The sequence below is a fragment of the Mycobacterium sp. NGS61 genome, assembly GCF_059812325.1.
Map to the genome: position 1 here is coordinate 54,178 of NZ_JCALCL010000013.1, position 57,671 is coordinate 111,848.

The following is a 57,671-nucleotide window of genomic DNA, read 5'->3' on the forward strand; positions in this document are numbered from 1 at the left end:
CAACAGCTGGCGTGCGGTGCCGCGAGCGGTTCACGCGTTCGACCTGGCCACCCTGTGCTGGACGGTGGTGTTCGTCGCGCGGTTCGGCGTGCAGGGGCATCTCTACGAACTGGGCAAGACCGGCTGGCTCGGGGCGACCCGCATCGCGATGGGCTGGCCGCTGACCGGGCTGGCGGCGCTGGTGACCTACGTGGCGATCAAGGCCGTGCTGCGGGCCACCGGGCAGGGCGGCAGCACGCAGGACGACGTGGACGCAGCCGCGATCGACAAAGCCGTCCTGGACTAATCGACGCGATCACTCGCCGGCAGCAACAGCGACCGCAGTTCCTCCTCGACCTCGGTGACCGCGACGAACAGCAGCTCGTCCCCGCCTTCCAGGGGTTCGTCGCCCTGCGGCACGATCACCCGCGGTCCGCGCAGGATGGTCACCAGCGCGGCGTCGCGGGGTAGTTGCAACTTACGCACCGCCTTGCCGCCCCAGGGGGTGTCGTCGGGCAGGGTGATCTCGACCAGGTTGGCCTGGCCTTTGCGGAACTCCATCAGCCGCACCAGATCGCCGACGGCGACGGCCTCCTCGATCAGCGAGGCCAGCATGCGCGGAGTGGACACCGCCACGTCCACACCCCAGGCGTCGGTGAACAGCCACTCGTTGCGTGGGTCGTTGACCCGCGCCACCACCCGGGGCACCGCGAACTCGGTCTTGGCCAGCAGGCTGAGCACCACGTTGACCTTGTCGTCGCCGGTCGCGGCGACCACGACGTCGAAGTCTTCGAGGTGCATCTGCTCGAGCAGGCTCAGTTCGCAGGCGTCACCCAGCAGCCAGTGCGCGGCCGGGATGGCGTCGGTGTCCAGATGGTCCACGTTGCGTTCGATCAGGGTCACGTCGTGCGAGTTGGCGACGAGTTCGCGGGTGACCGAACGGCCGACGGCACCCGCTCCGGCGACGGCGACTTTCACTTGTCCAGATCCTCACTCGGTGGCAGCGCCGCAATGGCCACCGCTTCGGCGGCGCGACCGGAGATCGCGGCCACGTAGACCTGGTCGCCGGCCTGCAGCACCGTCTTGGGTTCGGGCAGCACGCCGGTGCCGAAGCGGATCAGGAACGCGACCCGCGCGCCGGTGGCCTGCTCCAGATCGGTGGCGCGATGGCCCACCCAGTCTTCGTGCAGGACCACCTGGGCGACGGCGACGGTGCCGGTGGGATCTCGCCACTTGGCGGTCTCGGTCTCCTGCGTCAAGGCGTTGAGCAGTCGATCGGTGGTCCACGGCACGGTGGCGATCGTCGGGATGCCGAGGCGCTCGTAGACCTCGGCGCGTTTGGCGTCGTAGATCCGGGCGACCACCCGTCGTACCCCGAAGGTCTCGCGGGCCAGCCGCGCCGAAATGATGTTCGAGTTGTCACCGGAGGACACCGCCGCGAACGCGTCGGCCCCCTCGATGCCCGCGCGCAGCAGCACATCCCGGTCGAAACCCTGGCCGAGCACCCGCTCGCCGGCGAATTCGGGACTGAGCCTGTTGAACGCGGCACTGTCGCGGTCGATGACCGCGACATCATGGCCGATGCGGGACAGGCCGTCTGCCACCGAAGAGCCCACCCGGCCGCACCCCATCACAACCACCCGCACTCCGAGGTCCTTTCGGTTGAGTACTGCGTGTCGCAACTGATCGGTGACCGACGTCGGCAACCGATTCGGGTCCTAGGGAACGCTACCGCCAAACCCGCGTGGGCTTACTCTTGGCTCTCGTGTCCAAACTTTCAACCGCTGCGCGCCGATTGCTGATCGGCCGGCCGTTTCGCAGCGACCGGCTCAGCCACACGCTGCTGCCGAAGCGGATCGCGCTGCCGGTGTTCGCCTCGGACGCGCTGTCGTCGGTGGCATACGCCCCCGAAGAGGTCTTTCTGATGCTTTCGGTGGGCGGCCTGGCGGCGTACTCGCTGTCGCCGTGGATCGGGCTCGCGGTGGCCGCGGTCATGCTGGTCGTGGTGGCCAGCTACCGGCAGAACGTGCACGCCTACCCCTCCGGCGGCGGCGACTACGAGGTGGTCACCACCAATCTGGGCCGCAACGCCGGCTTGACCGTGGCGAGTGCTCTGATGGTGGATTATGTTCTGACCGTTGCGGTTTCGACGGCATCGGCGATCTCGAACATCGGCTCGGCGGTGCCGATGGTGGCGCAGAACAAGGTGTGGTTCTGCGTCGCCGCGATCTTGTTCGTGACGGCGCTGAACCTGCGCGGGGTGCGGGAATCCGGACTCGCCTTCGCCATTCCGACCTACGCGTTCATCATCGGTATGACCGGCATGCTCGGGTACGGGCTGTTCCGGATCTTCGTGCTGGGTAACCCGTTGCGCGCCGAGTCCGCCGGGTTCCAGATGCATTCCGAGCACGGCAAAGTCGCCGGATTCGCGCTGGTATTCCTGATGGCGCGGGCATTCTCCTCCGGTTGTGCGGCGCTGACCGGGGTGGAGGCCATCAGCAACGGGGTGCCCGCATTCGAGAAACCGAAGTCGAAGAACGCGGCGACCACGCTGCTGATGCTGGGCGCCATCGCCGTCGCGCTGCTGATGGGCATCATCGTGCTGGCCAAGAAGATCGGCGTCCAGCTGGTCAGCGACCCCGCAGAACAGCTGTCCGGCGCGCCGGCCGGCTACTACCAGAAGACGCTGGTCACCCAACTCGCGGAAACGGTCTTCGGTAACTTCCACATCGGCTTCGTGGTGATCACCGCTGTCACCGCGCTCATCCTGGTGCTGGCGGCCAACACCGCGTTCAACGGGTTCCCGGTGCTCGGTTCGGTGCTGGCCCAGCACAGCTACCTGCCGCGCCAGTTCCACACCCGCGGGGACCGGCTCGCGTTCTCCAACGGGATCGGGTTTCTCACCATTTCAGCGCTGCTGGCGATCGTCGCGTTTCGTGCCGAGCTGAGTGCGCTGATCCAGCTCTACATCGTCGGGGTGTTCATTTCCTTCACGTTGAGTCAGATCGGCATGGTGCGGCACTGGACAAGGTTGCTGCGCACCGAGACCGACGCGGCGGCGCGCCGACGGATGATGCGCTCGCGGGTGGTCAACACCATCGGGTTCATCGCCACCGGCACGGTGCTGCTGGTGGTGATGGTCACCAAATTCCTGGCCGGGGCCTGGATCGCGCTGGTCACCATGGCGTTGCTGTTCATGCTGATGAAGCTGATCCGCCGCCACTACGACGGGGTCACCCGCGAACTCGCCGAAGAAGCCGCCGAGCACGGCGACGAGATCGTGTTGCCCAGCCGCAACCACGCCCTGGTGCTGGTGTCGAAGTTGCACCTGCCCACATTGCGCGCGGTGGCCTACGCGCGGGCGACCCGGCCCGACGTGCTTGAAGCCGTCACGGTCAGCGTCGACGACAACGAGACCCGCGAGCTCAAGCGCGAGTGGGAGGAGAGCGACATCAGCGTTCCGCTGAAGGTGATCGCCTCTCCTTATCGTGAAATCACCGGCCCGGTGTTGGAATACGTCAAACGGGTCAGCAAGGAGTCGCCGCGCACGGTGGTGACGGTGTTCATCCCGGAGTACGTGGTGGGGCGCTGGTGGGAACAGTTGCTGCACAACCAGAGTGCGCTACGACTCAAGGGCCGGTTGCTGTTCATGCCCGGCGTCATGGTGACGTCGGTGCCCTGGCAATTGACGTCGTCGGAGCGGATCAAAGCGTTGCAACCGCAGTCGGCACCCGGGGATGCGCGCCGGGGCATTTTCGATTGAGCACCGAATCGGCCTGCGGGGAGCTGGTTCTGGTCACCGGGGCACCCGCGAACGGCGGCAGCTGCATCGCGCATCATGAGGGCCGGGTGGTGTTCGTTCGCTACGCGTTGCCGGGGGAGCGGGTTCGGGTGCGGGTCACTGCGGATCGCGGAAGTTATTGTCACGCAGCGGTTGTCGAGGTGCTCGAGCCGTCGGCGGACCGCATCGGGTCGCTGTGCCCGATCGCCGGGGCCGACGGGGCGGGTTGTTGCGACCTGGCATTCGTGCAGCCGGCGGTGGCCCGATCGCTGAAGGCGGCCGTGGTGGCCAATCAGCTCGAGCGCCTCGGCGGGCAGCACTGGTCGGGTGCGGCCGAACCGGTCTCCGATGCCGATGTCACCGGCTGGCGCACCAGGGTCCGGCTCGACGTCGGCGCGGACGGTCGACCCGGCTTCCACCGCTATCACAGCGACGAACTCATCACCGATCTGCGATGCGGGCAACTGAGCGAGGGGATGCTGGCGGGGCTGGCCGAGTCGCACTGGCCGCCGGCCGCTCACCTGCACGTGGCCGTCGACGACGACGGACAGCGTCACCTGGTGCGCACCGCGCGGAAGGGCAAACACACCGTTTCGAAGGTGATCGAAGGCGACTATCACGCGGTGCAGCGCGTGGGCGGCCGGCACTGGCGGGTGCCGGTGACGGCGTTCTGGCAGTCCCACCGCGACGCCGCGCAGGTGTACAGCGACCTGGTCGCTGAGTGGGCGGCGGCCGCTGCAGGGATGACTGCCTGGGATCTGTACGGCGGCGCCGGGATCTTCGCGGCGGTGCTAGCCGAGGGAGTGGGGGAGTCGGGCCGGGTGCTGAGCGTCGACACGTCGCGGGGAGCCACGGGCGCGGCGCGGGCCGCGCTGGCCGACCTGCCGCAGGTCGAGGTCGTCACCGATTCGGTGCGACGGGCTCTTGCCGCGCAGCAGTTGCGCGCCGACGTTGCTGTGCTGGATCCGCCGCGCGCGGGTGCCGGGCGCGAGGTGATCGACCTGCTGGCCGCGGCCGCCGTGCCGCGCATCGTGCACATCGGTTGCGAGGCTGCGTCTTTCGCGCGTGACATCGGTCTGTACCGGGGGCACGGATATGCCGTCGAGAAGATCAAGGTGTTCGACGCGTTTCCGTTGACCCATCATGTGGAGTGCATCGCCCTGGTGACCCGGCGAGCGTCGTGACCTCGCTTTGGGCGCGGTACCGGCGCTCGGGCGCAGCGGGTCAGCGCCAGTTCTGCGTAGACTGGCCGGATGCTGGAAAAGATCCGCGGGCCCGCTGATCTGCAGCACCTCTCCCAACAGCAGCTGAGTGAGCTGGCGCAGGAAATCCGCGAGTTCCTGATCCACAAGGTCGCTGCCACCGGGGGACACCTTGGCCCGAACCTCGGCGTCGTCGAGTTGACCCTGGCGTTGCACCGGGTTTTCGACTCCCCGCACGATCCGATCATCTTCGACACCGGCCACCAGGCCTACGTGCACAAGATGCTGACCGGGCGGGCCCAGGATTTCGAGAGCCTGCGCAAAAAGGACGGGCTGTCGGGTTATCCCTGCCGTGCCGAGAGTGAACACGACTGGGTGGAGTCCAGCCACGCCAGCGCCGCGTTGTCCTATGCCGACGGCCTGGCCAAGGCTTTCGAGCTGACCGGACACCGTAACCGGCACGTGGTTGCGATCGTCGGCGACGGCGCGCTGACCGGCGGCATGTGCTGGGAGGCGCTGAACAACATCGCCGCCTCGAACCGGCCGGTGATCATCGTCGTCAACGACAATGGGCGCAGCTACGCACCGACCATCGGTGGCGTGGCCGATCATCTGGCCACCCTGCGGCTGCAGCCGGCTTACGAACAGCTGCTCGAGCGCGGTCGCAACGCCATGCGGTCGGTGCCGCTGGTCGGCGAGGTCGCCTATCACTTCATGCACAGCGTCAAAGCCGGCATCAAGGACTCGCTGGCCCCGCAACTGTTGTTCACCGACCTCGGGTTGAAGTACGTCGGACCGGTCGACGGTCACGACGAGCGGGCGGTGGAGGTCGCGCTGCGCAGTGCCCGCGGTTTCGGCGGCCCGGTGATCGTGCACGTCGTCACCCGCAAAGGCATGGGCTACGGTCCGGCGGAGGCCGACGAAGCCGAGCAGATGCATTCCACGGTGCCGATCGACCCCATTACCGGGGTGGCCACCAAGATCGCCGGCCCCGGCTGGACCGCGACGTTCGCCGAGGCACTGATCGCGATCGGCCACCGGCGCCGCGACGTCGTCGCCATCACCGCGGCGATGCCCGGTCCCACCGGGCTGAGAGCTTTCGGGGAGGCTTTCCCAGACCGGTTGTTCGACGTCGGGATCGCCGAGCAGCACGCCATGACGTCGGCGGCCGGGTTGGCGATGGGCGGTATCCACCCCGTGGTGGCGATCTATTCGACGTTCCTCAACCGCGCGTTCGACCAGATCATGATGGACGTGGCGTTGCACAAGCTGCCCGTCACCATGGTGCTCGACCGCGCCGGTGTCACCGGCAACGACGGTCCGAGCCACAACGGCATGTGGGATCTGTCGATCCTGGGCATCGTGCCCGGCATGCGGGTGGCTGCCCCGCGCGATGCCACCCGGCTGCGCGAAGAACTCGCCGAGGCACTCGACATCGACGACGGTCCGACGGCCCTGAGGTTCCCCAAAGGTGATGTGGGCGAAGACATTCCGGCCCTCGAGCGACGGGGCGGGGTGGATGTGCTGGCCGTGCCGTCGGCAGGCTTGCACACCGATGTGCTGCTGGTTGCGGTGGGCGCGTTCGCGTCGATGGCACTGTCAGTGGCCAAGCGTCTGCACAAGCAGGGCATCGGCGTGACGGTGATCGATCCCCGCTGGGTGTTGCCGGTGCCCGAGGTGGTGCACGAACTGGCGACCCAGCACAAGCTGCTGGTGACGTTGGAGGACAACGGAGTGGCCGGCGGAGTCGGTTCGGCGGTGTCGGCGGCGTTGCGCCGTGCCGATGTCGACGTGCCGTGCCGCGACGTCGGGCTGCCGCAGAACTTTTACGACCACGCCTCCCGCGGCGAGGTACTGGCCGAGCTGGGGCTCACCGACCAGGATGTGGCCCGGCGTATCACGGGTTGGGTTGCCGCGCTTGCGGTTTCGCCGGTGGAGCAGAGCGAGATCAGCGAGCGTCTGGACTAGGACACATCTGCACGAGACTGCTGATCTTGGGTCGGCGGCTGAGTTGGGTCGTCCATTTCATTGCTCAATGGGTCGCAGTGGTTGTTCAATGAAGATCTGCTTCCGGTCGGGACGGATCAGCGGGCAGGCCTTTTGAAGATGCTCCGGGTGAAGCGCATCGTGGAGCCCTGGCAGCGAGGCGGAAATGGCGAATCCCAATTTCCAGGGTGTGATCAAACTCGATGTGCGAGATTCGGTGCCGGACTGGGATGCGTTCACCGCCAAACGTCCGCCGGCCGGGTCGCCGAATGTGTTGGTGGTGCTCTACGACGACACGGGACTGGCAGCGTGGTCGCCCTACGGCGGCCGGATCAATATGCCCACCATGGACCGGTTGGCCGCCCATGGTTTGACCTTCAGTCAGTGGCACACCACGTCACTGTGTTCGCCGACCCGATCGACATTCCTGACCGGGCGCAATCATCACCTCAACGGTTTCGCGCAGATCGCCGAAGCCGCCACCGGCTTCCCCGGTTACTCCTCGCACATCCCGCCCGCCAACGCCACCATCGCTACGGTGCTGCGTGACGCCGGCTATTCCACGCTGTGGGTGGGCAAGAATCACAACACACCGATCGATGCCTGGACTGCCGGGTCGTCGCGCAAGGAGTGGCCGCTGGGTCAGGGTTTCGACCGGTTCTACGGGTTCATCGGCGGAGAAACCAATCAGTGGTTCCCGTCGCTGGCCGAGGACAACCACTACATCGAGCAGCCGTATGGTCCCGATGAGGGGTATCACCTGTCGAAAGACCTTGCTGACAAGGCGATCTCGTTCCTGCGAGATGTACGCCAGACCGAGACCGGCAAGCCCTGGTACCTGTGGTTCTGCCCGGGTGCCAATCACGCGCCGCACCACGCTCCCAAGGACTACATCGACAAATACAAGGGGATGTTCGACGACGGGTATGAGGCTTACCGCGAGTGGGTGCTGCCGCGCATGATCGAACGCGGCATCCTGCCCGAGGGCACCGAGTTGACGCCGCTTAACCCGATGACTCCGGGCACGTTCCTGGAAGGCGACGGGGTGCGGCCGTGGGATTCGTTGTCGGTGGAGGAAAAGCGGTTGTTCTCTCGCATGGCGGAGGTGTTCGCGGGCTTCTCGGAGTACACCGATGCCCAAGTTGGGCGGATCATCGACTATCTGGAGGAATCCGGACAACTCGACAACACGCTGGTCATCTACGCCGCGGACAACGGCGCATCGGGGGAGGGCAGCCCGAACGGCTCGGTCAACGAAGGCAAATTCTTCAACGGCTGGCCCGACGACATCGAAATGAACTTGGCGATGATCGACGAACTCGGTGGCCCGAACACCTACAACCATCATCCGACAGGCTGGGCCGCGGCCTTCTGCACCCCGTTCCGGATGTTCAAGCGCTACACCTACCAGGGCGGACTGTGCGATCCGCTGGTGATGTCCTGGCCGGCCGGGATGACGGCTCGCGGTGAGGTCCGCGGCCAGTACCACCACTGCACCGACATCGTGCCGACCATCCTGGACTGCTGCGGCGTCAGCATGCCCGATGCCGTGAACGGCGTTGCGCAGCATCCGCTTTCGGGAGTGTCGATGCGGTATTGCTTCGATGACGCCGACGCTTCAACACAGAAGCAAACTCAGTACTACGAAATGGCCGGCCAGCGCGGAATCTGGCATCAGGGTTGGAAGGCCGTCACAGAGCATGGCCCACTGTCAGGCATGGGGCACTTCGAGAAGGATCGTTGGCAGTTGTTTCACACCGACGCCGACCGCTCGGAGGCCCATGACCTGGCCGAGCAGCATCCGGACAAGGTCGCCCAACTCGCCGAGTTGTGGATGAAAGAGGCGGTGGCCAACAACGTGCTGCCGCTCAACGACTACGCCGGCGTCGGCAAGGACCTCGAGGCGATGCACAAGCTGCTCTACAAGGTCCAAGTGCCCGAAAACGGCCAGTACACCTACTATCCGGGCACCAGTCCGATTCCGGAGGCGTCGGCGGCCAACACCCATGCGGTGTCGTTCAAGATCCTTGCCCAGGTCGTGACCGAACCGCACACCCAGGGTGTGGTCTTCGCGCAGGGCTCACGGTTCGGCGGGCACGCGCTGTACATCAAGGACGGCAAGGTCCGCTACGTCTACAACTTCCTCGGCGTGCCACCGCTGCAGGTGTTGGAAGCCGACCTGCCCGCCGCCGGTCCACACGTGATCGGCGTCGACTTCGCCAAGGAACGCATCGGTGAGCACCAGGCCGTGTACGGCACGGCGACCCTCTTCGTCGACGAAAAACCCATGGCCAGCATCGAGATCCGGACCATCGTCGCGTTCTTCTCGCTATGCGGTGAGGGGTTGTGCATCGGGTACGACAGCTCGGACCCGGTCACTCCTGACTACACGGGAAGATTCGAGTACACCGGTGGCCGCATCGAGAAGGTCGTGTTCGACATCGCCGACAACGCGTACATCGACCTGCAACAGCAATTCGCCGCAGCCATGGCGCGGGACTGAGCAGCGCCACCATGGATCTTGAGCCGCACGGCTGGCCGACCACCGAGACATTGTCAACCCCCTTCGGCGATGTCGAGTTCCAGGGTGGTTATCCCGTCGGGGACACCGGACAACGGCTGCTGACTCAGTTGCGGTTCAACCGAGCTGTCGAGGTCTATCTGACTCAGCTCACCGCCGTCAGCCAGATCGCTCAGCGCGAAGGACTGCGGGCTTTCGGGGCCACCACCGCGCAGCACGTGGTGATCTGGGAGCAATTGATGAACTCACGGACTCTGTTGCTCACGGCGAATGCCGAAACCGTCTATGCCATAGCGCAATTAGATCTCCGCACCGACGGCCCCACGGTCGTCGAAGCGCCCCCGCACATGCTGGGCCTGATGCAAGATGGGGTGCAACGCTATCTGGTCGACATTGGAGCCTTGGGTCCCGACGAAGGCCGAGGTGGTCGATTTCTGGTCTTGCCGCCGGACCACGAGGGTCCGGTTCCCGACGGATTCTTCATCGTACGTTCGCCGACATATTCGGCCCTGGTTGCATTGCGCGGGTTTCAGGTCGATGGGAGCACCGAAACCGCAGTAGCTCTGATCCGGCGCCTGCAGATTTACCCGTTGGGCGTCGATCCGCGACCGGCCATGGTTTTCCTCAATGGTTCCGACGCGGACATCGACACCATATTCCCCGACACCTATCGATACTTCGAACTGCTGGCGAGGCTGGTCGAGGAAGAGCCCACCGGGATCTTCGGTCCGCTGGAGCGATTCCAGATGCAAGCGGTGGGCATCGAGAAGGGATCACCGTTTGTCCCAGACGACAACACCCGTGCCCTGCTGGACCAAGCGGCGCGAACAGGTGGTGCCATGGCGCGGGCCAATACCTACGGTGTGGCCGACGGCTTTTACCCGGGCAAGCAGTGGCAGGGGATCGCCGACGGAGACTACACTTTCACCAGTGATGGTGTCCCACAGGTGGATACCCGCAACAACGTCTATTACCTGGCCATCGGCAACTCGCCCGCCATGATGGAGAAGCACATCGGGCAGGGTTCGCAATATCTCTGGACCTACCGCGACGACAGCGGTGCGTTCCTGCAGGGCGACAACACCTATCGGCTACACCTTCGACCCGATATCCCGGCCCTGAACTTCTGGTCTGTTCTGGTGTACGACGCCGTCAGCCGCTCGCAAGTGCAGACGAGCCAGCCACTGCCCTCGGTCAGCTCCTACACCGATCCGGTAGTCAATGACGATGCTTCCATCGATATCCACTTCGGCCCGCATCCGCCTGTTGGACACGCGAATTGGATCCAGACGGTGCCGGATCGGGGATGGTTTGCGATGGTCCGTTTCTACAGCCCCACCGAGGCATTCTTCGACAAGTCCTGGCAACTCGACGACATTGCTCTGCTAAGTAAGGCGACTCGATGACATCACTACCTGCCGCACCACCGCGTAATCCCTTCCTGGCCGACTCCAATGTCGCTCTTGCGCACTCGAACTCCGCACAGACCGACTCCACCACCGATGCCGGGCCGGTCGGCCCGAGCCGGATCCTCGGTCCAGAAGATCTGCGATATCACGATCTGGGCATGTTCAATCTGGTCTACCTGGTCTCAGGTCCCTACCCGGACGGCAAACAGGTGGTGTGGACCAATGGTTCGCAGTACCTGACGAAGTTCGATTACGACACTTTCGATGTCATCTCGTCGCTGCGCATGCCCGGATCAGACCACGCCGACGGGCTGGCGCACGAGCAGTACATCGGTGTATTCGATTCCGACGCATCGTTCGAAGAGAAGTGGGCCGCAGCGCAACGCTCCGGCATACCGCCCTTGGACGGCATCTACACCCTCCTCGACAACGACAACCAATATGTCGTGGCCGGCGCCGGATTCGTTCGTACATATGGGGATTCGACCCCCGGTGACCGGCACGCCGGGATCGTCGTCAAATCCCACTGGGACAAACCCGACCACATCACCGGGTCCTTCATCGGCATGAATATGACCTTTGACGGGCGCTTGATCCTCGCTACCGCCGACGGCTATCTCCTGGCGCTGACCCGCGACTTCACCCAATACGACTGCATCCGGCTACCCGGCGCGGATGTCGAGGTCGCCCAGCAGCCCGAAGGTGTGCCGTGGATCCGCAACGGCTTCGCGATCGACGAGCATGGCGGCATCTATATCGCTTCGCAGAACAATTTGCACAAGGTTGTCTGGACCGGCACCAAGCTATCCACCGACGAGGGCGATGGAGCGTGGCGCGCGCCGTTCAGAAACTCGCTGGGCCGCGGTACGGGGTCAACACCGTCGCTGGTGGGATTTGATGACGAACCCGACAAACTCGTCGTCATCACCGACGGTGACACGCTGATGAACGTGACTGTCTACTGGCGCGATGAAGTCCCGCCGGGCTGGCAGCAACTCGACGGAGCGCCTTCGCCTCGCATTGCGGGATGGCAACCCGCCGACTTCGGGGATCCGACCTTGCAGGCCGCGCAATCGGAACAATCCGTGGCCTGTTCGGGATACGGCATGTTCGTGGTGAATAACGAACCACGCAACGTCCCAGCGGCGATTCTCAATGATCCGCAGTCCAAACTACAGTTCATCGGCTACCTCTCGTATCTCGACGAGTTCGCACCTCGGGGTGGTCACAAGTTTGAGTGGGACCCGGTGGCGAAGAATCTCCGCAGCGCCTGGGCGAATACCGAAATCAGTTCACCGAATTGCGTCCCGTATGTTTCCACCGGGTCGAACATCGTCTACGTGTCCGGAGCGCGCGACAACCTGTGGACGTTGGAGGGGCTCGATTGGACCACTGGCGAGTGCACGTTCCACTACACGCTCGGGAGTGCACGGTTCAACAGCTTCTACTCCCAACCCTGCGTCGACGGCGAGGGCCGGGTCATGGTCAGCGCCCTCTACGGAGCATTACGAATTCAGCCGCACTGAGGCAGTGGCATGGCTAGTCACCGTCGGCCGGGGTTTGTGCGGCCCGCAGTAAGGCTGCGGCGAGCACCGGGACCACCAGTTCGCGTTGCCACGGGCGTGCCTGCCCGGTCCGCAGAAATTCTTCGGTGATCGCCACCGCGTCGGCGCTGCCCGGTCCCAGAGTGTCCCACTCCCAGCACAGGCGCCGCACCAGATCGGGCGCGACGAGATTCTCCGCCGGTATCTCCACCCGCTGCGACAACTCCGCCAACGCGGCGCGGGCTGCCTCCAGTCGGGCGGCGGCTTCCGGTTTGCGCCTGCTCCACCGCGCCGGCGGCGGCGGCCCGTACGGCGGTTCGCCCTGCTCCGGCAGATCCTGGTTGCGCCGCGCATTCTGCAGCGCCGACAACCACATCGGGGCGCTGCGACGCTGGTTGCGTCCGCCGAACACGGGTAGCGCGACGAGTTCGTCGACCGTCGCCGGATCGGCGATCGCGGCCTCGATGATCGCCGAATCCGGCAGGATTCGCCGTGGCGCGATGTCGCGGCGCTGGGCGATCCGGTCGCGTGTCGTCCACAGTTCGCGTACCGCCGCCAGCGCGCGACGGTCGTGCACCTTGTGGATGCCCGAGGTGCGCCGCCAGCGGTCGGTGCGCGCGGCCGGAGCGGCACGCGTCTCGAAGGTGCGCAGGTACTCGAATTCCTGTGCGGCCCAATCGGTTTTGCCCTGCTGAGCCAGAATCTCGGAGATCGCGGCACGCAGCTCGATCAGCAGTTCGACGTCCAGGGCGGCGTAGTTGAGCCACGCCGACGGCAACGGCCGCTTCGACCAGTCCGCCGCGCCGTGGCCCTTGGCCAGCCCCTGGTGCAGCAGCCGTTCGACCATGGTCGCCAGGTTCACCCGTTCCAAGCCGGCCAGCCGTCCGGCCAGTTCGGTGTCGTACAACGCGGGCGGTCGCATGCCGACCTCGGCCAGGCACGGCAGGTCCTGGTCGGCGGAGTGCAGTATCCATTCGTCCTGGCCGAGCACCTCGGCAACGGGTTGCAGCACGGTCAGCGGGTCACCGCCGTGGCTGACCGGATCGATCAGCACGGTGCCGGCGCCGGACCGCCGGATCTGGATCAGGTAGGCCCGGTTGGAGTACCGGAAACCCGAGGCCCGCTCGGCGTCCACTGCGAACGGTCCGTGCCCGCGGTCGAGTTGCGCTGCGGCTGAGGCGATTTCGTCTGCATAGACGGAAAGGTTCGGCATGCCGTCGGCTGGGTGCAACAGCATGGGGACTTCGGGTTCCGCGCTGCCCGGCGCAGCTGCCTCCGCAGGAGACGGGTCGGGGCACATGTCAGGCGCGGGACCGTGAGCTCAGGTCGGTGACTCCCGCCGGCGGCAGGCCGGCCGCGTGCTCGAGCACATCGCAGAACGCTTTGACGTGGCTGCCCACTTCGGGTGTGGTGGCCGTCCACGACGCCCGCAGTTCCAGCTGGTGCGCGCGCGGCGGACCGGAGATGTCGCCGTAGCGAACCGACGTGGTGGCGGTGACCGTCCCGCCGAGCGCCGTCATGTGCTGGGTGTGCGAATCCAGCGCCTCGGAGAGCCAGCTCCACGCCACTTCCGGCAGCAACGGGTCGATCGCCTCGTGCGAGTCCAGATCCGCCTGAATGTAGGCGACCAGGCGCAGGGTGCCGTCCCAGGCGTCGGAGCCTTCCGGGTCGTACAGCAGTATCAGCCGGCCGAAAGCGTCACCTTCGGAACGTTCGGGCACGATGTCGAGGTCGGGGTGTTTGACCTCGGCGCCCAGCGCATAGCTGTAGGGCGCCAGGCGCTGCGGCGGACGAATGGGACCGAGCTCGATCTCCGAGCGCACGGTGACGGTGTTCATCGCCGCGACCGCCTCGCGGAACGGTTCGGGTTCGGCGGCTGACGTCATGAGCGCCGCTCCTCCGCATCGCTGCGCTCTGCATCGTCGTCGTCGCGCGTCACAGCTTCCGACGGTAGACCTATCGTCCAACCGGCGAAATCAGGCGCGCCGACGCGCGGTCAGTCGATGAAACGGGCGGGTCGCTTTTCTCGGTGTGCCGCCAGGCCTTCGCGCACGTCGGGGCCGGCGAAGCCGATGAATTCCAGGCCGAGCGACGTTTCGAAGGCGGGGGCGAACATCCGGTACCAGTGATTCAGGCTGTGCTTCGTCCAGCGGATCGCATTCTGGGCGCCGGCGGCCAGATTCTCCGCCAGACGCGTCGCGGTGGACAGCACATCATCGTCGTCGACGCAGGTGGAGACCAGGCCGATGCGCTCGGCCTCTTCGCCGGACAGCGCCTCGCAGGTGAGCAGGTAGTACTTGGCCTTGGCCATGCCGGCCAGCAACGGCCAGCAGATCGCCGCGTGGTCACCGGCGGCCACGCCCAGTTTGGTGTGCCCGTCGATGATCTTCGCCGAGCGGCCCGCCACCGAGATGTCGGCGAGCAGGGCCACCACCAGGCCGGCACCGACGGCCGGGCCGGTGATCGCCGAGACCACCGGCTTGCTGAAGTTGACCAGGTGCAGCACCAGGTCGCGGGCCTCACGCATGATGCGCAACCGGCCTTCGTAGTCGTTGATGGTCTCGTCGATCAGGTCGAAGCTGCCACCGGAGGAGAACGCCTTGCCTTCGCCGCGGACCAGGACCGCCCGCACCGCGGGGTCGCGGTCGATCACCGGCCAGATGTCGGCGAGGTCGCGGTGCATCTGCGGGCCGACCGAATTCAGGCCCGGTGCGTCGAGGACCAGATTCAGCACGCCGTCACGCTCGGATTCGCAGCGCAGGCTGGGGAAGTCGTCGTAGGTGAGGGGCATTGGCGTGATGGTACGCGGGTGGACCGTCGCAACCCCGTGGCAGCATGGGAGCCGATGAGTACCCGTCGTGACCTCCCGCAGTCGCCCTATCTGGCCACGGTCGCCGGGCGCAAACCCAGCCGCATCCCGGTCTGGTTCATGCGCCAGGCCGGCCGATCCCTGCCCGAATACCGCGCGCTGCGCGAACGGCATAGCATGCTGGCGGCCTGCTTCGAGCCGGAAGTGGCCTGCGAGATCACCCTGCAGCCGATTCGTCGCTACAACACCGACGCGGCGATCCTGTTCTCCGACATCGTGGTGCCGCTGCGAGCGGCGGGCATCGATCTGGACATCGTCCCCGACGTCGGACCGGTTATCGCCCAGCCGATCCGCACCGCTGCAGACGTCGCAGCCATGAAACCGCTTGACCCGCAATCTATTCAGCCCATCCTGGATGCTATCGGCCTGCTGGTGGCCGCGTTGGGTGAGGTGCCGCTGATCGGATTCGCCGGGGCGCCGTTCACGCTGGCCTCCTACCTGGTGGAGGGCGGCCCGAGTCGCAACCACGCGCGCACCAAGGCGATGATGCTCGCCGAACCGGCGAGCTGGCATGCGCTGATGACCAAGCTGACCGACCTCACCATCGAGTTCCTGCGCGGTCAGATCGGCGCCGGGGCGGATGCGATCCAGTTGTTCGACTCCTGGGCCGGGACGCTGTCATTGGCCGACTACCGCCAGTACGTGCTGCCGCACAGCGCGCGGGTGTTCGCCACGCTCGCCGAGCACGACGTGCCGATGACGCATTTCGGTGTCGGCACCGCCGAATTACTCGGCGCCATGTCGGAGGCCGTGCAGCCGGCGCGCGCCCGCATGGTCGGGGTGGACTGGCGGACCTCGCTGACCGATGCCGCCACCCGGGTGGCGCCGGGTACGGCACTGCAGGGGAATCTGGACCCGGTGGTGGTGCTCGCGGGCTGGCCGGTGACGGAGAAAGTAGCTCGCGCCGTCGTCGACGACGGGCGCCGTGCCGTTGACGCCGGAGCCGCCGGACACGTCTTCAACCTGGGTCACGGTGTGCTGCCGGAGACCGATCCTGGTGTGCTGACCGAGCTGGTGTCGCTGGTCCACTCGCTATGACCGCCCGCTCGTATTGCGTTGTGGGCGGCGGTATTTCGGGCCTGACCGCGGCGTACCGGTTGCGGCAGGCCGCGCCGGAAGCGGCCATCACGCTGTTCGACCCGGCCGATCGGCTCGGCGGCGTGCTGCGCACCGAGTCGCTGGGCGGGCAGCCGATGGACCTCGGCGCTGAGGCGTTCGTGCTGCGCCGTCCTGAGATGCCGGCGCTGCTGGCCGAATTGGGCCTGGCTCACCACCAACGGGCCACCACCGGCGTGCGTCCGCTGATCTACAGCGGCCGACGGCTGCACGCGATGCCGTCGGACACCGTGGCGGGCATTCCGTCGTCGGCGGCATCGATGGCCGGTCTGGTCGACGAGGCCACGATCGTGCGGATCGAATCCGAGCCGGGGCGGGCACTGGACTGGACCCCCGGCAGCGACCCCACGGTGGCCGACTTGGTGGCCGAGCGGTTCGGCGCGCAAGTGGTGGCCCGGTCGGTGGATCCGCTGCTGGGTGGGGTGTACGCGGGATCGGCGGCCACCATCGGATTGCGTGCGGCCGTGCCCACGGTGGCGGCGGCCCTGGACCGCGGCGCGGCCAGCCTGACCGAGGCGATCCTGAGCGTGTTGCCGCCGACCGGGGGCGGGCCGGTGTTCGGCTCGCTGCAGGGCGGCTACCAGGTGCTGCTCGACGAACTCGTCGCGCGCAGCCGGATCCGGTGGGTCCGGGCCAGGATCGACGCGCTCGAACCTGGTTGGACACTGCGTGACGAGACCGGCGTGCAGTGGCAGGCCGACGGCGTGGTGCTGGCGGTCCCGGCGGTGCAGGTCGCCCGGCTGGTGCAGACACTGGCGCCGGCGACGGCGGCGGCCGCCGGTCGGATCGTGACGGCCTCTTCGGTGGTGGTGGCGCTTGCGGTGCCGGCCGACACGCCGTTTCCGCAGTCGTCGGGCGTACTGGTGGCCAGCGGGGAACCGTTGCACGCCAAAGCGATTACGTTGTCGTCGCGCAAATGGGGGCTCGATGGCGATGTCCAGCAGGTGCGGCTGTCCATCGGGCGGTTCGGTGACGACGTCGCGAAGGGGACGTCGGAGGGCGACCTGCTTGGCTGGGCGCTGGAGGACCTGGCCGACGTGTTCGGGGTAGACCTCGAGCCGGTGGATGTGCGGGTGCAGCGCTGGATCGACGCCATGCCGCAGTACGGTCCGCAGCACGCGAACCTGGTGGCCACCTTGCGGGCCGGCCTGCCGCCCACGCTGGTCGTCGCGGGCAGCTACCTCGACGGCATCGGGGTACCGGCCTGTATCGGCGCGGCCGGAAAGGCCGCGGCCAGTGTGGTCTCGGCCGTGTCGGGACGAGTGGCACGATAGGTGCCATGGCACGCCTGGACTTCGACGCCCTCAACTCCACCATCCGCTACCTGATGTTTTCGGTGTTCTCCGTGCGGGCCGGGGAGCTCGGGGAGGAACGCGGTGCCGTCGTCGACGAGACCGCGACCTTCCTCAAGCAGCAGGAGGAACGCGGGGTGGTGGTGCGCGGCCTCTACGACGTCGCCGGCCTGCGCGCGGATGCCGACTTCATGATCTGGACGCACGCCGAGCGGGTCGAGGCCCTGCAGGCGACCTACGCCGACTTCCGGCGCGCCACCGCGCTGGGCCGCGTGTGCACGCCGGTATGGAGCAGCGTGGCGTTGCACCGGCCGGCCGAGTTCAACAAGAGCCATGTCCCGGCTTTCATCGCCGGGGAAGACCCCGGCAACTACGTTTGCGTGTATCCCTTCGTGCGGTCCTACGAGTGGTACCTGCTGCCCGACGAGGAGCGTCGCCGCATGCTCGCCGAGCACGGCATGGCGGCGCGGGAGTACAAAGACGTGCGCGCCAACACGGTGCCGGCCTTCGCGCTGGGCGACTACGAGTGGATTCTGGCCTTCGAGGCGCCCGAACTGGACCGCATCGTGGACCTGATGCGCGAACTGCGCGCCACCGACGCCCGCCGGCACACCCGCGAGGAGACGCCGTTCTTCACCGGCCCGCGGGTGGGGGTCGAGCAGCTGGTGAGCGCGCTGCCCTGAGCGCGGGTTGGCTCTGCGCTGAGGGCGGGGGTTAGTCGCACTTGGCCGCCGTGGACGCAAAGTCAACGCCCAGCGGGTCAGCCCTCGTCGGGGACCAGGCGCAGCGAGATCGAGTTGATGCAGTAGCGCTGGTCGGTGGGCGTGGGATATCCCTCACCGGAGAACACATGCCCCAGGTGGCTGTGGCAATTCGCGCATAACACCTCGGTGCGAATCGCACCCATCGAGTGGTCGGGCCGCAGGATGACCGCATCCGAACTCGACGGGTCGAAGAAGGACGGCCAGCCGCAGTGCGACTCGAATTTCTCTGTGCTGCGGAACAATTCGGCACCGCAGGCCCGGCACTGGTAGCTGCCCTGGGTCTTGGTGTCGGTGTACTCGCCGGTGAACGGTCGTTCGGTGCCGGCCTGGCGCAGCACAGCGAACTCCTGCGGGTTGAGCTTCTTGCGCCACTCGTCGTCGGTGAGTTGCAGTTTCGGACGGGCGATGTCAGTCACGTTGCCCCACTCCTTCCCAAGTCTGGTGTGGGTGAACTTCCCACGCTAGCGCGGTCCGGTTCGGGCGTCAGCCACGCCGGGTCGATGCCGTCGTCCAGGCGGTTCTCCGCCTTGGCATCCAGGTAGCGGAAGTACAGCACCGTGAACGTCACGATCAGCAGCAGGGACCAACCGTAGGTGATCTTCAGGTATTCCATCGCCCGCCCCCACCGCATCCAGTTGAACAACAGCCAGCGATCCAGGGTCATGAAACCGTAGATCCCCAGCCACGCCGGCCAGTTGCGGATCACCGAGTTGGGCAACACCACCGTCATCAGGAACGGGAACAGCATCATCGAGTAGTAGCCCTGGGCCAGCGACAACGCCAGCCACGACCACAGCAGCAGCACGCCCGATGAGGTGGTGAACCAGAACAGTGGATCCCGGGTGCGGTAGTAGCGGTAGAGCAGCCATATCGCGCCAATGGCGATGGCGGTGAACAGCAGCCGCAGCCCGATGATCAACCAGGTGGGCAGCCCGAAGTACACGCCGTTGCCCTCGATGGAACTGTTGAAGTAGTCGCGGGTGCCCAGGATGTAGGGCAGGGTGCGGGTGAAGAAGTCCATCGCGCGGGGCACCACCGGCAGCGCGGCCAGGTTGACCACCAGCGGCACCAGCAATGCGGTCGCCAGGGCCCGCCACTGCCGGTTGAGCAGCGGCAGCAGTAGCAGCGGGCCGAGCAGCGGTTTGAGGACCAGCGTCAGCCCGATCGCCAGCCCGGCCCACCACTGCCGACTCGCGCGGCCGTCCAGCAGCCACTTCAGGAACAGCACCTCCAGCAGCAGGATGCAGCCGTTGATGTTGGTGAAGACCAGGGTGTTGGTCACCGTCTCGGTGCAGAACATGGCCAGGATCAGCGCCGGCGCGGCCACCGAGGACAACGTGAAGTGGAACATCCGCAGCAACAGATAGGCGGCGACGAGGATGGCCACGGTGTTGATCGAGATGAACAGGTAGCGCGACGGCGCGAAGGGCAGGTACCCGAACGGCGCCATCAGCAACGTGCCACCCGGCGGGTACAGGTAGTGCGGGTCGACGTAGTCGAAATGCTCGTTGTAGAGCTCCAGGCCGTGCCGGAAGTTCAGCGCCGCCCGGTACACCGGTTTGAAGTCGTCGGTGATGTTGCCGTTGGTGGTCAGCACGATGCTGCGATGCAGCACCGACAGGATGGCGATCGGCCACAACACCGTCCGAACGATGGCTGCGGTGCTGCGGGGGCCGGGACGGAATGCGCCCTGCACGTATTCGCGGAGGCCGGTTCTGGTCGAGTCAGCTGCCGTCACCAGCGCACCGTACACCGGCGTTGGGGGCGCGGCGTCGGGCGGTCCGGGCCGATTATCAGGCGGGACAGTACGTGTCGGTGCCGGGCAGTTTGCCGGTGTCGAGGTAGGCCGCCAGCGGCGTGACCGCGCAGGACGAGTAGATGCTGGCGCCGTGCCCGATGCCCTGCCACATCACCCGCTTGCTGGCGGCGTTGGCGTTGATGACCGCGGCTGAGGTGGCCGCAACTCCCTCATTGCCGGCGATCGGGTCGTTCTGCACACCCAGCAGCAGCACGTCGAGCTTGAGTTGTTTCGGTGGCTGCGGGGTGGCACCGGTCGGCCAGTGCACACACTTGATCAGGTTGAGCGCCGCGACGGCGCCGAACTGGGGGTACAGCTTGCCCCAGGCCACCACCAGCTCGCGCACCCGGTCCGGGGTGGGGCGGTTCACCGAGTCGCTGCAGTTGTTGACGAATTGCCCGTCGCTGTGCTGAATGGTTTCGGCGCGGTTGATCAGGTTGTTCAGCGCATTGAAGTCCCCGGAACGCGCCGCGGCCAAGGCGTTGGCCAGGTTCGTCGTGTTGCCCACCCGGTCGCCGGTCGGAAAGCCCAACGCGGTAGTGATGGCCATCGTGATCGACGCCACCGAAGTGCGGCCCAAGCCGTAGCTGCGCGCCGACGTCAACAACGCGCTGATCGCGCCCTTCGGGTCCGGACCCAGCGCACAGTTGATCGCCACGCACTGCGCCGCGAACGCGTCCAGCGCGGCCTGCTGGCCTTTGACCTGCTGCTCGGCGGCCGCTTCGGCGCTGGCCCCCAGCGCCACCGGCGAGTCCAGGATCAGGCGGGCCACCTTGTCCGGGCGTGATCCGGCGTACGTCAGCGCGACCTGCGCTCCGTTGCCGACCCCGACCAGCGCGACCGCGGGGACGTCCCAGAGGTTGCGCAGCCGCTCGATGTCGGATGCGGCATGGGCGTTGTCGTAGGCGGAGTCGCCGGGCGCGATGGCATCGGTGCAGTTGGTGGTGGCGGTGTTGGAGATTTCGGAGAGGTTGGCTACCGGGTCGTCACCGGTCTCGAACTGGGTCTGGTCGCGCATCTCTTCGCGGTCGAGGCGGTCGCGGCAGTCGATGGGGCTGGACATGCCGATGCCGCGGCGGTCGACGGCGACGATGGGGTGGGTACGCAGCACGTCGGCCCCGGCGTGGGACAGCCAGACCGGCAGCTGCGTGGACGACGCGATATCCGAGCCGGTGGTGAACACCAGCGGCCCGGCATCTTTCGGGGTCTGACCGGAGCGGGCACGCACCACGCCGATGCTCACCGAGCCCGATCCGCCGTTGAGCGAGTCCAGGTCCGCGTCGTAGGTGGCGCATTCCAGCTTGACGCCGGGTGCGCCGGGGACGCCGGCGTCGGCGTTGAGCTTGGAGGTGCAGTCGCGCCATGACAGATCGTTCTTGGGTGCCGCGATCGGCGGTGGACCGCTGGGCGGTGGTTTGGTGGTCGACACTCCCTGCGGGCGGGCGCCGGAGTCGGTGGCGTAGCGGGGGTCGGCGCCGAAGACCGGGACGCAGCCGGCCAGCACGGTGGTGACCACCAACAAGATCGTGGCGGGCAGGATGCGCCGATTCATGCCGACCACAGTAGCCGGGCTACACCCTGACGTAGCGCGTGTACAGATAGCCGGCGTCGTCGGTGAGCACATGCGCGCAGCGCATCCGGGTCTGCAGCTGGCCCAGACCCGAGACGATGCGGTGCGCGGCGCCGCCGACGACGACGGGCGCGATGGTCAGGCACAGCTCGTCGAGTAATTCGCGGTCGAGGAAGGCGCCGAGCAGCGTCGGTCCGCCCTCGGTCAGGACGCGCGACAGTCCACGCCCCCGCAGGGTGCTCAGCACGGTGCCTACGTCGACCTCGCCGGGATCGTCGGCCGAACAGGCGATGACGTCGTCGACCACACCCGACAGCAGGCGGCGGGCATCGTCGGCGGCGGCGGCGCAGGTGAGTACCAGTGGCGCCACCTCGGTGCGGGTGAAGACCGCCAGGTCGTGGTCGAGGTGACCGGTTCGGGTGACGATCGCTATCGGCGGCACCTCGCCTTGACCACGGGCCTGCCGCTGTTGGCGCTGCGCGACGCTGAGTTGGGCACCCGCGTAACCCTCCGAGCGCACCGTTCCCGCCCCGACCACAATCACGTCGGCCAGTTCCCGCAGCACGACGAAGACCGCCCGGTCACCGGGGCTGCCCAGGGCGCCGCTGAGACCCTGGACGGTGGCGCCGCCGTCCAGGCTGGTGATGAAGTTCGCGCGCACCCACCCGAGGTCGGGCGGATAACCGTAGAGCCGGGGGAGTTCGGCGGGATCCAGGTCGCGCGTGGCGCCGAGCAGCGTCAGAGACGTCTCGCCAGGCATGAGGTCGATTGCAGCACGTCGCTACAGTTCGTGCATGCACGGGGCCAGTTCGGCGCAGGTCGGTCACCTGGTGGATCGGCATCCGTCGGTGTCGCCGGAGCGGTTGATCGGCCAGTTGCGGCCGCCGCCGACGTTCGCCGACGTCAGCTTCGCGACGTATCGGCCGGACCCTGCCGAACCAACCCAGGCCGCCGCCGTCGAATCCTGCCGGGAGTTCTGCCGGCAGGCCGAGCAGCGCCGGGCGGGCCGCAAGAAGTTGTTCGGCCGCCGCGAGGTCCTGCCGGGCGTCGGGTTGTATCTGGACGGTGGGTTCGGCGTCGGCAAGACCCACCTGCTGGCCTCGGCCTATTACCAGTTGCCCGACGCCGCGCCGAAGGCGTTCGCGACGTTCGGCGAGCTGACCCAGCTGGCCGGGGTGTTCGGCTTCGCCGAATGCATCGAGCTGCTGGCCGACTACACCGCGGTGTGCATCGATGAGTTCGAGTTGGACGACCCGGGCAACACCACGCTGGTCTCCCGGTTGCTGTCGTCGCTGGTCCAGCGGGGGGTCTCGGTGGCCGCCACCTCCAACACGCTGCCCGAGCAACTGGGCGAGGGACGGTTCGCGGCGCAGGACTTCCTCCGCGAAATCAACACGCTGGCAAGCATTTTCACCACGGTTCGCATCGAGGGACCCGACTACCGGCACCGCGACCTGCCGCCGGCGCCGCCACCGCTGTCCGACGAGGAGGTCGCCGCGCGCGCCGCCGAGGTCGCCGGGGCGACGCTGGACGACTTCGACGCGCTGTGCGCCCATCTGGCCACCATGCACCCGTCGCGGTATCTGACGTTGATCGAAGGCGTGACCGCGGTGTTCCTGACCGGCGTGCACGGGGTGGACGACCAGAACGTGGCATTGCGGCTGGTGGCGCTGACCGACCGGCTCTACGACGCCGGTGTGCCGGTGGTGGCCTCGGGCGCGAAACTGGACACCGTCTTCAGCGAGGAGATGCTGGCCGGCGGTTACCGCAAGAAGTATCTGCGGGCCACGTCGCGGCTGCTGGCGCTCACGCTGATGTCGGGGAGGCGAGCGCCCGGACCATGACGTGGTCGTCCTCGACGAAGTCGCCCATCTGAAATGTCCTGCTGCCGTTGATCGTGAAGTCGAACTTGGCGTAAAAGCGCAGTGCGCGAACGTTTTTCTTGTTGGTGCCCAGCCACATGCAGCGTGCACCCCACCGCGTCGCGGTATCCAGCGCGGCACTCATCAGCGCCGCCGAGACGCCGTGCCCGTGGAAGTCGGGCAGCACATACAACTTCGACAGTTCCACCGCCGGGCGCAGCGGGACGGCGCGCTGGATGTCCGCGTCGTCCGGCACACCGCGAATCAGCATGGCGTAACCTACAATTCGGCCGTCGTGCCGGGCTACGAAGACCGCACGTCGCTGGTCGGTGAGGTACTGCGCGAAACGTGGCGCCGACAGGTTCGTGTCGATGAAAGCGGCGATGTCCTCGGCGCGCGACCACGGCGGGCACGCCAGTGGAAAGGTGCGCGCCGCGACGTCGGCCAGGTCTTCGGCGTCGCCGAGGGTGGCGAGTTCGATATTCAGTTCAAAGATTCCACTGCGCGAGGTGAACTCCGGTCTTGCGGTCCAGCAGGACGACCACCGACACCGGATCGCGGTAGGCGTCCCAATACACTCCGCCGCGCACCACCGCACCTGTCGGGGCGTTGCCCAGCTGGGCGTCCAGCCAGTCGGGTGCGTCGCACGGCCGCGGCTTGTAGGCGTCGGCGAACGGCGTGACACCGTCGAAACTGAAGTTCGACGCCATGATGTAGGAGTTCGGTACTCGGACGGCACGGACCACCACGTCGGCCCGGGCCACCGTGCTGTCGGGGAAACTCTTGACCGGCACGCCACTTCGCGTGTAGCCGAAGCCCGGTGGCGGTTCGACCGGCACCACACTGGTGACGGTGACGTCGGCGACGTAGGTGCCGGTGTCCACCCGCAACGTGTCACCGAGATGACCGATGGGTGCGTCACCCGCCCGCGCGGCCGGCAGCGCGGCGTCAACCGGCAGCGTCCCGGCCGTGACGACGAGGAACGCGGAAAGGGCGATCAGCCAGCGGCGCATCCTCGCATGATGACATATGCGCAAACGTCGCGGGAGGGGTTGATCGGGCTCAGGTATCGGTCGGCTCCGCGGTGGTGAGCGATTCCAGTGCGGCGCGCAGATCAGCCTCCACCCGATCTTTCTCGACACCGGCCCGGTGCAGTGGCCCGGCGCCGTCCTCGAGCTCCAGCAGCGCAAGGAGCAGGTGTTCGGTGCCGATGTAGTTGTGGCCCAGGCGAAGTGCTTCACGGAAGGTGAGTTCGAGCACCTTGCGGGCCGGGCCGCTGAACGGGATCAGCGCGGGCGGTTCGCCGGTGCGCGGCGGGAGTTCAACGGACTGGCCCAGTGTGACGGTGTCGATCTGTTGCAGCCGCAGCAGAGTGGTGGCCAGTGCGGCCGGATCGTTGAGCACGCCGAGCAAGAGGTGGTCGGGGGTGATGTGGCTGTTGCCGGCCTGGTGCGCGACGTTCTGGGCGGCGACCACCGCATTGCGCGCCCGCGGCGTGAACCGGCTGAAACCCTGCTCGGGGTCCAACGGGGTGGCTTCGGCTTTGGGCACGAATCGCTTCTGCGCGGCTTGTTTGGTGACGCCCATGGCTTTGCCGATCTCAGTCCAGGAGGCCCCGGAGCGGCGGGCCTGGTCGACGAAGTGTCCAATCAGATGGTCGGCGATCTCGCCGAGGCTCTCCGCCGCCAGTACCGCATCGGTCAACTGGTCCAGGGCGCCGGTGTGCACCGTTTTGATCACCGCGATCAGGTCGTCAAGGCGGACCGGGTAGGCGATTTTGGTGGATTCGACCATGTCGTCAACTTTAGGTTGACGGTCTGGATGCGTCAACCTCATGTTGACGATTTGCGTTCGAGATGCAGGGTTGCCGAGCCTCTGGAACCATCACAGAGCTATGAGACTTCTGCTGGTGCTCACCGGTTTAGCCGCCTTCACCGGCCTCGCCGCGCCGGCACACGCCAGTCCTGACGAAGACCAGGCGCTGCTGGTCTCGCTCAATGCGGCGGGCATCAAGTACAAGGACACCGCGAGCGTCATCACGACGGGCAAAGCGGTGTGCGAGATGGCGGCCGCCGGCAAGTCCGGCGTCGAAGTGGTTCAGGTGCTGCAGAGCGCGAATCCCGGGCTGACGCAGGAGAATGCCGCCAGGTTCACCGCGATCGCGGCGGGGGTCTACTGTCCGGCGCGGCTGCCTGCACAGACGGGCTCTTGAGCGACGTGTCCCGATACCAGCCGGGTGCTGCCGTGCCCGGCCACGCATGCGGGACGTACGCCTGCCTCTTGGGCGAGTCGATCAGTCGGACCAGCAGCACGATCACGGCGGCGGTGACGCCGAGTCCGCCGAGTGCCAGCACGATCAGGATCAGCAGACTCGCCATGACGACATTGAACCAGCGGCCGGCACGCCAATGCGGCAGGAACTGTTTCGTGCAGTGCGAGCCCGGGTAGCTCACACGCAAACATCCAACGCGTAGACGGAGGAGCCGTGACGACCGCTGAACAGCCGCCGCCAGAAGGTGACAAGCAACCCCCGCAGGCCACTTCGGTCAACAACACCAAGGACGGTGCCGGGGACGCAGAAGTCGAAGGCGACGACGCCACGGACCAGTGAGCCGCGCTGGAGGCCAGAATCTGTAGTGCGGGTTGGTTTTTCGGTACGTCGGAGATCGTGTGCGGTCGACTCCGGACGGCACTCGATAGCCTGTGAGCTATCGAATCTTCGGAGGTCGGGTTGAGAACAGGGTTGCTGGCGGGTACGGCACTGGTGGCGGGCTGGGCCGGGTTGCGCGGATTGGTCGCGTGGATCGAACGCAACCCGGATCCGTTTACGCGCGAACAACTTCTGGCCGAACCGCACGGCGCGGAGGTATCGATCACCCGGCCGGACGGCACAGTGTTGCGTGCTGTGTCTGCGGGGGAGGGGCCGACGGTAATCCTGGTGCACGGTTATTCGGTGACCCTTGCGGAGTGGAACATCGTTTGGGATGAGTTGCTGGGCAAAGGATTTCGGGTTATCGCGTTCGATCAACGCGGTCACGGTCGCTCGACGCTGGGCGCGGACGGCATCGGATCGGAAGTGATGGCGGCCGATCTTGCCGCGGTATAGAAGCACTTCGATGTCAGCGATGCGGTGCTTGTCGGGCATTCGATGGGTGGATTCGTCACTATCCGCGCCTTGCTGGAGCGGCCTGATCTGGTGTCGCGACTGCGCGGCGTGGTGCTGTTCGCCACCTGGGCGGGCCGGGTGCTGGACGGGGCTCCGCAGAACAAGTTGCAGATCCCGCTACTGGAGTGGGGCGTATTGCGGCGGCTGATCAAGAACGAGACCGTTGCGACGCTGTTCGGGGCCGCGCAGTGCGGCACGCGGCCGTCGCCGGCGATGGTGAAGGTGTTCGTGGAGGGGTTCCAGGAGCATGTGGACCAGCACGGGCCGCACGTGGCGATCGTGCGGGCGTTCTCGCGGGAGGATCGTTACCCGCGGCTGGAGGAGATCACGGTGCCGACGGTGGTGATGGTCGGTTCGGCCGACCGAACCACGCCGCCCAATCACTCACGCCGGCTCGCCGACGGTATTCCCGGGGCGCGGCTGGTGACCGTGCCGGCTGCGGGGCATGCGCTGAACTGGGAGGCGCCCGGCGAATTGGTGAAAGTCATCGAATCCTTTGGGAAATAGCGGCTTTCGGTTTCCTTTGCCCGATGTATTCCCAGCGGGTCGACGATGGGCTATGTTGCGCGATACGGCCGCTGTCCAATTTCCGAAAAAGGGAGTCAATGGTGACAAACGTATCGACGGCGGGAGCCGCGTTCGCGGTGGCCGCCCTGGTAGTGGGTGCAGCGGTCACGGGGTGCGGGAGCGACAACTCGCCAAGCCCGTCGTCTTCGTCGTCGTCTTCGGCTTCTTCGTCCGCGGCGTCCTCGTCGACGGCGCCGTCGGGCACCGCCACCGGGCAGCCCGGCGACTACACCGGTCTATTGATCCCGGCCACCGACATCGTCGTACCGGGGGACACCTTTGTGCAGACCCAGTCCCTGCCCATCGCCACTCCGGCCGGAGTCGAAGGGGTGTTCAACAACCAGGCCAACACTCGCAAAGTCGAGATCTCGATCTACGTCTACAACAACCCGGACGAGGCGAACCAGGCGCTGGACACCACCTCGAAATCCATTCAGGAGCTGAGCGTCAAGGCGCCGACGACGCCGGCCGAGGTGGGCATACGGGGCGTCATGGCGATCGGTCCATCACCTGACGGCACCAAAGCCAAAGGTGTGGTGATCTTCACCGAGGGCAAGGCGCTGGGGCTCATCGAAGCCGAAGGGGCACCGGACGACCCGGTGGACCAGGGCTTCCTGCTCGATGTCGCGCGCAAGCAGGACGCCAAGATGAAGGCGGGACTGCCCGGCTGATCTCCACCCGCAATCGGAAGTGCTTGCAGGCGAGCTGATTCGGGGCCCGTAGGCTGAACCAACCTGCCTCGACGTAGAGCTGTGGCTTGATCGCGCCGCTTGCCGGACAGACAATCGTGTTCATGCGCGCTGTTCGTATCGTTGTAATCGCTGCGGCATTGTGTTGCGTCGCAGGGACGCCACCTGCTCACGCTGACGACGTCAGCTTCCTCGACCGGGTGCATGCTGCTGGTATGCCGTTGACTGACGAGAAGGCGCTCCAGTTGGGTAACGCGACTTGTGTGGACCTTGGCAATGGCATCGCAGGGGCGGCGATCTTGGAGGCGAACAATCCCGGAGTTGGTGACCCGTTGCTGACCGAGACGCAGAACTTGGAACTATTCAACGTTGCGGTGTCCGAGTTGTGTCCGGAATTGTGGAATAGGAATTGAGCCGGCCGGAGGCTAAAGACGGAGAGTTACCACCGCTGCGTCAGCAACACCGAAAGTGCCTGTAGCTGGCCCCCAGGCAAGGCGTAGCTGACAGGCTATTGCAAATTCCGGTACGACTGATAACCACGGTTGATCAGGCAAGACTCTGGTGCGCGATACTGGTTAGAACTAGCTCAGAGTGTTAGCCGATGAATATGTTCTGACCTCGCGTTTCGTTCCTCCATCTGCGATGTCATGTCACAGGGTAACGTGATCCAGACGGAACAATCCGGAAACAAAAGTTGCTGGATGAGTTCACGTCCAGTTCACGTGAACTCGCACAGTGAACAACGATCCATCGCGCTGGGAGGTCCTCCGGTGGCACGGAAAAACGCCAAATCGGGCACGTTCGGATCTGTCGATCAGCTGCCCAGCGGCCGTTATCGCGCGCAGTATTACGGGCCCGACGGTCGCCGTCATAAGGCGCCGACGACGTTCGTCGCGAAGCGGGATGCGCGCGCGTGGCTGTCGCTGCGACAGTCCGAAATCATCTCGAAGGCGTGGCAGCCGCCCGATGCTGTCCAGGCGCCGAAGCTCACGTTCACCGAGTACGCGGAGACATGGCTAGCGACCCGCCAAGTGGCCGGACGGCCGCTGAAGGACCGCACCCGCGAGCACTACGAGAAGCTGCTCGAAGACCACATCTCGAACACGTTCGGGTCGCTGCCCATCGCCTCGATAACCGCCGACGACGTGCGCGCCTGGTACGCCAAGACGTTGACGGACAAGCCGACGATGCGATCGCACGCTTACGGACTGCTGCGAGCCATCATGACGACGGCGGCGAGCGACGGGAAGATTTCCGCGAACCCCTGCATGATTCGTGGCGCCGGCACGGCGAAGCGTGTCCATAAGGTGAGGCCGGCGACAGTCGCCGAGATTGGCGTGATCGCCGACGAGATGCCCGCGCAGTGGTCAATGATGGTGTTGTTCGCCGCTTGGCTGGCGATGCGCTTCGGGGAGCTAACGGAGTTGCGGCGCAAGGACATCGACCTGAGCGACGAGGTAGTGAGGGTGCGCCGCGCTGTGGTGCGCACCGACGACGGCTTCACGGTGACCACGCCCAAGAGTGACGCCGGCGTCAGGGATATCGCGATCCCGCCGCACCTACTCCCGGCCATCGAGGCGCATCTGTCCAAGCATGTCGGCGGGAAGGCTGACGCACTCCTGTTCCCGGCCGTCGGTGGCGGACATCTTGCGCCGGCCACTCTATACCGGCGGTTCTACAGGGCGCGCGGGAAGGCGAACCGAGATGATTTGCGCTGGCACGATTTACGCCACTCCGGCGCGGTCCTCGCCGCAGCGACTGGTGCGACGCTGGCGGAATTGATGGCGCGCCTCGGGCACTCGACGCCGGCCGCTGCGATGCGTTACCAGCACGTCGCACAAGGTCGCGACCGTGAGATTGCGGCCCTGTTGTCGAAGCTGGCGGCGAACGGATGAGGGATTCAAAGTGGTGGCAGCAGCGTTACGGCGGGCCCCCACCGACACCGGCTGTTCTCGTCTGCACCGGCCGCGGTGAGCACAAGCGGGTAGTCCTGCTCGGCGTGATGGTCTACACGCACAGCGGGCTGGTTGAACTGGCTGACCGCCACTACGCGCCACGCGTGACGGGCAGCGGCCGGCTCGACGTCGGCGAGCCGGCCGGCGCGCTGCGTTATGTGCGTGTCGCACGGACACGGGAGCAGAACCAGGAAGCATTGAGTGATGCTGCCGCATGGGAATTTTCGTGTCCACGCTGCCCACGGGCCACGCCGCGAGTTCGTAAGGAACTGATTGCCGCCGCGGTTCGTCAAGGGAACGTCGAACTCGACGTGTCGCAGTAGGTTCTCCGAGCTTCCTGATATCGTCGGAGCTGTTCCGTTTGACGGGACTTGCCGGCTGTACTCGCAGGGATGGCCGGGAGATGTTCGCCAAATGGCCTGCGTTGTTCGGCCCCTGCTCCAACCCGGCGGGATTCTGTTAGAACCCTTGGAGTTGGGCGATGGCGAAATCTGTCGTAAGTACAAAAACCCTTGCAACGCAAGGCCCTAACCGCGCCGAGCGCCGCGGTCGCCGCTACGCGACCTTGCAGCAGGCCGGTGAATACATTGGCGTAACTTCCAGGTGCGTCCGCGAAATGATCTCCGTCGGCCGGCTTATCGGCTACCGCAACGGCACCCGGCTGGTGCGCGTCGACCTGGACGAAATCGACGACAAGCTAATGCAGCCGTTCGGCGGCGGCGCGTGAATCGGTCACCTGATCGGCCGGACGTCCATGTCGGGGCTAACGCATCGCGGCCGGGATTTGTCCTGTTTGCCGTGGGCTCCGGCACAGATCCGTTTTCGGTCACTCCCGAGTTCGCCGACGATGCGGTCACCGAAGCCTGCGGCGCGCGGAGCGATGACACATATTGCGACGCGGAAGCTGCGCGTAGGCACACCGAACGCCCGACGGTCACACAGCCGACGAGCAGCAACTATTCGGAAATGTCCGCCCGGACAGCGGCCGGACATGTTTCGGGCGAACGGACCTTTCGTCGCGGTGCGACGTGACAGAGCAACTGGCGTTCTGGGGTTCGCCGCGGCGACGCCGGCGACTGGGCCGGCCGTCGCGGCGGGCCCGTTTCGATCGAGCGCTCGAAACGATGTACATCTACGCGGCGCTAACCGCTGGCGCCGACCCGACCAACAACCGTGCCGAACCGTCGATGCTGTGGATCCAAATGAGCGACGACGACTGGAAGGACCCCTGGCTCGCCAACGTCGGCATGGCCGCATTCGGCCTGTACTGGAAAGCACTTTCCTGGGCCAACGACCAAACCCGCGGTCGCGATTTTCTGTCCGCGGAATCAGTGCTCGGAGACTTGGAGTCCTGGTTCATCCCGGAGCGGGAAGTGCGCGGCTGGAAGGCGGGCCGCGAGGCCAAACAACTGGTTCAAGCGCAGATCTGGGTTGCGATGCAGGGCGGCTACCGATACCTCTACCTGCGCGATGAGAACAAGCCGAAGACGGTCTTTGAGAGGCGTTCCAGGGACACCAGCCGCAAGCGCAAACAGCGCGCGCCCAAGCGCTCCGAGTCCGCCGCTGGGGGATGGTGAATGTGTTTGCTGGAACAGGCTTGTCCCGATGGGACACCTGGCGGGACAAGGTTTCGGTCATTTCAAACCTCGCTACAAGTGCGCCACCTGTGAACTGCGCAAATCGGTCAATGTCCCCGCGGGACATATGGGTACGTCTCGAACTAACGCGAGCTTGTGTCAGCGATGAGTTTGCAGACGTAACCGCTGCCGCCTTCACGGCGCAACGTTCCAGTCCCGAAAACGCGCTGCCGCGGGACTCTGCCCCCTTGCCACGTATCGGTTTCTGGTTGCTTGTCGATGTCTGTCGCTGCTGCGCGCATCAACCACAGCCTCACGCCGAGCGTCTCCGTCGAACAACGGACGCGTTGGCACGCGAACAGCTCACAGAAAGCGACCAGCCGCAATTTCATGGCAACCGAGCGCAGCGAGGGCGGCAGCCTGTCGTTGCGTTTCTCGGGTACGGCACTAACGCGCGAGCACGCGGACAGAGGGTGGTGGCCGATGACCCGGCGTGACGCCATCGAGCAGGCCGCGCGCCAGGCGAGAATTGCCGCAATCCGCTCCTGTGGCGGCTGTGACCCATCCGGCTGGCTCCTCGGCCCTGACCGCACGCCCATCGAGCCCGCAGTCCGGTGCGACCGCGCCGCACCGGCCAAGCCGCCCGCCGTTCGGGACATCACCCAGCCGGTCCACCAGCCAAACCGAACCGAGGAGTCTCAACAGTGACCACGGCCGCGACCCGACTCGAACAGTCGGTGCCCATCGAGGACCAGGACGTTGCCGCCGGAGCCGCGCTCGTCTGCCACCGCGGCCCGAATGCGGGCTACCAAGCCGAATGGACCTTCTTGGACTCCATCGAGCAGGTACGCGAAGCCGAAGCCGAACTGACACCATGCGGCCCGTCATGCATCAAAGTCCAAAGCGCCCTCCGCATCCCGAACACAACGACGCGGCCCGGGACCGCCACGACAACGAGGACCAGGACGTGACCGCTAATCCTCGCTACGCCAACGGCGCCCGCCGCCGCGCACTACGAATACGGATCCTCCGGGAGCAAGACTACTGCTGGATCTGCGACGAAGAGGTCGACAAGACGATCCCAACACCCGATCCAATGTCCCCCGAAGTCCACGAAATCATCCCAATCGCCCACGGCGGCAACCCAATCGACCCCACCAACTGCGTCTTGACACATCGCATCTGCAACCAATGCCTCGGCACCGGCAAGCACCGCGGCTTCTGCCCCGTGTGCCAACGTGACACCGCCGACGTCACAGACACTACCGGCGCCGACGCATACGGACGCCGCGGCCACATCAACCCCCGACCAGGAGTCTCCTACATCACCTGGCGCACCTGGTGAACTAGCACAAGCTGCTGACCAGGGGGGATGACCCGCCCCCAGGGCCCCGGGGCGCTCCCATGGCCTAGCGCCCTCCCTCCCCAGAGGTTTCTTTTTTCACAGCAGGAAGGACGAACATGACTCCACGGAAACGGCAAGCCCCATTGCAGGTGGTGCACGACGAAAATACGCCGAAGAAGGCACTAGCCCGGAAGGCGCCGGCGGCGAAGCGGGCGCCGCTCAAGGCTGCGCCCAAGTCGGTTGCGGAGGCTGCGGTGAGTGGGGATCGCCGGGAGTTGTTGTTGGCGCTTGGTAACCGTGTCGGCAAGGCGCTCGATGATCCGAAGACAGCGGGTCCGGCTTTGGCTGCGTTGATCAAGCAGGCGCGTGAAATCTCCGAGGCGATCGCGGCGATCGACCAGGCCGCCGATGCCGCCGAGGCGCTGTTGGGTTCGAAGTCAATCGTCGCGACCACACCAGATGAGGCTTGGGATGAGTCGATGATCTAGGCCCCGTCAACCGCCCACCCGCTATGCATTTGTTCAGGCAAAGAAGCGGAACACCGTGACCAACCAAGATGAACTGAGAGGCGCGCCCCACACATTGATTTGCGATATGCGAGAGCTGCCACCCGGGGCCCCGCGACATCAATCGCCCTCGCTGAAATTGAGGGCTACTCGCGACGCTGGGAAGGGAACCGTTGGTGGCACGTGTCCGGTCTCATTCTCGTCGTCAGTCGGGACCCTAGAACAATGACAACTTCGCTGAGCCAGCCGCGGCGCGGTTCATCTCAATGATGTTGTCCCTTCCGTATTGGCATTCTCTCCGAGTCGCTCGACCGTCTGCAACCCTGGGCGACGGCCACTAAGCAGCCAAGGTGATCGTCGCCCCCACGGTGCCAGTGGCATTCACCGCCAGCGAAACATCCGGAGTCGGTGTCGACCGCGGATCATCGGTGTCACCGGACTATCTCGACCGGCGCCCGTTCCGGTTCGACTGCACCATCGAGCACATCGATGTGAAGGTCTCCTAGACACGGTGACCACCGAGACGGCCAACGCTCGCCGCCACGACGGTCCTCCACGTCCCGTCGCCGGCCTGAGAGGGACCCGTTTGGTGCCCCAGCCGCTATGTGACTTTCGGTTGATGGGTCGCGGCCCACTGTAGGGCAAACTCAGCTGGGTGCGATCGCCATGGGCGGAGTGGTGCCGATTGGCGTTGTAATCAGGATCTTCATGATTGACGGGTGTAGTTGGGGCCTGCATCCGCCGGCTTCGAGTGGTGATCTGGCGATGTAGTTGGTGAGGTTGCGGAAGCCGAGCGCGGAGCCGCCGAGATGCTCGAGGCGGCCGTTGATTGCTTCGGTCGGGCCGTTGAAGGTGCCGGGTCGGTCGAAGTAGGCCGACACGTCGGCGGCACGTTTGTTCAGGGTCCGCCCGAAAGTGAGCAGTTCGGTCAGTGCCTTCGGGACGCCGACACTGAGGGTGGTGATCAGTGCCTATAGTCGAGCTTCTGCCTGTATGTCAACAGGTCAGCTCCGGTGTGCAGGGTACGCCGCGCCCGACATAGCGGATCCTGTTGCGGCCTCGGTGCCCGCAGGTGGCCAACTGGACCACGCAAATGCCCGCCTGGAGCCGCCGGTGCACGCCTGCGTCGTAGACCGCCTACCTATATGAGGAGGTCTGACCGACCACAGCTCCCGGCACGTGTCCAAACACCCGTACGGCCACGGACCGGACGATAACTCGGCATCCGACACGACCAAGTAGCGACACGGTGGGACCCAAATCGTCGGTGCCCGGCAGTACTGTGAAAGTGATTCGGCCGAAGTGAGGAGTGCGGATTGATGGGCGCCGATCGTGGCGAGCCGCTGGGGCGGCGCGGCCGACGGCCGCACGACTACTTCGACAGTGTTCCCAACCACCTCGATACTCTTCCCGACTACAGAAGGCTGGCCCGCGAAATCGGACAGAAGATCGCCGCCACTCGGCCGCCGAATGTCCTGGCGCACAACGGTCGGGTGTTCTGGAAGCTCACCGATGCCGACAGTGGAGCACTCGCCTGGCTCGCATTCACCCGGCCAGGTGCACGTTCGGCGCTGGCCCAGCGCAAGGTGTGGACCCTGATCCCGCACCTGCAGGAATTCATCGCTAACTGGTACGTGAGCGTCGACCATGAGCTCACCGATCAGAGCCAGTGGATACACACGAACATCGACGTCTATGAGGCACGCGAACTGGTGCTGCTGGTGCCGCAGCCGCACGCCGAGGACATCAAGCGGATCACCCGACCCGAAGCGGTGCTGACCCTCGACGACATCGACCGGCACAAAGTGACGACCGTGCTTGGAAAGGGAACTGCTCAAGCGATGAAGGCTCGACGATGACTCGCCTGAATAAACAGGAATTTCTAGCCTGGGCGTACGACGACCTACTCACGAACACGACTCGTGGTGTGCTGGCCGAGTACATCGTGGCCAAAGCACTCGGCATTCGCGACACGACACGCGTGGAATGGGACCAGTACGACCTCGAGATCGACGGTGTCAAGGTAGAGGTGAAATCAGCTGCCTACGTGCAAACGTGGAAGCAATCGCAGCTATCGAAAATCGTGTTCGGAATCCGCCCCGCGATGGGCTGGGACTCCCGCACCGACACCTATGCGACCAGCACACAGCGAAGCGCCGACGTGTACGTTTTCTGTCTGCTCGAGGGTGAGGACCGCGGACATATTGACCCACTCGACGTGGCTCAGTGGACGTTCTACGTCCTGTCAACAAGCGAGCTGAACCGACAAGTTCCGACACAGAAGAGGATTCGACTCGGACCGCTGATAGCGCTCGGTCCGCGCAAGTGCACATACGACGAGCTCAAAGCCGCCATTCACGAGGCAGCATCGGTTAATCGCGGCGCTTAGAGTGCCGTCCCCGCGCGGTTACGTCATGCTGCCCCTGCGGCAAATGGTTCAGGTCTCCTCGAAAGATGCCCGCTGGACGTGAGAGGGACCCGTTTGGTGTCCAGTCCTATGCGACTTTCGGTTGATGGGTCGCGGCCCACATGGTTAGAAACCCCGCCGACATCAGCTGGTGCACAGCGCTTGATGGATATTCTGCAGGGATGCGTGCCAAGGAGGGTACTTTCCGGGATCTAATGACCCAGGATCGGCAGTTTCAGGTTCCGCTATACCAGCGTCATTACCGCTGGAAGACCGATCAGCAAGAGGTGCTTTGGCAAGACATTCTCGAGCAATACCGGGCGTTGACGGAGGGCTCCGCGGCGCCCAAGCACTTCATCGGCAGTGTCGTCGCGGTTGAAAAGGATGCCGACCCGCTGCATGACTTCCGGGAATTCCGCGTCGTCGATGGCCAACAGCGCCTGACGACGCTATCGCTAGCGTTGGCCGCACTTCGTGACGTCGCCAAGGTCGATGATCCCGAGCAGTTCGATCGTCTCAACAAGAAGTACTTGATCAATGACACCGAACCGAAAGGTTCACACCGGTGGGCGCGGTTGGTGCCCGGTGACGAGGACGCCGCGCCGTATTGGACAGTGCTCACCGACCCCGGCGCCGCATCTGGGCACAGTGCGATTGTCAACGCCTATCACTTCTTTCACCGCAGGATCGGCGTTCTGCATGCGTCGGGCGAACTGGTGTCCGATAGCCTCGCTACCACGATTGGGGATCGGCTGGCTTTGGTGTTCGTGACTGTCAGCGAAGGGGAACGCCCGCATAAGATCTTCGAATCAATCAACGCGACCGGTGTTGGATTGACCCAATCGGATCTGCTGCGCAACTACCTGTTCATGGCCTTGGGGCCGCGGTCCAACTCGGTTTACGTCCAGCACTGGCGGCCGCTGGAGAAACTGCTCGGCACCGACGGCCTCGAGGGGCTGGTACGAGATGACCTGCAATCCTCCGGTGACTTCGTCAAACAGGGCGACGTTTACCGCACTGCGCGAAGCCAACTGGAACCGTACGCCGCCGACCTCGACTTCTTGGAAAGTCACGTCAAGAAACTCGCTCGCCGCGGCGCCTATTACGCGGTCTTCCAGCAACCCGCAGACCCTGGCGTCAACGTAGCTGAGCTCGGTATCACCACGGAGGCGTTACGCCACCTCGCCTTCTTGAAAGGATGGGGTGCCAGTACGACCTACCCTCTGCTGCTGCACCTCTATGCGCGAGTTGACGCCAGCGGCGCTACTCCTGAACAAGCCGAACGCTGCCTGGAGGCCATCGAGTCGTTTCTCGTCAGGCGCTACCTCGTCGACACCCCGACTAACGTCTTGAACCGACTGTTTACAACCGCTATCGGCAATCTGCCCCAAGGTGAACCGATCGACACCGCGCTGCGCCGAGAGCTATCGCGGGACAAACGCTGGCCCGACGACAACCGGGTACGGGAAGGCATCGCCACGGTCCCGTACTACCTCAACGGCCGCGCGTATCAGCAGCGTCTGGTGCTGCAGCGATTGGAGTCGTATCTGCGAGCCGAGGTGGATCTCGACTTCAATTCGGCGAAACTGTCCATTGAACACGTCATGCCCCAAACCCTGAGTGACGGCTGGAAGAAACAACTAACCGGCGCCGGCCACGACCCTCGGGAGGTGTTCGACCGGCTGGGACACACTCTGGGCAACCTCACCCTGACTGCCTGGAATTCCAAGCTGTCGAATCAACTCTTCGAGCGCAAACAGGAGATCCTCCAAGACTCCGATTTCAAGCTCAACGACGCCCTGACCGCAGCGTCGGAGTGGGGACCCGAGCAGATCGAGGCCCGATCGCACGCATTGGCCGACGCAGCGATCGCCCTGTGGTCACCACCAGTGCCTGGTGTCGTATCGGCCAAATCTGGGTTCGACTGGAGCCGCGTCGACGACGCCGTCGCCGCCATCCCAGCCGGCTCCTGGACCTCTTACGGCGACCTGGCCGAGTTAGCCGGCACCGCAGCCCAACCGACGGCCAACCACATTGCACACGACCCGACGGTCACCAAGGCTTACCGCGTGCTCAGCGGCGACGGCTCCATCAGCTTCAAGTTCCAGTGGCACGATCCCGCCGACGATCGCGACCCCATGGAGATGCTGATCGGCGAAGGCATTGAATTCGATGACAACGACAAGGCATCCCAGGCGCAACGCCTGGGACCACCTGAGCTGGAAGCGCTGATCGACAACCAACCACCGGAATAGCGCAATCAGCTCGGCTCGCTGCACACCTGAATACCGATGGTGTTTGGGGCGTTATGAACATATTGTGCTGAGTGGCAGAGGTTGTTGGTTCCAGCAGCCGCGCCGAATATGCACGGAAACGGGCGGCCCCTGTCGGGCGAGACGCTACCGCGCGTGGTGGCCTTTAGAGGGTTTGTGCCATGTGCCCAGCCGTAGGCATCCGTCTAATCTGCCGTCACAGGCGAGGGAAATATCCTGTCGCTTCTGGAGCGGCTTCAGTGGTCGGCTTGGGGGCGGGTGCACGGTGAGTCTCCAACTGGGGAAGTCGGCAAACGGCAAACGGCATCGGTTCGCGTGTCCCCCACCGGGGGAGGGGCGCGGGGTGGCTGTGATTGGCCATAGTTCATGCATCTGGCATATCGACAGAGTTGCTAAACAATAGCAACAGGTCGACAACCGAATCGGGCTTCGCTATATAAGAATTGCCAACTCAAGCGAACACCTTGCACTGCAATCGTATTGGAGTTCATCGCACGGAACTCCGGTGGAGTTGCTCGATTCATCGCTGGACAGTCTGGTTGCGTATCGAGGCAGACTGTAAGAATCACTTTGGTGATGATCGAGTCGGACCAGTCCTTTGGTGGCTGCGATTTTCGGCTGCAGGTCGGCTACTGCAGTTGTGAAATGCGATTGCCGTTTCAGGGAATGCGATTACAGCGAACGGGGAGGCTCAGCTTTCGGCGAAAACGTGTATCGCAGGCCGCTGCCGACAACGCGATAAGTTTCAGATCCGCGCTGTGAGAATGGGTTTGGAAGGAGAAGGGGATTCGCGTGCTGTGGGTCCAAGGCGAACTGAACGTAGACAATGCGGTACGCGTCCCGCTTGGTGTTCTTTCGCGCCGCATCAATCTCCCGCTGGGTGAGTTCGAATTCGGTTCCGTCCTCCGCCGCCCCCTTGACCTCGAACATGAACCGCCCCGCCCTGGTCTGGACATCAATGTCGTAACCAAGAGTATCGTCGCCGTCGCGACCGCCCTCGACCTTGTCCCTGTATCCAGAACGCCAGTTGACAACCCCACTGGTCGCGTACTGCTGCTTGAGCCAGGCCAGCGCAATCACTTCAGCGGCGAGGCCGATGACCTGTCGCTGGCCCTCGCTGAAGCGGGTTAAGTTGCGGTAGACGGACCTCGGCCCCGCCTGATTGCGAGTTGGCTTGCGGGCGGCGGGAATCGGGCCAGGCTCGATTCTGAATGGGCTCCGTAACACGCTGGGCGGCAGTGTCTGGCGGACCTCGGCGGCTATCTCGGCGAAGCAATCGGGATCCACGCCAAATCGCCGCGAACCTAGCGTGATCGTGAATCTTTCTGCCTGTTGCCTAGCTCGTTGCTGTTCCTCCTCCGAACGGCCACGGGCGAGATCGTCGTCGGTGAGACTCAACCTCGCGGCCTCAAGGCTGTGAGGCATGTCAGCTGGCCAGATTTGTTCGCGTTCCATGTGTCCGAGAAGTGGTTGCAGGTCCCTGAGCTCGACGAAGTCGAGCAGACCTTGTTCATCTGCCCAGTCGGCGAGACGACCGCCGCACCCGTCGCCCGACCAGAGTTCGGGGCACGGCACGCTTGCCTTGATGCACCACGATCGCACCAATTTCGCAGCCGCGTCCCCAGCCGCGGTGACCTGACGACGATTGGCGGTCTGAAGGGCAGTCACCGAATTGGCAACGCCGACGTCGTGGGACAGTGCAAATGCCTCATTTTTTCGGAGCCAGTCGTCCACCTCGGAATGCATCACCGCATCATCTGGTATTTCGTAGTCATCGAGCCACGACGGGTTCCGGTCCAGTCCGGGGAGGCTGCGCAGCCTGACGTAGTTTCCCAGAGGTTCTCCGTCAGTGAACCGGGCGATGAATACCTGCTGTAGACGGCAGAGGATCGCGTCACGATTCCGCTTGACGAAATAAGCGAAAGCTTGTTCATGTGCGTCGGGGTCGGCGAGTGTTGGACGGCCCAAGCCCTCTAAGGCGAGGTTGAAATCCCGATATGTCACCTGCAACGCGTCGCGTAGTTCGCGAAGGCTCGACACGGTCTTAGTAATGGGAAGCAGATCCGGGGATTGAGGGAGATCGAAGGTCGTCAACGCCGAGCGGACGTCGTCCTCGGTGTTTGCGTGAGACAGCAGTCCAATCATCTCTTCGCCGGCAGCGACAGAGACCAAGCAAGCCACCGCAATAGGTATTCGATCACGCAGAACATCGATCTCGGAGCCAAGCCGTGCGGTCACATCATCGATCTGGCTTCGCGTGATGTCCAACGATGCAGCGCATCGATCCAACGTCGGTGGTTGATCGTCGTCGACGTCGTCGACGTGGTCGCGCCTCAAGCGGACCAGACTCTCGAAAAGAACTGAGCCGATTTCAGGTGCTCCGGTCACGGCGGCTATAGGGTGTGCCAACTTCTCCAGCGTTTCCCATCGGACTTCGTCATTGAAATCCGTGACAACAATCACAGGTTGGGATGGAGTGACGACCGCGAACGCCTCACGATGCGGCATCCGATCCGTGGCGGTGTGGCCGCCGATGGAAAGTCGCAATTCCCGTGCTGGTACCAGCCGGATCGTCCGCAAGCGTGACGCAGCTTCACGCAGGGATCGGTCGCCATACCTGCGGAACTGACCGCTGCGAAACTCTAACGCCGCAACTACGAGGCCGACGAGCCAGTCGTCCCCTGGTGAGATCAGCGGGAGACTGGGAGTGTCGTCGTCCAACGGAACACCGTCAATCTCAATCGAGACCTCTACATGCGAGAGCAACTGCACGTCATCACCGGATGCGCCCGCCTTGAGAGCTGCGGCAATCTTGCGACCATCCGCTGGTTCTGCACATACGATTGGAGCGCGGACCTCCTCGAGGAGTTTCGTTTTGGCGCGGTCGGTGCCGTCGTCGACATAGACCGGACCCCGTCCTTCTTCAAGCTCGAGAGCTTCGATCAACCCCTCACCACGCCGCACCAGGACCGAGGGTACGTACTCGGTCGGCCACCAATCACGTCCCTGTTGCAGGCTGTGATGGATAGCTCGTTCGTATTCTCGGGCAATTGGCCCCATCTCGGAGGGATCGGTCGCTCCGTCAGCGACCATCGCGTACAACTGTTCGGCAACATCAGGCGCATCGCGCGGATCGTTCCAGCATCGAATGCCACACCAGGAGCGAAGACGCTCGGGCACAGCGCTGTTTTGCTGTGCGAGTCGACGCAATGACGGCGGTACCAGCACCGCAAACTTCGGTGAGGTTTCGGACTTGCCGTCATCGAAGAGCCACGCTCCGGCTGGATCGCTGAATCGGGATTCGTCGCGATGCAGGACGGGCACCCAACGGGCCTCCCGGAGGAAGACCTGGACTGGGGTCGGCCATTTCAGCGGTACGTCCTGTGGGTGATTCGCTCTGCGTACCCCAACCGTCAGATAATCGACGGACCATACTTCGAGATTCTTAAAGATGAGCGCAGCGTATTGCTCTTTGGCTGCCGCGGAGAACTTCTCGAACTCGAATTGTCCCGGTAATCCCCATAGTTTGGTAACAGATGTGCACCTGGTCATGGGGTACCTAGAAAACCATTGTGCTTCACCGGTTTTTGATTGCCAGAGATTGGCAAAATCCAGGTCTAGATTGGCGAATCTCGCCCAAGCTCTGGGCGTGAATATCGAACCATCCGACCTGAACGGATCTTTACACAAGGACATCGGATGCAATCCGTCGCGTACACCGAGCCGCTTCAGATAGGCCGTCCACTCCGATATCGGCGCATCGTCAGGTACCCAGGTGTCAGGGGCTAGCAGCAGGTGTTCGTAAAGCTCGGCCAGGCTGGGCGAGGTTGAGCCTGTCAGTTGAATGAGCTGAACCAATGACGACCCCTGGGTATTAGGCCACTGCGCGGAGAACAGAGCTTCACCCGCGGGTCGCCAGTCGCTATTCGTGGGGACACGCAGGCCGATGGATCTCAACGTGGAATCGTTCGCCTTGTCCTTAAGTTTGTACGCGAATCGAAGGGCCGCTCGTAACACCGCAACATCGTCGTGGTTCTTCGGGTTCCTCAAAAAGCGTTGTACTGCAGCGAGGACATCCTGTGTTCGGTAGCGGTGCACAAGGTCGCTGTCTTCCAGAAACTTTCGGCACCTGCGGGCGATCTTCCGCGACCCATCTGCCGGGACGTACCAATTGAGGTCTTCGCGGGTGAATGAAATAGCCTTCGCAAGCTCAGGTGGCAGCGTGAAATCGAAGGCCGTATCGACATCTTCTTCACCTTCTGTTTGATCTCGAACGGGTGCGAAGAAGACTGTCCGAGACTGCCGCGCTTTATCGGAGATGCCGCAGTGCACTAGTTTGCTGTTGGTGTCGACGATCAGCCGGCGCCCGTGCAGCGGGGAAGCGTCTCTACCTGCGAATGCGTTGGCTATATCGTCGTAGAAATCCATCCACTGCTGACCTGTTGGTGCCGGATCAGTGCGCCACAACCGTTTGGCGACGACCTCGAGCCACTCGGCCACTTCGACATCACTGGGGTGCCCGTCATCAGTTCCGTTCGACAACTGGAGGCGTAGGTCGCCGAGATTCTCGATGCGCGCCGGCCCGAGATCGGGGTCAACGATTGTGGCGCCGGTGTGCTTGCATAGGAATTCAGCGGTGACTGTGTTCATCGCGTGACCGAACGTGTCCCAGCGACGTACGTCAGCGACGGCGCCGAATGTCGGCGTCTGGTTCAGAGAGACGATTGGCACAAGTCCTGACTCATCGATCGACCTTCCGAATTCCTCGAATGCAGTCGTCAGAAGCGGGAGATGATCGCTGTCCCAACAGATCAAGTCGAGACATAGCGGAGCGTAGTCGGTGGCGTTGTCCCGAATCCAGAATGCAGCATCGACAGAGAGTCGTGCGATCTCTTCGAGCAGGAATGCGTTGAACCGAACGCTGAACCGGACGCTGTTGCGATCGAGCTTGGTGAAAAATGGTGCATTCACATGGGCGGGAAAGGGCGCCTCGGAATCTTCCATCGGTAGGAAGGTGTAGAACCGCCACTCGCTGTCGGCATGATCGAGTTGCAGCGCAACGGAAACGGTGGAGTCTTGCTTCCAAGACGCCCACCGATCGCTGATCTCGGGGGCAGAATCGGAAATCGCGGCGCTTAGCGCGGTACCAGAAATGGGACGGGTGGCGACAATGAAAGTGCCCTGCTCGCCGAGGTCCACTTGGTCGACAGCCAGAGCATCCTGCTTGGCCATGCGCTTGATGCGGCGATGCATTCGGTCGTCACGTTGTGCCAAACCATCGGTAGCGCGGATACGCAGGTGTAGTAGATCGATGCGCTCGAGGAAGAGCAGCAGCGGTGTCGTGCTAGCTGTTAGCCGACCCATCTCGGTTTTCACGCGACGTGCGGCTCGCTCATCGTCCAGCGGAAGGCGAACCACGGTGCAGTAACCGGAATGTCGGAAGTCTGCGACCTGCGCCGGGACCTCATCAACCGGTATCGGAAGCGCGTATGGCGGGACGTCACGGAGCACGTCTTCGAGGTCTCCCTCACCGACCAACTGAGCGACATCCAGGCGTGTCGGAAGCCGGAAGCAGTAACCGTCGAACGTGCTCCTATCCGTCGAACCAGGTCGCGCCGAGTAGATCTCGGGCCATTGCGACACCTGCAGGACGCTCTTGAAGCCGACTCCTTTGTTGCCGATACCTTCACCAGGCTCCTTGTCGCTCTGGGCAATGTCTGTGATTGCGTCGAAGTTCTCGTCGATGAAGGGCCGACCGGTATTCGCTACGTACAACACACCGTGTTCGCCCTCGGCGAGGTCGAGGAGGACCGAAACCTTTCCGGCCGATAAGTCTTTTGGGTTTGCGTCGTACGCGTTCTGAATCAACTCGATCAGAAAGCGATCTCCGTACTCACGGGCAGCGTCTTCGCCATAGTGCTTGACGCTCGACGCCCATCGAACGCCTCGGGCACGCTCAAAGCGGTAGGCATCGATCGCGTTTACGGCTTTTTGACTGATGCGGTTGGCATAGTGCGCTGCGGATTGTTTCATCGGTCTCGCCTTGTCGGATGAAGCTTCGTACTCATGGTGTTCGCTATCGCACAATCTGTCTCGGCTGGACAACCACCGCACGTGCCGCGCCTTCATCACCGAGGCGCGCACCCAACGTCTGCATCGCGAAGTCAGGCGGCAGCGCCGCCGAAAACTTCAAACCCCGTAGCGCATTCGCATCGACATCGGGGTCGCGCCATTGGACACCCAACAGTGCTGCCGAGAACTCCGCGATCGTAACTCCGGGTAGCAGTCGCACCGATTTCTCGTCGATACGCTGTCGTGGGTCGATCAGCGTGGGCAGTGACGCCTGCAGGGTGCGGTTGGCTGCGGTGCCGGCCCAGGTCCACCACCGCCCGGTCGAATCACTGGGTAGCAGAACGATCAGCCGGTCTGCGGCCACGGTGTCGGCGAACCCGGTACGCAGTTCGGTCAGCACCCTCGACGCCCGCAGGGTGAAGGTCACGCCGGCTGGCGAAGCGCCTAGCAGCACTGCGCGCATACCGCGAGTGATCTCATAGGAGAGCCCGCCTGGCACACCTGACCACCTGGCTTTGCCGCCGCCGGCGGCGGGTTCGACGAAGCAGCGTCGGCGTTCCCAGTCGACGTGGGTCACCTTCCACGACCGCCCACCCAGCAGTAGTACCCGTGGTCCTTCGACGTTTTCGGTCAACAGATCGGTGCCGATGGTGCCGACCTCGACGCGGCCGGCCAGCACGATGAACTCCGGCGGCGCGGTGAACACCGCGGTCAGATCGGAGAAATAGCGCCGACCAAACCGGCGTTCCGCTTCGGGGCCGATGTGCAGGAACGGGCCATCGGTCGCGAAATAGCCTTCGGCAACAAGGAATTCAAGAATCTCTGAGGTCGACGAGTCGAACACCGGCAGATCACCCCACCACGAGGCCCACTCAGAAGCCGATATCCGGTGTTGCTGCAAGCACAGCGCCATCAACTGCTGGGCCGCGATGTGCCGCGGGTGTGGTGGAGGCGTGATGGGCTCCACCACACCCGCGGCCCACCGCTGCAGCATGCCGGCGGCCAGCAGGACGGCCTCATCATTCAGACACAGGAAAAGGCAATTGCGTGACGACCCGGCACGGCGACCGGTTCGACCCAGCCGCTGCAGGAGGGACGCCACCGTGCGGGTGGAGTTGATCTGGATGACGCGGTCCAGGTCGCCGACGTCGATGCCCAACTCCAGGGTTGAAGTGGCGACGATGACGGTGTCGCGGGCTTCGGCGAACGCCGCTTCAGAGCGGCGTCGCTCGGCCGCCGACAATGACGAGTGCGAGATGTAGGTCTCGATATCTGCCTCGCGCAGGGCCGCGCCCAGTTCCTCGGCCTGGCGGCGGCTGTCGACGAACACCAGCCGCTTTTCGCCGGGATGCAGTGACGCGATCACTTTGGCCGCGTTGGCAATCGATCCGACGTAGTCGACGGTGATGTCCGGTGCGGCCGGGGTTTCCACCGCGGGCGCCACCACGGCGGACGCCCGGGCATGGAAACTGCCTTGGAGCCAGGCCAACAACTCGGACGGGTTGCCGACGGTAGCCGATAGCCCGATCCGCTGTAACGGCCGCCCGGCCACCCGCGAAAGGCGTTCCAGCACCGCCAGCAGGTGCCAGCCGCGGTCATCGCCGGCGAAGGCGTGGATTTCGTCGACCACCACCGCTTGCAGGCCGAAGAACAACACCGCTGGATCGACCTTGGTGGACACAAGCATCGATTCCAGTGACTCCGGGGTGGTCAGCAGAACGTCGGGGCGCTCCACCAGAATCCTCTGGCGTTCCGCCTGGCTGACGTCGCCGTGCCACACCGCCGCGGAGCGGCCCAGCCACTGGCAGTAGCCGTGGATGCGCGGTTCCAGGTTGTTCAACAGCGCCCGGAGCGGGCACACGTACAGCACCGATACGCCCTGCCAATCCTCGGTGGCCATTCGCGACAGCAGCGGGAACATCGCCGCCTCGGTCTTTCCGCCGGCGGTGGGCGCGAGCACCAGGGCGTTAGAGCCGGCCAGCACCGGTTCCACCGCCGCCGACTGGGTGGGCCGTAACCCGTTCCAGCGCAGGGTGTTCGCCAGGTGATACTGCACCCCGGGATGAAGAAGCTCGAAGGCATCCATCACACATCGAGCGATACATCGTCGGCGGTCAACGCCGCTCGCTCGGCGTCGGACAACTCTGCCGCGGCGATCTTCACCTCGTAGTCGGTGTACGGGTCGAAGTCGTGGAACTGTTCGATCTTGTCCAACACGTCCACCAGCTTGCGCAGGAACAGTCGTGGCGCGATACCGACCTTTCCGCCCAGCTCTCCCGCCACTGCGGCGGAAAACCGTTCAATGAAAGCATCATCGGCCACTGCGGCAACCCGCTCGGGATCGGCAACGCCGCCCAGATACAGCGAGCGGACCCGCCCACCCAGTTCGACCAGCCGGGTCTGGTCAAAACCGGTCAGCCGCAACTGCGGCGCCCTCGGGTTGTCGAAGCGCGGGTCCTTGGCGAACTCGGTGTGCAGCCGATCGGCCAGCGGCGGCAGCAGCGGAATGCCTTGGCGGCCTTCAAAAAACGCCGGGGTTCCGGTGATCAACAGGTACAGCCCGGGGAAATGCCCGTCGTGCACCTCGTCGATCAGCTGCCGCAACGCATTGAGCGCCTTGGCGCGGGCATCACTGCGGATCCGCTGCAGCGTCTCCACCTCGTCGAGCACCAGCAGCAGTCCGTGGTTGCCGGCGTCGGACAGGATCGCCAACAGTCCGCGCAGAAAGCCCAGGGCCAGATAATGATCCAGGTCACCCTTGATGCCGGCCCGCCGTTTCACCGCGGCGGCCACATGTGGTTGCCCACCCAGCCAGGCGATCAGGGCGTCGGCGCCGTCGTGATCGCCCTCGGCGACGAAACGGCGGTAGGCCCGGATGGCCATCGGGAACACCGGGGCGCGCACGGCCACCTCGGCCAGTCGTCGCTCCAGAAGCGCGACGGCGTCCGCGCCCTGCTGGCGGGCATCATCGTCGATGGTGAACAGCCACGCATCCAGGATTGGCCGCAGCGCGCTCGGCGGCACCGACGCGGTGCGGAGCGATTCGATGCTGCGCCGGTACACCGTTTCGAGTTTGTGCAGCGGGGTGTCGATCTCGTTGATCTGTACCTCGGCGACGGCGAAGCCCTTTTTCATCGCTCGGTCACCAAGCCAGCGCGCGAAAAAGGTTTTCCCCGAGCCGTATTCACCGCGAACCGCCTTGAACACCGCTCCGCCAGCAGCCACCACATCCAGTTCGTTGTCCAGTTCTGCCTCGAACCGGCCCAGCCCGACGGCAAGTTGGTCCAGCCCGTAAGACGGCACGGTGCCGCGGCGCAGCGCGTCGAGAATCTCGCGGCGCCGCCGCGCCGATACCGTCACGGCTTCACTCCGAACTGTTCGCGCAGCGCCGCCTCATCCAGTTTCACCACCCCGCCGCCGACGGCCAGCACCTCATAGCCCTCGACGTCGAGCACCCGCTTGGCCTGCATCAGCGCACCGTTGACACCAGCGGTCGCAACACCGAGTGCGGCGGCGGCCTGGGCCAGGGTGAGTTCCTGCGCGCCGGCGGCTAGAAGCTCGGTCAACAGTGCCTTGATCTGGCCGTCGGTGACCACGATGCGTCCGGCCAGTTTGAATTGGGCGGCGTAGACCTTGCTGCCGATCACCTTGGCTGGCAACGGGTTTACCCGCAACGGCTCCTCGACGTCGAACAGGCTCGGGGCATCCGAGGACTTCGTGATCACCGTGACCGCCTCCGGCGTTCCGGCATACCACCAGCCCGGTTCGACGGCGGCCACCTGCTGCGCCCAGGCCGGCAGTTGGCCCGCGACGAATGTCAGCACCGGCACAATTGCCTCGGCCGGTGCACCGCCGCCATGGTAGCCGGCGTTGCGGGCGCCGTAGCGGATGTCGGGGTCGACGGCCAGCACCACCTTATGGGTGTCGGTGAGCACCCGCGGGCCTTCGACCACCACTTCGCGGCCGGGGTCCACATGCGCGAAATCGCCATGGGCGCGTTGGCCGTAGGTGTTCGCCCGGTCTACCTTCGCGCTGGCGCCGTATTCGATCAGATGCCCGTGGTCGGAGGTGATCACCACCACGCGCCCGGCGCTGCGGGCCGCGCCGAGTAGCGCCCGCAGATGCGTGATAGCGCCGACGGTCCAGTCGGTGCCGCCGGGGTCGGTGTGGTGCAGGGTGTCGTCGACGTAGTTGAGCACTGCCGCCACCAACGGCCGGTGGTCGGTGTCGGCCACCGCGTTGGCGACGTCGGTGGCGAGCGACGCGCCGGACGGGATCGCGTCTAGGGCGGCCTTGTGGAAGATCGGGTCCGGGCCGCCGCCAGTGGCTTCCAGATTTGCGTCGCGGATTAGCGACAAGAAGCCGCGACGCTCCACATCTTCGGTGCCTTCGCGTAGTTCGCCGCACAGCAGCGAGCAGCGGCTGCGCCGGGTCAGGGTGGGCAGCACCGCCAACACGCTGCCGCGACGGCCGTCGGCGGAGACTTCGGTCCAGCCGTCCTGCTGGATGGCGGTCACCAGATCGTTGGCCGCGGCCAACGACAGCGCGTCGATGACCAACAGCAGGGTCGGGGTCTGCCGGGCGACGGGTACCACGACCTCGCGCAGCACGTTCTCGATTAGCGGCACGGCGGGTTTGGGCGCGTCGGCCAGGGCTCGGGCAAAAGCGCGGTCGTGGCGGGCGCGGCGGGCTGCGACGGTGTCGATGACGGAGCGCAGCGCGGCCGCGGCTACCGGGTGCTCGGCGCCGCGGCGAGCCTTGGTCAACGCTGTGTCCACCCAGGAGTCGCGGGCGATATAGGAGGCGGTGGCCTCCGGGAGGCCGGTGGCGATGGTCACCGGAGTGGCCAGCCACCGGACCAGCCGGACCGCCCCGGCGAACGCGTAGACGGTGGGGGAGCCGGCGCTCAGGAAGTGTCGGTTGACCTCGGCCCACTGGGTTTCGACGCGGGCGCGGTCGGCCGGGGTGATCAGCGCGGCGTCGGGGTCGGTGGGCGCCGGGTGCGGCAGCGCCTCGGTCAGGGCGTCGGCCAGTACGGCGACGCGGGCATGCAAGCCCTGCGGTAACAGGTCCGATGTTGCTGCCGCAGATCCGATCCCGAGGTCGTTACCAATCGATGCCGCGGCCGCCAGGACGGTTTGTGGGTCTTTGAGCGCGGTGGTCACCAGGCCGCGGGCGCTGGTGTACCAGGCCTGCAGGCCGGCGGGTGCCAGGTTGGTCAGCCCGTAGCGACCGAGGAACATCCCGAGTGCCTTCGCGTGGGTGTTGTCGTCCTGGCAGAACAGACCGGCGACCACACCCAGCGGCACCAGTTCGTTGATCCGGCCGGCGCCCAGCAGTGCGGTCAGCGGTTGGGACAGCAGCCCGGCGCGGCTGCCCAGCCAGGCGGCAGTCGCGTCGAACAGGTCGGCGCCGCCGCGGGCGTGCAGGTCGGCCAGGTTTGCCGGGGTGTCGGCCGAGCGGCTCCACTCCAGGATCGCCAGCGGATCCACTTCGACGCCGGTGTCCTTGACGATCTTGAGGACGTCGCGGGCCACGGTGGTCATGGTGTGGTCGCGGGTCAACACCCCGCCGGGCGCGGGGGTATAGGAGTCTGGGGACAGCACCGCGAGCAGGCCGTTGGCCACCGCGCGGTCGTTGGCCACCCGGTAGAGCGCGGGTTCGATGGTGGTGGCGGAGAAGTTGCCGCGCAATGCATCCCACGGGTCGGGGGTGATTAGCCGGCCGTCGAGCAGGTGCGCCAGCACGGTGTCGCCCAGGTCGTCGTCGTCGACGTCGGTGAGCACCACGGTCCAGCCGTCGGCATTGCGGTTGTCGATGGCTTCCCAGATGGCCAGCACCGACGGACACGCCACCACTTCCACCGGGACACCCTTATAGTCGAAAGAAGCACCGGCCCAACGTGGTTCGGCGCGCAGGCCCAGCACGCCGCGGCGGTACTGTTTAGCGGCGGCCTTGTCCAACCGGGCCCGAATGATGGGTTCGGTGGCGTTAAGGACGCTCATTCCAGCCACCAGCGCACGTGTACTTTCTTGCCGGAATCTTGCAGCGCCGCGGTGATCTCGGTTTCCAGCTCGGCCAGATCGGCGGCGTTGCGCAACACGCGGTCCTTGGCAGGCTGCGGTGGCTGAGGCGGTTGGGGCGGCTCGGGCTTGGTCTGCGCCGGTTCGCGGGCCACCACCCAGTTCACTAGTTTGGTTTCCCCGGCGGTCAACTCATCGGACAGTGAGCGACCCGGGATCGACACCGCCTCCTGCAACGTCTTCCAGATGGCGTTGGCCTGATCACCCGCCTCCCCGCTGACTTGCGCTCCCGTCTTGAGCACATCCACCAGCGGCCACTTGAAGTTGCGCAGCGCACGGGTGTCGCGGGCGGCGTCGGCGTTGATGTTGCCGGCCGTCTCCAAGGCCACTGGCAGCGCGATACCGGCGACGGCATCGATCACCGCGACGTTTCCCGAAGTGCGAGAGAGTGTTTCGGTCACACCCAGCAGTGCCTGGGCGGCGGTCAGCCGGTCGTTGGGGCCGGCGACGGCGTCCAGACGCTCGTGTGCGGTCTGCAGTTCATCGACCAGGTAGCCCAGTTCGGTGGCCGCCTCGGTGGCGTGGGTGCGGACCTGCGCGGCGAAGTCGGCGACGTTGGCCCCGGTGAGGTAGGTGCGCGACATGGTGTAGCCGAACAGCTTGGCGGCGTTGGCGCGGGCGTCGTCCCAGGCCTGCTGCTCGGGCAGCTGCTCGGCGCGCAGTTCGATGTTGGGCCGCAACCGGCCCAGCGGCGGGGCGGCGATGGCGCTGCCTGCCTCGAACCAGGCCCGTTTGCGCAGCAGCGCCCACGCGCTGACCACCAGATCGCGGGCTTCGGGCCGCAGCCCCCACGCCGGGGACAGCGCGTCGATATGGGCTTGCAGCGCACCGATGGTCACCGGGTCGGCAGCCTGGGCGGCCTTATCCAGTTCTGTGGCCCAGAAGTCGAACGAGGTTTGATCGAACAGGAAGTGGTCCTCGGTGGCCTTGCCGACGCGCAGCGGCCCGGCTATGCGACGCACCGCAGTGCGGTCGGCACCAGGGTTGGTGGGCACCCGGCCGTCGCGGTGGGTGCTGGCCTGCTCGACGTAGTCGCGGATTGTTTCGAAGTTGCGGGCGGTGACCTCGCTGTCGGCGGGGTCGAACTGTGGATGGTTGGGGTAGCTGGCAGTGAACGCCTGATCGACGATGTTCAGGAACGCGTTCTCCAGGTTGGCCGCCGGCGGCAGCTGCGGCTGGAAGTCCCGGCTGAGCGAGGTCAGCACGTCGAACTGCTGGGAGTCGGCGGTGATCCGCTTGGCGTCGGCCGGTTCGATGCCGTAGGCCTGCTTGAGCAGTACCTGGAAACCGGCATGGGTGCCGCTTCGAAGGTTCTCCAGGATGCTGCGAGCCTGCGCCCGGTCGGTGGCCGACAGGTGATCGGAGTTCTCGGTCCAGCGGTCGCCGCTGCCGGTGAACAGCCAGTCGAGCTTCACCAGCAGCGCCAGGTCTTCCATCGCCGATTCGGTGAAGAACCGCGGCAGCCACACCACGGTGTGCCGGTCGCCGCCGGCCAGCAGCCGGTCGATCCGGTTGACGTCGTCGGCGCTGGTGAACCCGGCCTCGTCGAATGGGTAGTCCACCACCACCCGCCAGGTGCCGGGCCGGGCGTCAAACGACTGCTCGGGCAGCGACGCCGCGTCGCGGACGTTGCCGAAAACGATGTCGACTTCACGGCGCGAACCGCGCCAGACGACGGTACGGGTGGCCGCCCCACCCAGATCGTCTTGCGCGGTCCCCACCCCAAGTGCCTGATGGATCAGCCGGCGCAACAGCGCGCGGCGGCGGCCCGAATTGTCCTCGGCGCGAATACGATCCAGCACCGACTGGTAATCCACCTCGGCCAGCTGCACCCGGATAACCGGATTGGCGCCGTCGGAGCAGCTGATCTCCGGGGCATCCTTCTGCATCCAATCGCGGACTATGGCCAGCACTTTGCGGGCTTCGCCGCCGGCGACCATCGTCTTGATCGAGCCGTGGTTCAGGGCGGCCAGCCGGCCGGCGGTGATGTCGCGCAGCGAGGGTACGTTCGGTGCGATCGCCGACAGCAGCAGGGTTTTGGCGACGCGTTCCTCACCTCTGAAGCCGTTGGGCACCGAATCGGGGTCGGTGTCCAGTTGCTCGGTGCTCACCCCATGCTTGTCCAGCAACGCGGGCAGCAGCCGGTTGCGGTACAGGTCGTGCGCGGCGTCGAACATGTTTTTGGCGTGGCTGTCGATTGGCTCGCTGCCCTCAACGATGTAGTCGAAGGAGTCGCCGACCGGAATCAGGTCATCGACGGTCAGGGTGTCGCGGCGGTCGACCAGCATGCGCTGCATGACCTTCAGGGCGGTTCGTTCACGTTGCATCACCGAGGACAGGTTGCGCAGTGTGGACACCAGCACCGGGGAGAACGGGTAGGTCAGCCGGAATTCGGCTTCCGAGGCACCACGGTGTTTGTCGTCGGTGTTGAGGCTGTCGCGCAGCACCTCCCACACCTCGGGGCTGCGGGTCAGGTCGGCGAACGCCTTGTTCAGGATCTCCTGTGCAGCTTCGTCTTTCGGCTTGAGCAGGCGGGCGTGCGCGACCTCGGCCAGGTTGTCATCACCCAGTTCGATCTCGCGGAATCGGCCCTGCTGGTACTGGAAGGCGCGGTCCAGGGCGTCCTGCTCGGCGCCAGAGGCCCCGGCGTCGGCGAACCACTTGCGCAGGTCCATCTGCCGGGAGATCAACGAGATCAGCGGGATGGCGCGCTGGCGGCCCGACGATTCGACCAATTTGGTGATCTTCTGCGATTCGCGGGCGAAGAACTCGGTGTCGCGGACCGAAAACGCCAGCCACAACACCAGTTCGTCGAGGAACAGCACCACCCCGTCATAGCCCAGCGCTTTGGCGTGATCGGAGATCACTACCAGTCCGCGGTCCAGATCGACGTAGTCGGCGGTCTCAGTAAACGACCCGAAGTAGCTGCCCACCAACGCCGACACCAGTTCCCGGCGTTCGGGGTCTTCCGGGGTGGCGGCCAGCGCACCTTGGTAGCGCGGCAAATCCCAGCCGCCGCCGATCAGCCCGCCCCACGGGTCGGCACCGCCGCCGCTGCCGCCTGCCAGACCGGCCAGGAACTCGTCTTTACCCATCCGGGTGCGCAGGTTCTCGGCATCGGCAAGCAGCTTGTCGGACAGATGCACCGCCGGCAGCGGGGCCTCGGGGTGCAGCCGGGTGATCTGGTCGACGTAACCGCGCAGGACAGCCTGCTCTAACGAGGTGGCGCCTAGCAGGTGATAGGTCAGCCGCAGCAGCTTCTTGCCGGCCAGCGCGCCGTCATAATGCCCAGTCAGCGCCTGGAACGTCGGGGTACGCACCGCGGGATGGTTGCCCAGCAGTGCGTACAGCACGGCCATGAAGTGGCTCTTGCCGGAGCCGAACGATCCGGTCAGGTACGCCGCCCGGGAGGTGTTCTGCTTGAGGGCATCAGCCACCAGATCCAGTGCAGCGTCGAAGTTCTCGCGCAGCGAGTCGGTGAGCACATAGGCGTCCAGAGTCGCACGGATGTGGGCGTCGTCATCGGTGCTATCGGTCAGGCGCAGCACGTAGTCGTCGCTGCCGACCCGTTCGGTGATGTCGATGACATCACGTAGCAGAACCGTCATGTGCGTGTTGCCCTTCGGCCGCGGCGAGGCGCTTGCGACGGCCGCCAACTGGTCAGATCGGTCACCGTGAGGTGATGTTCGTTGAGGCGTGAGGTCAGCTCGGCGTCGATGGTGTCAGCCACCGATTCGCCGTACTCGGGGTCGATCTGGTTGTGCCACTGCCGAACCCACGGTGCCAGCTCGTTCAGCCCGGCCAGCAGCGGCAGCAGCTTCGGGGTGTCCCAACCTTCGTCGATGCGCGCACTGATAAGCGACGCCAGCGCCAGCGTCTGTTGTGCGTGATCCCAGCCGGCCCAGCCGAGCAGTTCGGTGGCATCGGTGTCACGCCCGGCGGCGGGATAGGAGATGAATCGCTCCTTGGGGACGTCGAGCTTGCCGCGGTGTGACCAATAGGAGCCCTTGACGAAATCGGCGGGCTTGTACTTCGGCGGTACCGGAATGGGGGAGGCCAACTTTTCCCCGGTGTCCTCGCGTCGCTGCAGTGCCCAGGTTTCCTCCCATGCGGACCGCTTGTCCAGGCCGGAGTCCTTATACCGGTAGGCAGCCAGGAACGGAACCGCCTCATCGGCAAGCAGTTTCGCCAGCGCAGCACCGGTGGTGGCGTTCGGGTCACCTGCCCACAGCTGCAATACCGAGCGGAAGTCCGCTTCGCGATCCAGCACGTCGGCCAGTTGCGCCACCGACTGCGGCATCGGCCGGCCATCCCGGTCGAACCACAGCGCACGGTCCTCCACTCGCTCCAAGAGCCAGCCTCGCAGCGCGGACTCAACCTGCTTGTCCCACGGCTCAGAAGCCCAGCGGCGCTTGTACTCCGGCCTTTCAAGTAAGCGGATGTGCGGATTGGATTCCATCGCGTCCAGCCGACGCTGCACTAGGTCGCGGTAGTCGGCGGGGAAGTGGTCGGGGATCTCAGTGAGGGGGGTGAACCTGTGGTTGTGGTGACGGAACCAACTGCTCTCAGTTGAGCCATCGTCTATCTGCCGGGCCAGAGCAATTGCGAATGCACGTTCCTCAGGCCGGACCTCGGGAAGGTCTCCGCTGTAGACGAGACCGACTTCGATGAGACCGTAGATGCGGTAGTACTCCCAATCGAGTTCCTCCTGGTATGCGATCATCAACCCCCGCAAGCGGTCCGATTCGGTGTGTGCGGCTTGAAGTGCGGTCGCCGAGGGGGTTTCACGTTTAGTCAGCTCGGCAGGAGATTGGCGCTGAAGTTCCTCGGCTAAATCATCGAGCATCTCCGGTAGTTCAACCGGCATTGCAGTCGGCAGCGGGAAGCTCAGCAGGGCCGAGCCATTAAATTGGAAACGATGTTCCCAGGGTTCGTCGGCGCCCGCTTGCTCCGCTCCGGGACGGCCTTTGTTGAAACAGTTCTGTTTGAGCCAGAAGCAGGCCACGGACGAGTTCAGCACACCGAGCAGGCGCAGATGGTCCTCAATCGACGCGCCCGCGGGCAGCTTGATTACCGGAGCCGTCTGCTTGAAGACCTTCCCGTCGCGGTCCAGAACGAAGTGGTTAAGGGTGGCGATCTCAGCGAAGGTGATGGAAAGGGACGTGCGTAGCTTGGCGGAGTAACTCTCCAAGTAGGCCCACCACGGTAGTCCGCGTTCAGCCAACGTCTTCTGAAAGACAGTACGCTGTCTCAGAAGATTCTTATTGGGCCAAAGCTGCTTGATCACTGGTGACGTGTCGGCGACCAGCTCCGAGTTTTCGCGATTTAGGTAGGGGTTAAGTGCTATCAGGCTGCTAGCAATTTGATAGTCGCGGACGTCCTCGCCAATTACAAAGGTTCTGAAGGGCAATACGTGGTTATTGGTCAGAGCGAAATGGGTTGGGTAAAGCCATGCGTCGTCCTCGCCTACAACAGCGGTGCGCCCAACCGAGTCCGCAAGGCGCCCAAGTTGCAAATGGCTTATTGAGTTGATGTTCGCGAGCAGCTCAACAGCACCGCCGCCGGAGAGACTCCAGGGATGCGTTGCGAGGGTTTGGCGCGGAAGATCGCTGACATTGATGAATGCATTCTCAAAGCCGGGCTCACCGATGTGATCCACAATCGCTGACCAAACAAGACCTTTCGCTGGATCCAATGGTCGGCCAGGCTCACTGCGAATGCCGAGCACCGCACGCACAGAGTCGGACGATGGCCGCTGCTTTCGTCCCACGATGATCACCGTTGGCGTTCCGTGGCCGGGGATGTAGGCCCCAGACGTGTCGATTACCGCGCGCAAATCAACTGACGACAGGAATTCTTCGATGAGTTTGGTTCCAAATAAGCGCTGCATGAACGAGTTCGACGTGATCTGGCCGACCCATCCGGCGGGCCGTGCTCCTGCCGAACCGTGCCCGAGCCGGAAGAACAACTCCATGAACGGTGCAGTCAACGCGTATTGCCGATGCGCGGTCTCATATAGCTGTCGGTACGCCCCATTCAGCGCCGCATCCTTGACGGTGATGTACGGCGGATTGCCCACCACCACATCGTGTTCCCGTTGCAGGATGCCCTTGAGCGCCTCGGCGTCCTCGGTGGCATCGGCGCGAATCGCCGGGCCGGCCAACAGGTCTTCGGGCAGCAGTTGCTGATTGGCTCCCCACAGCAGGCTGTCACCGGACGCCAGGTGCGGGGTGTAGCCGATGCTCTGCTCGATGCTGGTATCGCCAGCAGCATGCAGTGCGGCCACCAGCAGCCTGAACCGGGCGATCGCCACCGCGAACGGGTTGATGTCCACCCCGTAGATGCCGTCCAGTGCCTTGGCGACCAGTTCCCGCGCACCCAGTGCTGGGGCCTCGCGCTGCCAGCGTTGGTGCAGCCGGGCGAACGCGCCGAGCAAGAAATGTCCTGAGCCGCAGGCCGGGTCGATTACGGTGAATCCCTTTAGTGGCCGGTCGGCCAGGGCGGGTTCCATGGTCTGGTCGAGGATGAATTCCTCGACGAACTCCGGGGTCTGCAATAGGGCGTAGGTCTTCTTGGCGTGCTCGGACAGATCCTGATAGGCATCGCCCAAAAAGCGGGTGTCCACCCCGGCGAATCCGTAGAACGGTTGCCCGTCGCTGTCCTGGTGCCACCAGACCTCCAGGAGGGCCCGGGCGGCGTCGCCGGACGGTGCTACCAGGTGCAGCGGCGAGAACCGGTCCACCAGTCCGGCTGTAGCCTGACACTTGGTGAAGTGGTTGATGATCTGGTGTAGCCACTCGCGGTCGGTGTGTTCGGGGTTTTGCTGGAAGTAGGCGCGGCGTGCGTCGAGTGCCTGCGCGCGGTGATCGGCATCGGCGCCGCCGATCCAGCGCGGCGATAGCAGTGCGTTGTCCTCGCAATAGCGGGCGAACACCGTGAGCAGTACCCAGGCCACTGCGGCCTGGGTCACCCGGTCGTTGCGCCACTCCTGCCAGGTTGCGGCGGTGCGCTGTGCGGCGAACGCCGCGTCGTAATATCGGCGCCACGTATCGAGCACCCTGTCCTGCCGGGAGCGCTCGTCGTCGCCGTCGACCCGCGCCCGCAGATCGATCTCCAGCGCCAGCACCTGACGCTTGAGCGTGGTCACCAGTTCCGCTGCTGCCCAGCCCATTAGCTCGCCCCTCCGTCACCACTGGCGCGCACCGCATCCAGTGCGTCCCGCCACAACACGAACTGGCCACCTGGGGACCCCAGCTGGATCGGCTTGCGGTCCACCAACGCCCCGACCTGCCCACGCAGCTGCGGCAGCACCACCCACACCGGCCGCCGTCGCGGGGC

Annotated in this window: 46 protein-coding genes and 3 pseudogenes (2 of these 49 only partly in view); 27 read left to right on the forward strand and 22 right to left on the reverse strand. The window is 65.0% G+C overall.

What is annotated here, in order from left to right; genetic code table 11:
* Nucleotides 1-286, forward strand: the final stretch of a protein-coding gene (locus tag AC5Y3Z_RS22160) for a DUF3159 domain-containing protein (protein ID WP_473140057.1). 377 nt of this gene lie to the left of the window's left edge; 286 of the gene's 663 nt are visible here — the last part of the coding sequence; its start codon lies off the left edge, out of view; the stop codon is at nucleotides 284-286.
* Here the strand turns inward: AC5Y3Z_RS22160 and AC5Y3Z_RS22165 are convergent.
* Complete coding sequence (locus AC5Y3Z_RS22165) at nucleotides 283-957, reverse strand: potassium channel family protein (protein ID WP_463826885.1); 675 nt, start codon at nucleotides 955-957, stop codon at nucleotides 283-285. The genes AC5Y3Z_RS22160 and AC5Y3Z_RS22165 overlap by 4 nt on opposite strands.
* Nucleotides 954-1,625, reverse strand: coding sequence for a potassium channel family protein (locus tag AC5Y3Z_RS22170; RefSeq protein ID WP_463826884.1), 672 nt, complete (start codon nucleotides 1,623-1,625; stop codon nucleotides 954-956). Before AC5Y3Z_RS22170 ends, AC5Y3Z_RS22165 begins: the two co-directional genes overlap by 4 nt.
* A gap of 119 nt (nucleotides 1,626-1,744) precedes the next feature.
* Between AC5Y3Z_RS22170 and AC5Y3Z_RS22175 the strand changes: the two genes are divergently transcribed.
* The 4 genes from AC5Y3Z_RS22175 (at nucleotide 1,745) to AC5Y3Z_RS22190 (ending at nucleotide 9,451) form a co-directional block, all read left to right on the forward strand.
* Nucleotides 1,745-3,742, forward strand: coding sequence for an APC family permease (locus tag AC5Y3Z_RS22175; RefSeq protein ID WP_463826883.1), 1,998 nt, complete (start codon nucleotides 1,745-1,747; stop codon nucleotides 3,740-3,742).
* Complete coding sequence (locus AC5Y3Z_RS22180; protein ID WP_473140056.1) at nucleotides 3,739-4,944, forward strand: class I SAM-dependent RNA methyltransferase; 1,206 nt, start codon at nucleotides 3,739-3,741, stop codon at nucleotides 4,942-4,944. Before AC5Y3Z_RS22175 ends, AC5Y3Z_RS22180 begins: the two co-directional genes overlap by 4 nt.
* Before the next feature lie 69 nt (nucleotides 4,945-5,013).
* Nucleotides 5,014-6,930 carry a 1-deoxy-D-xylulose-5-phosphate synthase gene (gene dxs / locus AC5Y3Z_RS22185; RefSeq protein ID WP_473140055.1) on the forward strand — a complete coding sequence of 639 codons (1,917 nt, stop codon included), beginning with the start codon at nucleotides 5,014-5,016 and terminating at the stop codon, nucleotides 6,928-6,930.
* Nucleotides 6,931-7,114: 184 nt separating this feature from the next.
* Nucleotides 7,115-9,451: an arylsulfatase gene (locus AC5Y3Z_RS22190; protein ID WP_473140054.1), complete on the forward strand. Its 2,337-nt coding sequence runs from the start codon at nucleotides 7,115-7,117 to the stop codon at nucleotides 9,449-9,451.
* 53 nt (nucleotides 9,452-9,504) lie between these two features.
* Here the strand turns inward: AC5Y3Z_RS22190 and AC5Y3Z_RS22195 are convergent, their stop codons facing one another.
* Nucleotides 9,505-9,687, reverse strand: coding sequence for a hypothetical protein (locus AC5Y3Z_RS22195; protein WP_473140053.1), 183 nt, complete (start codon nucleotides 9,685-9,687; stop codon nucleotides 9,505-9,507).
* Between AC5Y3Z_RS22195 and AC5Y3Z_RS22200 the strand changes: the two genes are divergently transcribed.
* Together AC5Y3Z_RS22200 and AC5Y3Z_RS22205 are read left to right on the forward strand one after the other, a co-directional pair.
* Nucleotides 9,688-10,875, forward strand: coding sequence for a DUF1214 domain-containing protein (locus tag AC5Y3Z_RS22200; protein ID WP_473140052.1), 1,188 nt, complete (start codon nucleotides 9,688-9,690; stop codon nucleotides 10,873-10,875).
* Complete coding sequence (locus tag AC5Y3Z_RS22205) at nucleotides 10,872-12,404, forward strand: hypothetical protein (RefSeq protein WP_473140051.1); 1,533 nt, start codon at nucleotides 10,872-10,874, stop codon at nucleotides 12,402-12,404. Before AC5Y3Z_RS22200 ends, AC5Y3Z_RS22205 begins: the two co-directional genes overlap by 4 nt.
* 13 nt (nucleotides 12,405-12,417) lie before the next feature.
* On the opposite strand, the gene AC5Y3Z_RS22210 is transcribed toward AC5Y3Z_RS22205, so the two are convergent.
* The 3 genes and pseudogenes from AC5Y3Z_RS22210 to AC5Y3Z_RS22220 form a co-directional block, all read right to left on the reverse strand.
* Entirely contained in the window at nucleotides 12,418-13,722 is a 1,305-nt protein-coding gene (locus AC5Y3Z_RS22210; protein WP_473140050.1) for an HRDC domain-containing protein, read from the reverse strand.
* A 1-nt stretch (nucleotide 13,723) separates the two neighbouring features.
* Nucleotides 13,724-14,361 (reverse strand): annotated as a pseudogene (locus AC5Y3Z_RS22215) (DUF3000 domain-containing protein).
* Nucleotides 14,362-14,418: 57 nt separating this feature from the next.
* Nucleotides 14,419-15,213 carry an enoyl-CoA hydratase/isomerase family protein gene (locus AC5Y3Z_RS22220; RefSeq protein WP_473140049.1) on the reverse strand — a complete coding sequence of 265 codons (795 nt, stop codon included), beginning with the start codon at nucleotides 15,211-15,213 and terminating at the stop codon, nucleotides 14,419-14,421.
* Between the two features lie 54 nt (nucleotides 15,214-15,267).
* On the opposite strand from AC5Y3Z_RS22220, the gene hemE reads away from it, so the two are divergent.
* The 3 genes from hemE to hemQ are packed head-to-tail and all read left to right on the forward strand — an operon-like array spanning nucleotide 15,268 to nucleotide 18,382.
* Complete coding sequence (gene hemE / locus AC5Y3Z_RS22225; RefSeq protein WP_473140048.1) at nucleotides 15,268-16,329, forward strand: uroporphyrinogen decarboxylase; 1,062 nt, start codon at nucleotides 15,268-15,270, stop codon at nucleotides 16,327-16,329.
* Nucleotides 16,326-17,681, forward strand: coding sequence for a protoporphyrinogen oxidase (locus tag AC5Y3Z_RS22230; RefSeq protein ID WP_473140047.1), 1,356 nt, complete (start codon nucleotides 16,326-16,328; stop codon nucleotides 17,679-17,681). Before hemE ends, AC5Y3Z_RS22230 begins: the two co-directional genes overlap by 4 nt.
* 5 nt (nucleotides 17,682-17,686) lie before the next feature.
* Nucleotides 17,687-18,382, forward strand: a complete 696-nt coding sequence (gene hemQ, locus AC5Y3Z_RS22235) for a hydrogen peroxide-dependent heme synthase (protein WP_473140046.1) — start codon at nucleotides 17,687-17,689, stop codon at nucleotides 18,380-18,382.
* A gap of 77 nt (nucleotides 18,383-18,459) precedes the next feature.
* On the opposite strand, the gene msrB is transcribed toward hemQ, so the two are convergent.
* Genes msrB through AC5Y3Z_RS22255 form a run of 4 tightly spaced genes read right to left on the reverse strand, consistent with a single transcriptional unit; the run spans nucleotide 18,460 to nucleotide 22,591 of the window.
* The gene (msrB, locus tag AC5Y3Z_RS22240) at nucleotides 18,460-18,870 is read right to left on the reverse strand and encodes a peptide-methionine (R)-S-oxide reductase MsrB (protein WP_463827164.1); all 411 of its coding nucleotides are present in this window, start codon (nucleotides 18,868-18,870) and stop codon (nucleotides 18,460-18,462) included.
* A 5-nt stretch (nucleotides 18,871-18,875) separates the two neighbouring features.
* Nucleotides 18,876-20,216: an arabinofuranan 3-O-arabinosyltransferase gene (gene aftC, locus AC5Y3Z_RS22245; RefSeq protein WP_463826875.1), complete on the reverse strand. Its 1,341-nt coding sequence runs from the start codon at nucleotides 20,214-20,216 to the stop codon at nucleotides 18,876-18,878.
* 40 nt (nucleotides 20,217-20,256) lie between these two features.
* Nucleotides 20,257-21,813 carry an alpha/beta hydrolase gene (locus AC5Y3Z_RS22250; RefSeq protein WP_463826874.1) on the reverse strand — a complete coding sequence of 519 codons (1,557 nt, stop codon included), beginning with the start codon at nucleotides 21,811-21,813 and terminating at the stop codon, nucleotides 20,257-20,259.
* 19 nt (nucleotides 21,814-21,832) lie between these two features.
* Nucleotides 21,833-22,591 (reverse strand): pyrimidine reductase family protein, encoded by a 759-nt coding sequence (locus tag AC5Y3Z_RS22255; RefSeq protein WP_463826873.1) that lies wholly within the window; start codon nucleotides 22,589-22,591, stop codon nucleotides 21,833-21,835.
* Between AC5Y3Z_RS22255 and zapE the strand changes: the two genes are divergently transcribed.
* Complete coding sequence (zapE, locus tag AC5Y3Z_RS22260) at nucleotides 22,590-23,675, forward strand: cell division protein ZapE (protein ID WP_463826872.1); 1,086 nt, start codon at nucleotides 22,590-22,592, stop codon at nucleotides 23,673-23,675. The two genes, AC5Y3Z_RS22255 and zapE, sit on opposite strands and share 2 nt — an antisense overlap.
* On the opposite strand, the gene AC5Y3Z_RS22265 is transcribed toward zapE, so the two are convergent.
* Genes AC5Y3Z_RS22265 through AC5Y3Z_RS22275 form a run of 3 tightly spaced genes read right to left on the reverse strand, consistent with a single transcriptional unit; the run spans nucleotide 23,638 to nucleotide 25,487 of the window.
* Nucleotides 23,638-24,180, reverse strand: coding sequence for a GNAT family N-acetyltransferase (locus AC5Y3Z_RS22265; protein WP_473140084.1), 543 nt, complete (start codon nucleotides 24,178-24,180; stop codon nucleotides 23,638-23,640). The two genes, zapE and AC5Y3Z_RS22265, sit on opposite strands and share 38 nt — an antisense overlap.
* A 1-nt stretch (nucleotide 24,181) precedes the next feature.
* Nucleotides 24,182-24,706, reverse strand: coding sequence for a hypothetical protein (locus AC5Y3Z_RS22270; RefSeq protein WP_463826871.1), 525 nt, complete (start codon nucleotides 24,704-24,706; stop codon nucleotides 24,182-24,184).
* A gap of 49 nt (nucleotides 24,707-24,755) precedes the next feature.
* A complete protein-coding gene (locus AC5Y3Z_RS22275; protein ID WP_463826870.1) occupies nucleotides 24,756-25,487 on the reverse strand; it encodes a Clp protease N-terminal domain-containing protein in 732 nt (243 codons plus the stop codon).
* A 100-nt stretch (nucleotides 25,488-25,587) separates the two neighbouring features.
* On the opposite strand from AC5Y3Z_RS22275, the gene AC5Y3Z_RS22280 reads away from it, so the two are divergent.
* Nucleotides 25,588-25,905, forward strand: a complete 318-nt coding sequence (locus tag AC5Y3Z_RS22280) for a DUF732 domain-containing protein (protein WP_473140045.1) — start codon at nucleotides 25,588-25,590, stop codon at nucleotides 25,903-25,905.
* On the opposite strand, the gene AC5Y3Z_RS22285 is transcribed toward AC5Y3Z_RS22280, so the two are convergent.
* The gene (locus AC5Y3Z_RS22285; RefSeq protein ID WP_499918459.1) at nucleotides 25,844-26,146 is read right to left on the reverse strand and encodes a hypothetical protein; all 303 of its coding nucleotides are present in this window, start codon (nucleotides 26,144-26,146) and stop codon (nucleotides 25,844-25,846) included. The genes AC5Y3Z_RS22280 and AC5Y3Z_RS22285 overlap by 62 nt on opposite strands.
* A 32-nt stretch (nucleotides 26,147-26,178) precedes the next feature.
* Here AC5Y3Z_RS22285 and AC5Y3Z_RS22290 point away from each other — a divergent pair, with 32 nt between their 5' ends.
* The 12 genes and pseudogenes from AC5Y3Z_RS22290 (at nucleotide 26,179) to AC5Y3Z_RS22345 (ending at nucleotide 34,004) form a co-directional block, all read left to right on the forward strand.
* A complete protein-coding gene (locus AC5Y3Z_RS22290; RefSeq protein WP_463826867.1) occupies nucleotides 26,179-26,304 on the forward strand; it encodes a hypothetical protein in 126 nt (41 codons plus the stop codon).
* A gap of 294 nt (nucleotides 26,305-26,598) precedes the next feature.
* Nucleotides 26,599-27,366: pseudogene (locus AC5Y3Z_RS22295) on the forward strand (alpha/beta fold hydrolase).
* 101 nt (nucleotides 27,367-27,467) lie between these two features.
* Nucleotides 27,468-28,097, forward strand: a complete 630-nt coding sequence (locus AC5Y3Z_RS22300) for a hypothetical protein (RefSeq protein ID WP_463826865.1) — start codon at nucleotides 27,468-27,470, stop codon at nucleotides 28,095-28,097.
* Between the two features lie 86 nt (nucleotides 28,098-28,183).
* Nucleotides 28,184-28,528 (forward strand): DUF732 domain-containing protein, encoded by a 345-nt coding sequence (locus AC5Y3Z_RS22305; protein ID WP_473140043.1) that lies wholly within the window; start codon nucleotides 28,184-28,186, stop codon nucleotides 28,526-28,528.
* 357 nt (nucleotides 28,529-28,885) lie between these two features.
* Complete coding sequence (locus AC5Y3Z_RS22310; RefSeq protein ID WP_473140083.1) at nucleotides 28,886-30,010, forward strand: tyrosine-type recombinase/integrase; 1,125 nt, start codon at nucleotides 28,886-28,888, stop codon at nucleotides 30,008-30,010.
* 104 nt (nucleotides 30,011-30,114) lie between these two features.
* Nucleotides 30,115-30,393: a hypothetical protein gene (locus tag AC5Y3Z_RS22315; RefSeq protein WP_473140042.1), complete on the forward strand. Its 279-nt coding sequence runs from the start codon at nucleotides 30,115-30,117 to the stop codon at nucleotides 30,391-30,393.
* A 158-nt stretch (nucleotides 30,394-30,551) separates the two neighbouring features.
* The gene (locus AC5Y3Z_RS22320; protein WP_473140041.1) at nucleotides 30,552-30,797 is read left to right on the forward strand and encodes a MerR family transcriptional regulator; all 246 of its coding nucleotides are present in this window, start codon (nucleotides 30,552-30,554) and stop codon (nucleotides 30,795-30,797) included.
* Between the two features lie 301 nt (nucleotides 30,798-31,098).
* A complete protein-coding gene (locus AC5Y3Z_RS22325) occupies nucleotides 31,099-31,647 on the forward strand; it encodes a hypothetical protein (protein ID WP_473140040.1) in 549 nt (182 codons plus the stop codon).
* 279 nt (nucleotides 31,648-31,926) lie between these two features.
* Nucleotides 31,927-32,355, forward strand: coding sequence for a hypothetical protein (locus AC5Y3Z_RS22330; protein WP_473140039.1), 429 nt, complete (start codon nucleotides 31,927-31,929; stop codon nucleotides 32,353-32,355).
* A 178-nt stretch (nucleotides 32,356-32,533) separates the two neighbouring features.
* Nucleotides 32,534-32,992: an HNH endonuclease gene (locus AC5Y3Z_RS22335; RefSeq protein WP_473140038.1), complete on the forward strand. Its 459-nt coding sequence runs from the start codon at nucleotides 32,534-32,536 to the stop codon at nucleotides 32,990-32,992.
* Nucleotides 32,993-33,141: 149 nt separating this feature from the next.
* A complete protein-coding gene (locus AC5Y3Z_RS22340) occupies nucleotides 33,142-33,480 on the forward strand; it encodes a hypothetical protein (protein WP_473140037.1) in 339 nt (112 codons plus the stop codon).
* A 368-nt stretch (nucleotides 33,481-33,848) separates the two neighbouring features.
* A complete protein-coding gene (locus tag AC5Y3Z_RS22345) occupies nucleotides 33,849-34,004 on the forward strand; it encodes a hypothetical protein (RefSeq protein ID WP_473140036.1) in 156 nt (51 codons plus the stop codon).
* Between the two features lie 210 nt (nucleotides 34,005-34,214).
* On the opposite strand, the pseudogene AC5Y3Z_RS22350 reads toward AC5Y3Z_RS22345, so the two are convergent.
* Nucleotides 34,215-34,584 (reverse strand): annotated as a pseudogene (locus AC5Y3Z_RS22350) (transposase); the annotation flags it as partial.
* Between the two features lie 233 nt (nucleotides 34,585-34,817).
* On the opposite strand from AC5Y3Z_RS22350, the gene AC5Y3Z_RS22355 reads away from it, so the two are divergent.
* The 3 genes from AC5Y3Z_RS22355 to AC5Y3Z_RS22365 all read left to right on the forward strand — a co-directional run bounded on the left by AC5Y3Z_RS22355 (nucleotide 34,818) and on the right by AC5Y3Z_RS22365 (nucleotide 38,160).
* Nucleotides 34,818-35,357, forward strand: a complete 540-nt coding sequence (locus AC5Y3Z_RS22355; RefSeq protein ID WP_473140035.1) for a hypothetical protein — start codon at nucleotides 34,818-34,820, stop codon at nucleotides 35,355-35,357.
* Entirely contained in the window at nucleotides 35,354-35,887 is a 534-nt protein-coding gene (locus AC5Y3Z_RS22360) for a hypothetical protein (protein ID WP_473140034.1), read from the forward strand. Before AC5Y3Z_RS22355 ends, AC5Y3Z_RS22360 begins: the two co-directional genes overlap by 4 nt.
* 200 nt (nucleotides 35,888-36,087) lie before the next feature.
* Entirely contained in the window at nucleotides 36,088-38,160 is a 2,073-nt protein-coding gene (locus AC5Y3Z_RS22365; protein WP_473140033.1) for a GmrSD restriction endonuclease domain-containing protein, read from the forward strand.
* A 690-nt stretch (nucleotides 38,161-38,850) separates the two neighbouring features.
* Here AC5Y3Z_RS22365 and AC5Y3Z_RS22370 read toward each other — a convergent pair.
* The 7 genes in view from AC5Y3Z_RS22370 to pglW are tightly spaced (at most 43 nt apart) and all read right to left on the reverse strand, a layout consistent with a single transcriptional unit that may run on beyond the window.
* Nucleotides 38,851-44,211 carry a sacsin N-terminal ATP-binding-like domain-containing protein gene (locus AC5Y3Z_RS22370; RefSeq protein WP_473140032.1) on the reverse strand — a complete coding sequence of 1,787 codons (5,361 nt, stop codon included), beginning with the start codon at nucleotides 44,209-44,211 and terminating at the stop codon, nucleotides 38,851-38,853.
* Nucleotides 44,212-44,254: 43 nt separating this feature from the next.
* Nucleotides 44,255-46,336: a DEAD/DEAH box helicase gene (locus tag AC5Y3Z_RS22375; protein WP_473140031.1), complete on the reverse strand. Its 2,082-nt coding sequence runs from the start codon at nucleotides 46,334-46,336 to the stop codon at nucleotides 44,255-44,257.
* The gene (gene brxD, locus AC5Y3Z_RS22380) at nucleotides 46,336-47,610 is read right to left on the reverse strand and encodes a BREX system ATP-binding protein BrxD (RefSeq protein WP_473140030.1); all 1,275 of its coding nucleotides are present in this window, start codon (nucleotides 47,608-47,610) and stop codon (nucleotides 46,336-46,338) included. The genes AC5Y3Z_RS22375 and brxD overlap by 1 nt, the downstream gene beginning before the upstream one ends.
* The gene (pglZ, locus tag AC5Y3Z_RS22385; protein WP_473140029.1) at nucleotides 47,607-50,255 is read right to left on the reverse strand and encodes a BREX-2 system phosphatase PglZ; all 2,649 of its coding nucleotides are present in this window, start codon (nucleotides 50,253-50,255) and stop codon (nucleotides 47,607-47,609) included. Before pglZ ends, brxD begins: the two co-directional genes overlap by 4 nt.
* Nucleotides 50,252-53,941 carry a DUF6079 family protein gene (locus tag AC5Y3Z_RS22390; protein ID WP_473140028.1) on the reverse strand — a complete coding sequence of 1,230 codons (3,690 nt, stop codon included), beginning with the start codon at nucleotides 53,939-53,941 and terminating at the stop codon, nucleotides 50,252-50,254. The genes pglZ and AC5Y3Z_RS22390 overlap by 4 nt, the downstream gene beginning before the upstream one ends.
* Nucleotides 53,938-57,504, reverse strand: coding sequence for a BREX-2 system adenine-specific DNA-methyltransferase PglX (gene pglX, locus AC5Y3Z_RS22395; RefSeq protein WP_499918465.1), 3,567 nt, complete (start codon nucleotides 57,502-57,504; stop codon nucleotides 53,938-53,940). The genes AC5Y3Z_RS22390 and pglX overlap by 4 nt, the downstream gene beginning before the upstream one ends.
* On the reverse strand, nucleotides 57,504-57,671 hold the 3' portion of the coding sequence (gene pglW, locus AC5Y3Z_RS22400; RefSeq protein WP_473140026.1) for a BREX system serine/threonine kinase PglW. It continues 4,053 nt past the right edge of the window; only the last 168 of its 4,221 coding nucleotides appear in the window; its start codon lies beyond the right edge, outside the window; the stop codon is at nucleotides 57,504-57,506. Before pglW ends, pglX begins: the two co-directional genes overlap by 1 nt.

What these genes read in the sequence shown, in the direction of transcription:
- AC5Y3Z_RS22255 (WP_463826873.1), bottom strand. Translation starts at nt 22,591, where the DNA reads ATGCCTGGCGAGACGTCTCTGACGCTGCTCGGCGCCACGCGCGACCTG.
- AC5Y3Z_RS22230 (WP_473140047.1), top strand. Translation starts at nt 16,326, where the DNA reads ATGACCGCCCGCTCGTATTGCGTTGTGGGCGGCGGTATTTCGGGCCTG.
- AC5Y3Z_RS22275 (WP_463826870.1), bottom strand. Translation starts at nt 25,487, where the DNA reads ATGGTCGAATCCACCAAAATCGCCTACCCGGTCCGCCTTGACGACCTG.
- AC5Y3Z_RS22375 (WP_473140031.1), bottom strand. Translation starts at nt 46,336, where the DNA reads ATGGATGCCTTCGAGCTTCTTCATCCCGGGGTGCAGTATCACCTGGCG.
- pglZ (WP_473140029.1), bottom strand. Translation starts at nt 50,255, where the DNA reads ATGAGCGTCCTTAACGCCACCGAACCCATCATTCGGGCCCGGTTGGAC.
- hemQ (WP_473140046.1), top strand. Translation starts at nt 17,687, where the DNA reads ATGGCACGCCTGGACTTCGACGCCCTCAACTCCACCATCCGCTACCTG.
- AC5Y3Z_RS22370 (WP_473140032.1), bottom strand. Translation starts at nt 44,211, where the DNA reads ATGAAACAATCCGCAGCGCACTATGCCAACCGCATCAGTCAAAAAGCC.
- AC5Y3Z_RS22390 (WP_473140028.1), bottom strand. Translation starts at nt 53,941, where the DNA reads ATGACGGTTCTGCTACGTGATGTCATCGACATCACCGAACGGGTCGGC.
- AC5Y3Z_RS22365 (WP_473140033.1), top strand. Translation starts at nt 36,088, where the DNA reads ATGCGTGCCAAGGAGGGTACTTTCCGGGATCTAATGACCCAGGATCGG.
- AC5Y3Z_RS22270 (WP_463826871.1), bottom strand. Translation starts at nt 24,706, where the DNA reads ATGCGCCGCTGGCTGATCGCCCTTTCCGCGTTCCTCGTCGTCACGGCC.
- AC5Y3Z_RS22320 (WP_473140041.1), top strand. Translation starts at nt 30,552, where the DNA reads ATGGCGAAATCTGTCGTAAGTACAAAAACCCTTGCAACGCAAGGCCCT.
- AC5Y3Z_RS22190 (WP_473140054.1), top strand. Translation starts at nt 7,115, where the DNA reads ATGGCGAATCCCAATTTCCAGGGTGTGATCAAACTCGATGTGCGAGAT.
- AC5Y3Z_RS22220 (WP_473140049.1), bottom strand. Translation starts at nt 15,213, where the DNA reads ATGCCCCTCACCTACGACGACTTCCCCAGCCTGCGCTGCGAATCCGAG.
- AC5Y3Z_RS22250 (WP_463826874.1), bottom strand. Translation starts at nt 21,813, where the DNA reads ATGAATCGGCGCATCCTGCCCGCCACGATCTTGTTGGTGGTCACCACC.
- zapE (WP_463826872.1), top strand. Translation starts at nt 22,590, where the DNA reads ATGAGGTCGATTGCAGCACGTCGCTACAGTTCGTGCATGCACGGGGCC.
- hemE (WP_473140048.1), top strand. Translation starts at nt 15,268, where the DNA reads ATGAGTACCCGTCGTGACCTCCCGCAGTCGCCCTATCTGGCCACGGTC.
- AC5Y3Z_RS22280 (WP_473140045.1), top strand. Translation starts at nt 25,588, where the DNA reads ATGAGACTTCTGCTGGTGCTCACCGGTTTAGCCGCCTTCACCGGCCTC.
- AC5Y3Z_RS22360 (WP_473140034.1), top strand. Translation starts at nt 35,354, where the DNA reads ATGACTCGCCTGAATAAACAGGAATTTCTAGCCTGGGCGTACGACGAC.
- AC5Y3Z_RS22355 (WP_473140035.1), top strand. Translation starts at nt 34,818, where the DNA reads ATGGGCGCCGATCGTGGCGAGCCGCTGGGGCGGCGCGGCCGACGGCCG.
- AC5Y3Z_RS22205 (WP_473140051.1), top strand. Translation starts at nt 10,872, where the DNA reads ATGACATCACTACCTGCCGCACCACCGCGTAATCCCTTCCTGGCCGAC.
- AC5Y3Z_RS22335 (WP_473140038.1), top strand. Translation starts at nt 32,534, where the DNA reads ATGCATCAAAGTCCAAAGCGCCCTCCGCATCCCGAACACAACGACGCG.
- AC5Y3Z_RS22210 (WP_473140050.1), bottom strand. Translation starts at nt 13,722, where the DNA reads ATGTGCCCCGACCCGTCTCCTGCGGAGGCAGCTGCGCCGGGCAGCGCG.
- AC5Y3Z_RS22330 (WP_473140039.1), top strand. Translation starts at nt 31,927, where the DNA reads ATGTCTGTCGCTGCTGCGCGCATCAACCACAGCCTCACGCCGAGCGTC.
- dxs (WP_473140055.1), top strand. Translation starts at nt 5,014, where the DNA reads ATGCTGGAAAAGATCCGCGGGCCCGCTGATCTGCAGCACCTCTCCCAA.
- pglX (WP_499918465.1), bottom strand. Translation starts at nt 57,504, where the DNA reads ATGGGCTGGGCAGCAGCGGAACTGGTGACCACGCTCAAGCGTCAGGTG.